The organism is Promicromonospora sp. NPDC090134 (genome assembly GCF_044746965.1).
Taxonomy (GTDB): domain Bacteria; phylum Actinomycetota; class Actinomycetes; order Actinomycetales; family Cellulomonadaceae; genus Promicromonospora.
In genome coordinates, this window is the sequence record NZ_JBIVCZ010000007.1 from 296003 (window position 1) to 352540 (window position 56538).

Sequence of the window (56538 nt, forward strand, 5' to 3'; positions counted from 1 at the left end):
CCGCGCCCCCGCCCCCCGCGCCCCCCCCCGGGGCGGGGGCCCCGCTCCGGGCCCCCCCCCCCCCCCGTTGGGTTTTTTTGGGGGCGCCGCGGGGCCGCCCCCCCCCACTACTCCTACGTTCGGTGCTCCGGTGCGATCAGGCCCCGTGCTCAGGCGCCCGCGGCGACCTTCTCGGCCGGGGCGAGCTGCGCGGCGTCGTGCTCCACGCCGCCGCCGAGGCTCGGCATCATCGAGGTGAGCTGCGGCTTCCACTCGGCGTACTTCGCGGGGAAGCAGCGCTCCAGCAGGCCGGTCATGGCGGCGACGGCGGTCGAGGCGCCCGGGGAGGCACCCAGCAGGCCGGCGATGCTGCCGTCCTGGGCCGCGACCACCTCGGTGCCGAACTCCAGCACGCCGCCCTTGCCCTTGACCCACTTCATCACCTGGACACGCTGGCCCGCGGTGATCTGCTCCCAGTCGCCCGGCTGCGCCGTCGGCATGAAGCGCTGCAGCTCGTGGAACTTGGTCTCGGGAGCGGCCACGACCTGGCCGACCAGGTAGCCGGTGAGGTCCATGTTCTTGGCGGCGACGCCGAGCATCGTGCCGATGTTGTGCAGGCGCAGCGACGTGATCAGGCCGAGGTACTTGCCCTTCTTCAGGTAGTTCGGGCTGAACCCCGCGTACGGGCCGAACATGAGGTAGCTCTGGCCGTCCACGATGCGCGTGTCCAGGTGGGGCACGGACATCGGCGGGGCGCCGACGTCGGCCTTGCCGTAGACCTTCGCGTTGTGCTGGGCCACGAGCTCGGGGTTGGCGGTGCGCAGGAACTCGCCCGAGATGGGGAAGCCGCCGTACCCGCGCGCCTCCTTGATGCCCGAGGCCTGCAGCAGCGGCAGCGCGCCACCGCCGGCGCCGACGAAGACGAACTTCGCGGTGACGGTGCGACGGCGGGTGCCGGCGTTCCAGGTGCGGTCGTTCAGGGTCAGGCGCCAGCGGCCGTCCCGGAGCTTCTTGAGCCCGCGCACCTCGTGGTTCAGGTGCAGCTCGGTGTTGTGCGCGGTGGCGAAGCCGATCAGCTTCTTGGTGAGCGAGCCGAAGTCGACGTCGGTGCCCGCGGCGGCGCGCGTGGCCGCGATGGGCTCGTCGGCGTCGCGGTCCAGGGTCATCAGCGGGGCCCACGAGCCGATGACGGCGGGGTCGGTGCTGAACTCCATGTCGCTGAACAGCGGGTGCACGCTGAGTGCCTCGTAGCGGCGGCGCAGGAAGTCCACGTTGTCGGCGCCGCGCACGAACGTCATGTGCGGCGTGACGTTGATGAAGTCGGTGCCCTCCATCAGGCCGGCGGTGAGCAGGTGGTTCCAGAACTCGCGGGAGGTGTGGAACTGCTCGTTGATCTTCACCGCCTTGGAGATGTCGACAGAGCCGTCCTTGCGCTCCGGCGTGTAGTTCAGCTCGCAGAGGGCGGCGTGGCCGGTGCCCGCGTTGTTCCACGGGTTCGACGACTCGAGCGCGACCTCGTCGAGGCGCTCGTAGATCCCGACACGCCAGGTCGGCTCAAGGATCGTGAGCAGCGCGCCAAGGGTGGCACTCATGATCCCTCCGCCGATCAGCGCGACGTCGACCTCTTCGGAGGGACGCGGGGCTGTCTGGAGGTAAGAAGTCACGCTCAGAAAGATAGCGCGCTTGTGAAAAGCGGAACGAGCGCTGTGGCATGAATCACGTGATGTGTACCGTGACCTCGCTCACGGTATGTGAGCGGACGGCGTCGTCCGCTCAAGCGCGCGTCAGCGGACCGCCTGCGGCCCGAGCACGGACAGCAGCCGCAGCTTCTCGTGGCTCTCGCTGCCGGGCAGGGCCGTGTACACGAGCAGCCGGTGCGACTGGTCCGGGTCGAGGAGGGACTGGCAGGCCAGCTCCAGCGCCCCGACCTCGGGGTGCACGAAGTGCTTCACCTCGTGCGGGCGGACGCCGATCTCGTGGGCCTCCCAGACCGCCCGGAACTCCGCGCTGCGCTCCAGGAGGATCTCGGCGTACCGCGCGGCGCGCGAACCCGGACCGCGGACGGTCGCGATCTCGCGCAGTCCCGAGGCGAACATGCGCGTCAGGAACGGGTGCTCCTGCGGCGCGTAGAGCGCACGCGTGGCCGGGTCGGTGAACCAGCGGAAGCCGATGCTGCGCTCCGGCCCGGTGTAGCCGGTCGTGTCCCCGGTCAGGGCCACACCCATCGGCGTCTGCCGCAGGGTCTCGCCGAGCTCGGTGACGATCTCCGCGGGGGTGTCGTCGAGCCGGTCGAGGATGCGCAGCAGCCCGGGGCTGATGTGCTCGCTGGTGGTGCCGCGCACCGGCGGGTGGTGGCCGGCCAGCCGGAACAGGTGGTCGCGCTCGTCGAGCGACAGGTGCAGGCCCTGCGCGATCGACGCGATCATCTGCTCGGACGGGTGCGGCCCGCGCTCGCGCTCCAGCCGGGAGTAGTAGTCGGTCGACATGTTGCACAGCACGGCGACCTCCTCCCGCCGCAGCCCGCTCGTGCGGCGGCGCTGCCCCCGCGGCATCCCGACGTCCTCCGGCTGGAGCAGCTCGCGGCGGCGGCGCAGGAACTCCGCCAGCCCGGTGCGATCGATCACGGTTCCCCCTGTCTCAGGTACCGCTTCTTTCTACCGTGCGGCCGACGGCGTAGCCACGGCCCGCCGATCCCCCCCGTACGCAGCGGACCCGTGACCCGGCGAGCCTGTGATCGGCAGGCCCTGGATAGGTCCGCGTCGCCCGCCCAGGATCGAGGTCGACGACGAACCGATCTCGACGAACTGATCTCGACGACACGAGGGAGACGTGCCCATGTCACGCACACCGATCGACATCACCGTGCCGAGCCTGGCCGGGAAGCGCGCGCTGGTCACCGGAGCGAGCGACGGGATGGGGCTGGGCATGGCGACCCGGCTGGCCGCAGCCGGTGCCGAGGTGGTCATGCCCGTGCGCAACCCGCGCAAGGGCGAGGCGGCGGTCGCCACCATCCGGCGCACGGTGCCCGACGCGCGGCTCCTGCTGCGCACGCTCGACCTGTCCTCGCTGGACTCCGTGGCGGCCCTGGGTGACACGCTGCGCGAGGAGGGCCGGCCGATCCACCTCATGATCAACAACGCGGGCGTCATGCGGCCGCCGAGCCGGCAGACCACCGCCGACGGGTTCGAGCTGCAGACGGGCACCAACCACCTGGGCCACTTCGCGCTGGTCGGCCACCTGCTGCCGCTGCTGCGCGACGGCGGCGCACGCGTCACCTCGCAGGTCAGCGTCGCGGCCCGGCGCGGCAGCATCAACTGGGACGACCTGAGCTGGGAGCGCTCGTACGACGTGATGCGCGCCTACGCCCAGTCCAAGATCGCGTTCGGGCTCTTCGGCCTGGAGCTGGAGCGCCGCAGCCGGACCCACGGCTGGGGCATCACGAGCAACCTCTCCCACCCCGGGGTCGCGCCGACCAACCTGCTGGCCGCACGCCCGGAGCTCGGGCGCAGCACGGACACGCCCTCCATCCGGCTGATCCGCGCGCTCTCGGCCCGCGGCATCCTGCTGGGCACCGTGGAGACCGCGAAGCTGCCAGCCCTCATGGCCGCGACCGACCCCGCCGCGAAGCCCGGCGCCCTCTACGGCCCGAGCGGCCCCGGCAACCTCGGCGGCCGGCCCGCCGAGCAGCCGATGTACGGGCCGCTGCGCAGCGCCGAGGAGGCCGCCCGCGTCTGGGAGGTGTCCGAACAGCTCACCGGGGTGCGTTTCGCGACGGCCGTGGGCGGCAACCCGTGAGCCCTCGCGCGTGTCAGATGCTCAGGTCACCCGGGTGACCTGAGCGTCTGACACGTCGCCCCGCTCAGCGGGCGGGCGTCGCCGACGGCCACGGCCCCAGCTCGGGCAGGTCGCCCGGCAGCGGCTTCGCAGGGACGCGTCCGGCCAGCCAGGCGGTGACGTCGCGCGGGTCGCCCGCGACGTCGTCCACGGACATGCCGTCGGGCAGCCGCACCGCGAGGAACTCGCGGAGGTGCGCGCACAGGGCGTCGTCCCACGTCTCGTACCCGATCTCCAGCCTGGTGCCGGTCAGGGCGTCGACCGAGTGGATGCGCACCTCGCGCCACCAGGCGAGCAGGCAGCCCGACAGCGGCCCGCCGCGGTACCCGCTCGGGGCGTCCCACAGCGGCGAGCCGGGCTGCGGCCAGGCCTCGGCCAGGCCGTCGCGGAGGTCGCCGAGGACCGACAGGTGCTCGGCCACGGTGCGTCCGGCACCCGCCTCGATCCCCGCGTTGCGAGCTTCGGGGCTGGCGTAGACGGGCACGACCTCGCCGCGCCCGGCGGCCCGCGCCTGCCCGAGCATCGCCGTGGCCAGGCCGGCGACGTGCGCCAGCACGTGCCCGCGGGTCCAGCCGTCCAGGGTCGACCGCCCGGCGAGGTCGTCGGCGGTCAGCCGCCCGACGGCGGACAGGAGGTCGTCCAGCCCCGCCGCCGAGTCGGTCAGGGCGTGGGGGATCAGGTCGGTGCTCGCGGGGGTGCTCGTGGGCGTGCTCGGCGGGGTGGTCACAGGGGGTCCCTTCGTCGGGGCTGGATCGGTGTGTGGGCGGGTGCGGGGTCAGGGCCAGAGCAGGCCGGTCGACCAGCCGTCGGCCGCCGCCCGGTACAGCAGCCGCGTGTGCGGGCCGTCGTCCGGCGCCTGCCAGAACTCGACCTCCGTCGGCGCGAGCACGTACGCGGTCCAGTCCGGCGCGGCCAGCCCGGGGTCGGCGGTGACCGTGCGCAACGCCTCGGCGAACGCGTCCGCGTACTCCTCCTGGGACCCGAGCGGCTCGCTCTGGTGGTTCACCAGGCCCGCGGCGCGCGACAGGTCCGGCCGCGCGAGGAAGTCCGCCCGGCTCGCCTCCGTCCCGGCCGACGCCGCCGTGCCCGTCACCTTGACCTGGCGGCCCAGCTCCGGCCAGAAGAACGTCAGCGCCGCGTTCGGGTTCGCTGCCAGGTCACACCCCTTGGGGCCCGTGGACTGCGACGCGAACCACCACCCGTCCGCCGTCACGTCCTTGAGCACCAGCGTGCGGGCGTGCACCCGCCCCGCGGCGTCCGCCGTCGACAGCGTCGCCGCCTGCGGGGCCAGCAGGCCGCCGTCGATCGCCTGCTCGATCCACGCCACGAACAGCTCGTGCGGGGTGGGCGGGGCGGCCGCGGTGTCGAAGACCGGCAGCCCCGGCCGGGCAAAGGTGGGCAGTGCGCGCAGGCGCTCGCGGAACGTCACGAGTTCTCCTTCTGGGTCGGCGGGTCCTGGGTGAGCGGGTCCTGGTTCGGCGGGTCCTGACTCAGCAGACCGACGAAGCCGCGCACCGCGGCGTCGAGCGCGCCGGGATCCCGCGTGGCCCGGGCCAGGACGTATCCGCCCTGGATGATCGCGAGGGCGGCGTGCGCGCGGTCGCGGGCGACGCCGTCGGGCAGCCCGGTCTCGCGGAAGATCTGGGTGACGGTGCCGAGCAGCCGCACGAAGTAGGCGGTCACCACGTCGTGCAGGCCGTCGTCGTCCATCACCGCCTGGTCGGCGGTGAGGCGGCCGATCTTGCAGCCGGCCAGCGCCTCGCGCGGCCGTTCGAGGTACGCGACGAGGCGTTCGACGGCGGGGGAGTCGCCGCCCAGCGTGCGCATCGCTCGCGTGAGCGCGTCGTCCACGGTGGCGCCGACGGCGGTCACGGCGAGGTCGTGCTTGGTGGGGAAGTGGTGGTACAGGCTGCCCTGCCCGACGCCGGACGCCGCCAGCACGGCGCGCGGGCTCGTGGGCCCGACCCCCTGGGCGGCGAAGAGATCCTGCGCGGCGCCGACGAGCCGCTCACGTGCGGATGTGCTGCTGCTCATGGCTGCACCATACCTACCTCCAGGTATGGTGCCAACCGAGTTCTCCCGGTACGGACACCGAGATCGCCTGTCAGAACAGGGTGAGCACGCCCAGGACGCCGACCGCCAGGGCCAGGGCGAGCGAGACCGCGATCAGCACGCTGTGCACGGTGAGGAACGTGGTGGCCCGGCCGTCGGCGTCGCGCGACCGGGGGTCGGCGACGATCCGCTGCCAGAACCGCGGCCAGATGAGCAGGTTCCACAGCGCGGTGACGATGAGTACGACGGACCAGCCGACAGGAATATCCACCCGCCAATTATCCGCCGCGCCGAACGCGGCTCCGACGCCCCCGACGGCGTTGAGCACAGCGGTTGCTGCCAGGGGGACGCCGGTCGTGGCAGGAAGTGCTGTGGTCAACACCGCCCGGCCGGGGGGCGGGCGCCGTCGGGCGCCGTCAGAAGTAGTCGCGGACGTGGAGCTGGCGGCCGCCGAACAGGGTCGACAGCGCGGCGTCGTGGTCCGCCGGGCCGGTGAGGTGGCCCGCGACCCGCAGGTTCGCCGCCGACTGCGCGCCCGAGTACAGCAGCGCCAGCCCGTTCGGGCTCAGCACGGGCCGCGCGTGGTGTGCGTCGTCGACGTCGACCGCGTCGCGCTCCAGGTGCGTGACGCCGTCGGAGACCGTGAGCGTCCACGCGCCCGCGAGATCCTCCGCGCCCCGGACGGCGAACGGCACGCGCGCGCCCTCCAGCGGCGTCGCGAGCCCGCCCAGCGCACCGGCCACGTCCAGGATCCGCAGCATGTACGGGTGGGCGGAGTGCACGGTCGTGGTCAGGTCGGGCAGCACCAGCCATGCGGGATCGAGGCCCGACGTCGCCACGCGCGCCGTGCCGACCACCGTCGAGAAGCTGCCGAGGGTGCGCCACAGGGCCCGGGCGGCGTCCGGCGTCAGCGCGATGAGGTCGTCGATCTCCATCACCGTGGTGGGCGGCGTGTAGCCCTCGCCCCGGGTCCAGCTCGCGAAGCCGACCACCTCGTCCGAGGCATCGAGGGCCAGCGTGACGCCCGTGTAGTCGGCGAAGAACTTCTCCGACGGCGTCCAGAAGGGCTTCTCCGCGCGCGAGACCGGCCCGTTCTGCGCCGCGGCCCAGCGGCGGTGGACGGCGACGACGGCGTCGAAGTCGGCCGTCGTGGCCCGGCGGGTCAGCACGCCGGCGGGCGCCGCCACCCGGTTCAGGTTCTGCAGGGGCACGTCGACGTCGTCGAACGAACCGACCACCTCGTAGCCCAGCCGGCGGTAGATGCCCGGCGCGGACGGGAAGAGCGTGGAGAGGACGTCGCCCTGCTCGCGGGCCTCGTCGAGCGCGGCGCGGAACAGGCGCGCGAGGTGCCCGGAGCCGCGTCGCTCGGGCTCGACGGCGACCCCCGCCACGCCCGCCGTCGGCACGCGGGCGCCGTGGAACCACGACGTGAACCCGTAGACCCGCAGGCGGGCGGCCAGACCGTCGCCGTCGAACGCGCCCCACTCCCGGAAGCCCGAGGCGGCCCACTCCTCGGCCGTCGGGACCGCGCGGCCCCCGGCGGGCACACCGAACGCCTCGCCGCCCAGCCGGGTGTAGTCGGGCTGGTCGGCGTACTCGATCCGGCGCACGGTGAGGGTCATGCAGGCGACCCTAGGCAACAGTGGGCCGCGCTCGCGAGCCGTTACCTCGGTCGCCCGCCGACCAGAGCGTCCCGAGGACTCAGAGCGTCCCGAGGACTCAGAGCGACCCGAGGACTCAGAGCGACCCGAAGAACTCCCGCACGTCACCCACCACGGCCTCGGCGTCGGTGACGTACGCGAAGTGGCCGCCCTGTTCCAGCTCGGTGTAGCGCACCAGGTTCGCCGACCGTTCCACGCAGGCCCGGATCGACCGGAAGTCCAAGGGGAACACCGCCACCGCAACCGGCACCCGCACCGGCAGGTCCCGGTACCCGGCTCCGGAGCGCGCGTCCCCCAGGTAGTGCCGGGCCGCGGACCCGCTCGTGCCCGTGAACCAGTACACGCTGACGTGGGCGAGGAACGTCTCCAGCCCGCCGACGGGCGGCAGGTCGCCCCAGCCCGTCCACAGCTCGGCGTTCCAGGCGAGCACTCCGGCCGGTGAGTCGTCGAGGGCGAACGCGAGCGTGCCGGGCCGCTTGGACTGGATGTCCCGGTAGCCGGCCTTCGACTGGAAGTCCGCGGTGCTGCCGGACTGCAGGCTCGCCCAGTCCTGAGGAGTGATCCGCGCCTTCTCCTCGTCGTCGCCCGCCGGGAACGCGAACCACTGGAGCACGTGCACCCCGACGAGCCCGGCCGGGTCGAGCGCACCGACCTCGCGCGCGACCAGGGCTCCGACGTCGCCGCCGGCCACACCCCAGTGCTCGTATCCGAGGTGCTCCATCAGCCTCGCCAGGGCGCCGGCGCTGCGGGCCGAGTCCCAGCCGGTCGACGTCGTCGGCCCGGAGAACCCGAAACCGGGCAGGGAGGGGACCACGACGTCGAACGCCGGGGTGCCGGCGGGCGCACCGTGCGCGGCCGGGTCGGTGAGCGGCCCGACGACGGCCTCGAACTCCAGCACCGACGACGGCCAGCCGTGCAGCAGGAGCAGCGGCGTCGCCCCCGGGACGGTCGAGCGGACGTGCCAGAAGTGCACCCTCTCGCCGTCGACCTCCGTGACGAACTGCGGGAACGCGTTCAGGCGCGCCTCGACGGCGGACAGGTCCAGCGCCGCCCACGCCTCCGCCATCTCGCGCACGGTCGCGACGGGCATGCCCTGGTCGGTACCGACCCCGGCGGGCTCGACGGGCCATCGTGTCCGGGCGAGGCGTGCGCGCAGGTCCGTGACGGCGGCCTGGTCGAACCGGACGGTGAACGGGCTGATCACGGCGGTGCTCTGGGTGGTCATGGCTTCCTCCGGGTTCGGCGAGCCGGCGTCGTGCCGGCCGCTCACCCCTTAATCTCCAGCGTCTTCCGGTCGAGTTCTGTCCTGATTCCGCGACAGGATGGGTGGCATGTGGGAGACCTCCGCACGCCTGCTCAAGCTGCTGTCATATCTCCAGGCCCGTCGCGAGTGGACGGGGCCGGAGCTCGCCGGGAGGCTCGGCGTCTCGGAACGCACGGTGCGCCGCGACGTCGACCGGCTGCGCGCCCTCGGCTACCCCGTCGACGCGACGCGCGGCGTAGCCGGTGGCTACCGCCTCGGCCCCAGCGCCGAGATGCCGCCCCTGCTGCTCGACGACGACGAAGCCGTCGCCGTCGCGGTCGGGATGCGCACCGCGTCCCGCACGCCGGTCGCCGGCATCGAGGACGCCTCCGCGCGGGCCCTCGCGAAGCTCGAGCAGGTGCTGCCGCCACGGCTGCGCTCCCGGGTCGGGGCGCTCGCGGCCGCGACCGTCGAGGTGCCGCCGGACCGGCCGGCGCCCGTGGTGCGCCCGGAGGTCCTGGCGGGGTTCGCCGAGGTCGTCCGGGACGGGGTGACGACCCGTTTCGACTACGAGGGCCACGACGGCGTACGCAGCCGCCGCCGCGTGGAGCCGCACCGGCTCGTGGTGTGGGGCAGCCGCTGGTACCTCGTGGCCTGGGACCTGGACCGCGACGACTGGCGGATGTTCCGCCTGGACCGGGCCGCCGGGCCTGTGCCGCCGCACGGGCCCCGGGTGCTCGCGCGGCGCGAGCCTCCGGAGGGCGCGGTGGCCTACGTGCAGCGCGGCGTGTCGACGACGGCGATGCGCGTTCGGGCACGGGTGGTGGTGCACGCGTCGGCCGAGAACGTGGCGGCGCGGATCAACCCGGCGGTCGGGCTCGTCGAGGCGATCGGGCCGGATCGCTGCGTGCTGCACACCGGTGCCGACGACGTGTGGACCGTCGCCGTGCACCTCTGCCTGCTCGACGCGGACTTCGAGGTGAGCGGGCCCGCGGAGCTGGTGGACCTCGTGCGGGCGCTCGCCGCGCGGTACACGGCCGCGGCTCGTCAGTCGCCGAAGTAGGCGACCTGGTCCTCCGCCGGGTGCGGGCGCAGCAGCGGCGTGCGCGTGACCTCCAGCGGTTCCGGCGTGAGCAGGCCCTGCAGCTCGGCGTCGGCCGTGCGGTTGCCGGGCGCGAGGCCGTCGTCGGCCACGAGGTCGCGCTGGAACAGGACGGCGTCGCGCCAGGCGCCGAGCTTCCAGCCGATCTTCTCGAACGAGCCCGCGCGCTGGAACCCGACCGCCTCGTGCAGCGCGATCGCGGGGTCGTTCGGCAGCACGATGCTCGCGACGACGCGGTGGTAGCCGCGCCGCGCGAGCCGCGCCAGGAGCGCCTCGTACAGGGCGCGGCCGCCGCCGACCCGCTGGTGCTCGGTCGCGACGTAGACGTTGGTCTCGAGCGTCCAGCGGAACGTCGGACGGTCCGCGAACGGCTTGGCGTAGGCGAAGCCCACGACCGTGCCGTGCGACTCCAGCACCAGCCACGTCTCGCGGCCGAAGAAGCGCTCGATGCGGCGCGTCATCTCGCGGGCGTCCGGCGGGCGGGTCTCGAACGTCGCCGCCGAGTCGGCGACGAAGGGGGCGTAGATGGCGGCGCAGGCTGCGGCGTCGTCGGGAGTCGCGACGCGGACGATGCTGTCCATGCACGGATCCTGTCGTGTTCCGCGCGGGCAGGATGATCGCAACACTGAATTGACGGCGACCCGCTGAGCAGGTAGATCAGCCGGCCTCGCCGGCGGGTGGTGCGTCCCCGAGCGCGGGCGCCAGGTCCTTCTGCAGCCGCATGACGTCGTGCCACCGGCCGTGCTTCCAGCCGATCTGGTGGAACGTGCCGACCACCTCGAACCCGAGGGCGGTGTGCAGGCCCAGGCTGGCCTCGTTCGGCAGGGCCAGGCCGGCGACCAGCCGGCGGAAGCCCCGCGCGGCGAGCCGCTCGAAGAGCTCCTCGTACAGTGCGCGGCCCGCGCCCGTCCGCCGTCGGCCCTGCTGGAGGTAGACGCTGGTCTCGGCCGACCAGCGGTAGGCCTCCCGCGGCGAGTAGGGCGCGGCGTACGCGAAGCCGACGACGTCGGTCGTGCCCGCCTCCAGGGCGACGAGCCAGGCGTGGCCCGCCGAGTAGCTCGCGATGCGTCGCGCCATCTCCTCGGTGCCCGGCGGCTCGGACTCGAAGCTGATGTAGGTCTCGCGCACGTAGTAGGCGTAGATGTCGGCACAGGCCGCGGCGTCGTCGGGGGTCGCGGGGCGGATCGTCAGGTCCATGGGGCGATCGTGCCGGATGTTCGGGCGTGCTCGGGACGCGACAGGGGTCGTGGTCGGCTGCCGCGGGCGAATTCCTGGCGGCCGTCGGGGCGGTTGTCGGTGGCCGGGCATAGCGTGAGGCCCGTGACCACGCTCCAGAGACGAGTCCTCGTCGTCGCCGTCCTCGGCTCCTTCGTGTCGTTCCTCGACGGCACGGTGGTCAGCGTGGCCCTGCCCGCGATCGCGGACGAGCTGGCGGGGCCCGGCATGGAGGCGCTGCCCCTGCAGCAGTGGGTCGTGGACGCGTACCTGATCACTCTCGGTGCGCTGATGCTCGTGGCCGGCTCGATCTCCGACGTCTACGGGCGGCGCCGCGTGCTGGCGGCCGGGCTCGTCGGGTTCGCCCTTGCCTCCATCCTGTGCGCCGTCGCGCCCACCGGGCCCTTCCTCGTGCTCGCGCGCGCCCTGCAGGGGGTGGCCGGCGCCCTGCTGGTACCGAGCTCCCTGGCGCTGATCATCGCGACGTTCAGCGGGGAGGCGCAGTCCCGCGCGATCGGCCGGTGGACCGCGCTGACCACCGGCGCGATGATCGTGGGCCCGTTCGTGGGCGGCATGCTCGTGGACTTCGCGTCGTGGCGCTGGGTGTTCTGGATCAACGTGCCCGTCATCGCCGTGACGCTCTGGCTCCTGCGCGGTGTCCCCGCCGCGGAGGGCGAGCCCGGCCGGCACATCGACGTGCCCGGTGCGGTGCTGGCGGCGCTCGGCCTCGCGGGCGTGGTGTTCGGGCTGATCGAGGGGGAGCGGCTCGGCTGGACGTCGCCCGTCATCCTCGTCTCGATCATCGCGGGCGGGGTGATGCTGGTGGCGTTCGTGCTCTACCAGCGGCGGGCGGCGGACCCGATGCTGCCGCTCCGGCTGTTCGGGGCGCGCAACTTCGCCTGGGGCAACCTGGCCACCACCGCGATCTACGGCGCGCTGTCGCTGGGCGGCTTCGTGCTCACCCTGTTCCTGCAGCAGGTCGCCGGGTACTCCGCCACGGCGTCCGGTGTGGCACAGCTGCCCACGACCATCGCGATGATCGGGCTGTCGGCCTGGTTCGGCACGCTCGCCGGCCGGTACGGGCCGCGGCTGTTCATGACCGTGGGCCCGATCGTGGCCGGGGTCGGGTACCTCCTGATGCTCTCGATCGACGAGACAGCCGACTACCTCACGCAGGTGCTGCCCGGTCAGCTCGTGTTCGGGCTCGGCCTCTCGATCACGGTGGCGCCGCTGACGGCCGCCATCCTCGGTGCCGTGCCGACGCACGACGCCGGCATCGGCTCCGCCGTGAACAACGCCGTGGCGCGGGTGGCGGGCCTGGTGACCGTGGCGTTCGCGGGGATCATCACGGGCGGGGTGCTCGACGTCGCGTCGTTCCACCGGGCGCTGCTGGTGACGGCGGGCCTGCTCGTGCTCGGCGGGCTGGTGTCCCTGGTGGGGATCCGGAACGTGCGTGGAGTAGATCCCGACGCAAACCTGGTCAAAACCAGTTAGGTATGCCTAACCTCAGTACATGGCATTCAAGGGGCGCAAGGCCGTCGACCCGCACGTCGTGATGGCCGAGGTCATCAGCACCAAGCAGGTCTCGCCGAACATGATGCGCGTGACCCTCGGCGGCGACGAGCTCGACCGGTTCACGCCCGCCGGCTACGACCAGTGGTTCCGCCTGTTCCTGCCGCGCGCCGGCCAGGACATGCTGCGCCTGCCCACGCGGACCTCCGGGCTCTGGTACGCCGAGTACCTCACCACGCCCAAGGCCCGCCGGCCGTGGGTGCGCAACTACACCGTCCGCGCGGCGCGCCCCGACCTGAACGAGCTCGACGTCGACTTCGTGCTGCACGCAGGGGACGACGCCCCGGACGGCTCCGCCGAGCGCGCCGCCGGACATGCCGCCGGACCGGGAGCCGGCTTCGCGCAGGCCGCCGAGCAGGGCCTGCGCGTCGGCCTGCTCGACCAGGGCGTCGCCTACAACCCGCGGCACGACCACGACTGGACGCTCCTGGTCGCCGACGAGTCCGGCCTGCCCGCCGTCGCGGGCATCTGCGAGTCCCTGCCCGACGACGCGCGCGGCCTCGCCCTCGTCGAGGTACCCACGGCCGCGGACACACAGGAGTTCCGCGTCCCGTCCGGCGTCGAGCTGCGCTGGGTGGTGCGGTCCGACGCTGACCCCCAGGCCGTGCCGGGGCAGGTGGCGCTCGCGGAGCTCTGCGCCCTGGACCTCACGGGACGCGCGGGCGACGTCTACGCCTTCACGATCGGCGAGTCGGCGCTGGCCACGGGAGCGCGCCGGCACCTGGTGGGGGAGCGCGGGGTGCCGAAGGCACACGTCGACTTCGTGGGCTACTGGCGCCATGGCCGCTCGTCCCCGAGCTGACGTGTGCTGGCGAGGCGCAGGGCAGGAACGCGCCGAGTCAGTCGCTTGGTCGGACCACGCCCCTGACTCGGCACGCCGTGCACAGGTAGGGGCAGGTCGGCCTCTGCGGGACGTGACCGTGCGGCACCGTTCTCCCGACCACCCGCACCCAACATATTGCGTTGGGCGCGGCCTGGCGGCTGTGTCAGGGTCCTGGCATGACTTCCTTCGTCTCGCACGTCACCGTGGACTCCTCCGACGCGTACACACTGTCTGAGTGGTGGAAGCCGGTGCTCGGCTACCAGGACGTGCCCGGGGACCCGAACCTGCCCGGTCACGAGGAGTGCATGATCGTCGACCCGGACGGCAAGGGGGTCGACGTCCTGTTCATCGAGGTGCCGGAGGCCAAGACGGTCAAGAACCGGGTGCACCTCGACCTGCGCCCGCGCGCGGACCTGCGCGACGTCGAGGTCGAGCGGGTCAAGGCGCTCGGCGCCACCGTCGTGGGCGACCACCGTGGGATCTACGGGCCGGGTTCGGGCTGGGTGACGTTCGCCGACCCGGAGGGCAACGAGTTCTGCGTCCTGCGCTCGCGGGAAGAGCTCGCGGCCGAGCCCGCGGCGGCCGGGGACGTTGCGGCAGACGCCGCGAGCTCGGCCGACGGCGCAGGTGCCGTCGGCACCGCGGGCCCGGGCACCGCGGACCCGGCCGGCGCGTGAGCGAGCACGTGATCCGGCCCGAGGCGCCGGAGGACTTTCCCGCGATCCGCACGGTGCAGCTCGCGGCGTTCGGCGAGGACCGGGTCGCCGACGGCGTCGACCGCATCCGCGAGTCCTGGATCTACCGCCCGGCGACGTCGCTGGTGGCGGTGTCCGACGGCGACGTGGTGGGCCACGTGATGATCACCGGCTGCACCGTCACGAGCGACGCCGGGGAGCGCACGGTCGCGATGCTCACCCCGCTCGGCGTCCTGCCGGAGCACCAGCGGCGCGGGATCGGGTCGGCCCTGGTCCGGGCTGCGCTCGCCGGTGCCGAGGCGGCTGGTGAGCCGTTCGTCGTGCTGGAGGGCAGCCCGGCGTACTACGGGGCGCTCGGGTTCGTCCCGGCCCGCGACCACGGGATCGAGATGCAGCTGCCGGACTGGGCCCCGGCCGAGGCAGGCCAGGTCTACCTGCTGCCGGCCCACGACCCGGCCGACCCCACCCTGCACGGCAGGATCACCTACCCGCCGGTCTACGGCTGAGCGCCGCCGACGTCGGTCTGCGGCAGGCTGGCCCGATGCCGACCACCCGAATCGGCGTCAGACCCGGACCACGACCTTGCCGCGGGTGTGGCCGGACTCGTTGGCCCGGTGGGCGTCGGCGGCGTCGGCGAGGTCGAAGACCTGGGCGATCTCGACGGACAGCCTGCCCGCATCGAACAGGGCGGTGAGCGCGTCGAGGTCGGCGGTCGAGGGGCGCACCCACACGTAGTGCCCGCCGTGCTCGCTGCGGGCGGTGGGGTCGGCGATCGAGGCGACCGTGCCGCCGTCGGCCAGGAGGCCCGCGCTGTCCGCGACGACCCCGCCGCCCACGAAGTCCAGGACGACGTCGACACCGCCGGGCGCGAGGGCGCGGACGCGGTCGGCCAGGCCGTCGCCGTAGGTGACGGGCTCGGCACCCAGGCCGTGCAGGAACTCGTGGTTCCGCTTGCTCGCCGTGCCGATGACGCGGGCGCCCAGGGCCCGGGCGATCTGCACGGCGAACGCGCCGACGCCGCCGGCGGCGGCGTGCACCAGCACGGTCTGGCCGTCCTTGACCCCGGCCCGCTGGATCGCCTGGTAGGCGGTGAGGCCCGCGAGCGGCACCGCGGCGGCCTCCTCGAAGCTCAGCGACGCCGGCTTGCGCGCGAGGGTGCGCACGGGCGCGGCGACCAGCTCGGCGAACGTGCCGCCGTGCACGGTGTCCTTGCGCACGTAGCCGTACACCTCGTCACCGACCTGGTACTCCGGGGTGTCCAGGCCGACCTGCTCGACGACTCCGGCGACGTCCCAGCCCGGGATCGCGGGCAGCTCGGTGTCGATGAGGCCCCGCAGGTTCCCCTGGCGGATCTTCCAGTCGACGGGGTTGACCGACGCCGCCCGCACGCGCACGACGACGGTGTCGGGACCGATGTGCGGGTCGGGCTGCTCGGTGAGCTCCAGGACGTCCGCGCTGCCGAACCGCGCGTAGGTGATGGCTCGCATGCACGCGACAACGGCCCGGGCGGACGCCGGTATTCCGCGCACGCGAACGAGTCGACCCGCACGGCGGAGTCACCGCCCAGGTAATAGTGTGCCAAGCGCCTCGTCACCCGACCGAGGTGCGCTTCTGCCCACGGCGTCACCCATGACCAGGGGCCTCGACGACGACGTCCGCCGGCGTCTTCTCCGGGCGCCAGCCCCGCCACACCGAGTGCCGCATGCGCCGCTCGCCCGAGGCACCGTCCGGACCCTCTGCCCAGTCCGCGTACGTCACCTCGCCCACCTGGCTCGGTGTGACCCAGCGGGCGTCCGACGCGTCCTCCGCGGGCACGCCGGACACGCCCGGCGTCTTGCGCTCCAGGCCGCGCAGCCGCGTGGTGATCTCCCGTCGCTCGCGCTCGGAGAAGCCCGTGCCGACCCGGCCGACGTACCGCAGGCCCGCCTGCTCCTCGCCGGCGTCCGGCACCGCCATGAGCAGCGAACCCATCACGGAGGGGTCCGCGCGGCCCGGCCGCCAGCCCACGATCACCACCTCCTGCATGGCCTGGTGCTTGATCTTGAGCCACTCGCGCGAGCGCCGTCCGGCGTAGGTGGAGGCGCGGCGCTTGGCGACCACGCCCTCCAGCCGGAGGGTGCGGGACGTGCGCAGGGCGGCCTCCAGGTCGCCGTCGAACGCGGGCGGGAGGTGGATGGGCGCACTCGGCGTGACCAGGGATTCCAGGAGCTCGCGCCGTTCGGTGTAGGGGCGGGCGGTGACGTCGTCGCCGTCGGCGACCAGTACGTCGAACAGCATGAGGTCCACCTGGACCTGGGCCTTGGCGCGGGCGACGTCGCGCTCCTTGCGCAGGTTGGCGCGGTGCTGGAGACGGCGGAAGTCGGGGCGGCCGGCCCGGTCGAGGGCGACGATCTCGCCGTCGAGCACGACGGGCAGGCGGGCGGCGTCGACCTGGGCCGCGAGCGCGGCGAGCTCGGGGAACGTGACGGTGAGGTCCTGCCCGGAGCGGCTGACCAGGCGCAGGGTCCCGGGGTCCTGGACGTGCGCGAGGGCGCGGAACCCGTCCCACTTCATCTCGAAGGCCCAGTCGTCGGTCTGGATGAGGTCGCCGGGTGCGGCGGCGGTGGCGAGCATGGGCCGACGTCGCCCGCCCGCGCCCGCTTCTCGTCGAGTGCCCGGTGTCTGTGGGGTCGGGGGCGCGGAGGGCGACGAATGTCCGGCACTCGCCGGGGCGGGGGTGCCCGGCTGGGCCTTGGTCAGGTGGATCAGCCAGTTGTTCTCGGCGTCGCCGTCGCGCCCGCCGGTGCGGATCAGGGCGAGCCGGCGCGCACCGCGTTCCGCGGACCGGAGCGTGACGATGACCTCGTCGTCGCGCCACTTCTCCAGGTCGTAGGTGCCGGAGTCCCAGATCGTGACCTCGCCGGCCCCGTACTCGCCGCCGGGGATGCTGCCCTCGAACGTGCCGTACTCCAAGGGGTGGTCCTCGGTCTGCACGGCCAGGTGGTTCTTGGTCGGGTCGGTGGGTTCGCCGCGAGGGAGCGCCCAGCTCACCAGGACGCCGTCGTGCTCCAGCCGGAAGTCCCAGTGCAGGCGGCGGGCGTGGTGCTCCTGGATGACGAAGGTGGGGTCGCCCGCGTCGTCGGCGTCGGCCGCGGAGGCCGCGTCGTCGGAGCCGGACGGCGACGCGCTGGTCGCGGGCCCGAACGGCTCCGGGGTCTTCGCCGGGTCGCGCTTGGCGCGGTAGGTCTCCAGCTTCTCGAAGGTGGCCAGGCGCTCCGACGTCGGCTCCAGGGCGGCGAGGTGACCCTCCAGCAGCGGCGCGAGGAGGTCGCCGTCGGCCGCGATGCGCGCGACGACGTCCTCGGGGGTGAGCTGGGCGAGGTCCGGGTCCTCCAGCTCGGCCCAGGTGCGGGGCGCCGCGACCCAGGGCCGGTCGAGCCCGCGCAGGGAGTAGGGCGCGATCGTGGTCTTGCTGCCGTTGTTCTGCGACCAGTCGACCAGCACCTTGCCCGACCGCAGGGCCTTGCTCATGTCGCTGACCACCAGGTCGGGGTGCTCGGCCTCCAGGTAGCGGGCGAGCTCGTGCGCGACGGCGGACACGGCGTCGGAGTCGAGCCGGGTGTCGGCCGCCTTGCCGAGGGCCGCGTACAGGTGGATGCCCTTGGACCCGGAGGTGACGGGGTACGGCTCCAGGTCCATGCCCCGCAGGATCTCGCGGGCCCAGCGCGCGACCTCGGCGCACTCGGCGAGCCCGGCGCCGGGCCCGGGGTCGAGGTCCAGCACGAGGCGGTCCGGGTCGAGGCGCGCCCCCGTGCGGCCGAACTGCCACTGCGGTGTGTGCAGCTCGAGGGTCGCCGTCTGACCCAGCCAGGTCAGGGTCGCCAGGTCGTTGACCAGCACGTAGTCGTTGGCCGACGTCTTGTGCTGGATCGACCGGCGCTTGACCCAGTCGGGGGTGGAGGCGTCGAGGTTCTTCTGGAAGAACATCTGCCCGCCCGTGCCGTCGGGCCAGCGCTTGCGCGTCGCGGGGCGGTTGGCGGCGTGCGGCAGCAGGACGGGTGCCACCTCCGCCAGGTAGTGCAGCACCTCGCCCTTGGTGGTGCCCGACGCCGGGTACAGCACCTTGTCGAGGTTGCTCAGGCGCAGGCGGTGGCCGTCCACCGTGACCGTCTGCGTCGTCGCCATCCCACCATCGTGCCGCCGGTCGGCCGGGTGCGCAGCAGTCGTGCGCGGAGTCGGCGAGATCACTCGAACGGTGTAGAGGCCGGGTGAAGAACTCCGCTAGGCTCCCGCGAGTGATTTCTGACATCTCGATCGACGTGTCCCTGGCGCCCCTGTCGGCTGCCGCCGACGCTCCTTCGATCGGCCGGCCCGCGCGGCTCACCGTCTACGGCGCGGAGTGGTGCCGCGACTGCCGGCGCAGCAAGGCGGTGCTCGACGTCCGCCGCGTGGACTACGTGTACGTGGACCTCGCCGCGGACCCGACCAAGGCCGACGAGGCCGAGGCGCTCACCGGGCGCAAGACCATCCCGGTGCTGGTGTTCCCCGACGGCGAGCACCTCGTGGAGCCCACCAACGCGGAGCTCGCCGCGAAGCTGGACCGCTGCGGCCTCTGATCCCCTCAGGGAACCGGGCCCAGGACTAAACCTGGGCATGTCGTGCGCTTGGGGCGCACCATAGAAGGATGAGGGCGATCTGGAAGGGTGCCGTGACCTTCGGTCTCGTCAACGTCCCGGTCAAGCTGTACAGCGCGACCGAGGACCACGACGTGCCGTTGCACCAGGTGCATGACGCCGACGGCGGACGCATCAGGTACAAGCGCGTGTGCGAGATCGACGGCGAGGTGGTGCCGTACGAGCACATCGACCGGGCCTACGACGACGGCGAGCGCACCGTCGTGCTCACCAAGCAGGACCTCGCCGAGCTGCCCGCCGAGCGGGACCGGGAGATCTCGGTGGTCGAGTTCGTGCCCAGCGAGCAGATAGATCCGATCATGTTCGACCGGACCTATTACCTGGAGCCCGACTCCAAGTCCACGAAGGCGTACGTGCTGTTGCGCCGCACGCTGGAGGAGACCGACCGCACGGCGGTCGTGAAGTTCGCGCTGCGGCAGCGTACGCGGCTCGCGGCGCTGCGGGTGCGGGAGGAGATCCTGGTGCTGCAGACCCTGCTGTGGGCCGACGAGATCCGCGAGGCCGCGTTCCCGTCCCTCGACGAGCCCGCGAAGGTGAGCGCCAAGGAGCTGACGATGTCGGCCCAGCTCGTCGGCAGCTTCGAGGCGGACTTCACGCCCGAGGACTACGAGGACGACTTCCAGGTGCAGCTGCGCAAGCTCGTGGACGCGAAGCTGGAGGCGGGCGAGACCGTCGACACGGCGGCGACGTTCGGCGAGGCGGCCGAGGAGGAGGGCGAGGGCGCCGAGGTCGTGGACCTCATGGAGGCCCTGAAGCGCAGCGTCGCGGACGCGAAGAAGTCCCGCAAGACCGGCTGACCCCCTGGTCTCGTCGTCGAGATCAGGGAGCCGCGGGCGGGCACGCCGTCGGACGGCGCCGTCGTCTCCCTCAGGTCCAGCCGGAACCGCAGGGCGTACCCGAGCGGGCTGCGCACCCGCAGGTGCGCCCACGTCCCGGGCGCGGCCAGCCCGTCCGGCCCGACGACGCCGTGGGTCGCCCCCGCGGTCAGCCCGGGCCACCAGTCGGGCCAGGTGAACCGGGGATCGGCGAGCACCGGCCAGACCCGGGCGGTGGGGGCGGCCGGACGCCAGACGGACTCGAGGACGAACACGGCCCCATCGTGCCGTCCCTGCGGGTCCGCCGGTGCCCGCCGCGCCGACGGCCGCCCGGGCGGCGGGTGAGCACGGCGGACGCATGAAAAGGTGGAGGAGATGAGTCGTCCCAACCCGCCCCGCTGGCTGCGCTGGACCCTTGCCGGAGCGGCAGCTGCCCTGTTCTGCCTGATGTTCGGGATCACGACGGCGAGAGCCGACCTCAGCCTCGGCCCGCACGAGGCCACCTACGCGGTCACCGCGGACGACCAGATCGTCGCCGACCTCGGCCCGCTCGGCACGGTCGTGACAGACTCCCCGCTGCCCCTGACGCTCGGGGTGCGGATCACGGTGCACGAGATCCCCACGGACCTCTCTGCCGTGGACGCGGCCAGCTTCGACGCGCTCGCGGGGGACCTCGACGGGTACCTGCAGTTCTTCGACACCCCGCAACGCACGGTGCGCACCGTGGCGTGGGCGCTGGTCTGGGACGCGCTCCGCGGCGCGGCCGCCGCGGCGGTGGTGCTGGCGGGTGTCGCGTTCGGCCTGCGGGCCCTGCTCGGCGCCGCCCGACGGCGGGAGCTCGCCCGCACCTTCGCGTCCCGCACCTGGGAGATCACCGCCGCCGGCGTCGTCGTCGTGCTGGTGGCCGCGACCGCCACGGCGAGCGCCGGGCCCGAGGAGCGGGCCGCGCTGCCGGCCTCGCCGGTCTTCGCGGGAACGGCCCTGGAGGGCGCGCGGATCACGGGCCGGCTGGCGGGCGTGATCGACACGTACAGCAGCCAGCTGGTGGAGACGTACCAGGCCAACGAGGTGTTCTACGCGGGTGCCCGGGAGAAGCTGATGGCGGCGTGGGACGCCCGGGTCGCGGAGCAGGAGGCGGCGGAGCAGGAGCCGACGCCGTCGGGCAGCCCGGGGGAGCCGGACTACGTGACGTTCCTGCTGGTCTCCGACCTGCACTGCAACACGGGGATGACGCCGCTCATCCGTGACCTCGCGGACCGGCTGGCGCCCGACGTCATGCTCAACGCCGGGGACACCACGATCAACGGGACGAGCGTGGAGTCGGTCTGCGTGGACTCGTTCGCCTCCGCGGTGCCGGACGGCGTGCCGTTCGTCGTCTCCGACGGCAACCACGACTCGCGCCTGACGACGGCCACCGAGCTGGCCAACCGGCAGATCGTGCTCGACGGGGAGATCGTCGAGGTGGAGGGGGTCCGGATCCTGGGCGACCGGGACCCGCTGGAGACGCGGATCGGCGGCGGCACGGTGATCGCGCGCGAGGAGACGCCCGAGGAGGCCGGGGAGCGGCTGCGGGACGTCGCGTGCGAGGCGGCCGGGGAGGCCGGGCTGGGCGGGTTCACCGAGGAGGACCGGGTGGACCTGCTGATGATCCACCAGCCCGCCGTCGGTGACGCGGCCCTGGAGTCGGGCTGCGTGCCGTTCCAGATCTCGGGGCACATGCACAAGCGGATCGGCCCCGACGTGGTGGGCTACGGCGTGCGGTACGTGAACGCGAGCACGGGCGGGGCCACGAAGGGGAACACCTCGGTGGGGCCGCTGCGCGACACCTCCCAGATGACGGTGCTGCGGTTCGACCCGGAGCGGCGGCAGTTCGTGGACTGGCAGCTCGTCGAGGTGACACCGGAGGGGGAGGCGGCCGTGAGCGAGCGTCAGGCCGTCCCGCAGCCCGCCCCGCTGCCGGACGAGGTGCCCGACGACGCGCCGGGCGACGTACCGGATGCCGGTCCGGCGCGGTCGTCGTCGGCGTCGGGCAACTAGGCTCGGGGTGTGGAGACCACAACCGACCCGGCTGAGCTGACGCCCGTCGCCCAGGACTACCTGAAGGCGGTGTGGTCGGCCCAGGAGTGGTCGGACGAGAAGGTGACCACCAAGCATCTGGCCGACCGGCTGGGCGTGGGCGCGTCCACGGTGTCCGAGACGGTGCGCCGGCTGAGCGGCCAGGGGCTGCTGGAGCACGAGCGGTACGGCGCGATCCGGCTGACGGACGAGGGCCGCCGGCTCGCGCTCGTGATGGTGCGCCGCCACCGCCTGCTGGAGACTTTTCTCGTGGAACAGCTCGGGTACGGGTGGGACGAGGTGCACGACGAGGCCGAGGTGCTGGAGCACGCGGTCTCGGACGTCTTCGTGGAGCGGATGGCGGCTCGGCTGGGCAACCCGTCGCGCGATCCGCACGGCGACCCGATCCCGTCCGCCGACGGCACGGTGGTGCGGCCCGACGCGGTGCCGTTGTCGTCGATGCACGCGGGCGACGCGGGCACGGTGGTGCGGATCTCCGACGCCGACCCGGAGGCGCTGCGGTACCTCGCGGAGCTGGGCCTGGACCTGGACATCCGCGTGGAGGTCACCACGCGGCGCGAGTTCGCGGGGACGGTCGCCGTCGCCTGGACGTGCCTGCCCGCTCCCGGGCCCGACGGCGCGGCGGTCGGCGTCGGTGCGGCCGACGCCGACGAGCGCGTGGCCGATCTCGGTCTGCTGGCGGCCTCCCGCGTGTGGGTGGCGCAGGAGTAGTCTGCTCCCCGTTCCCTCTTGCTCGTCGCCGGTGTCGTCGACGGTAGACCGAATCGATACGACACTTCCGGAGACCTCATGGCGAGCAGTGCACCCCAGAACGCCCCGGACCAGGCACCGGCCACCGGCTCGATGCGCCGCGCCGCGCCCGCGCTCGTCGCGCTGGCGGTGGGCGGGTTCACCATCGGCACCACCGAGTTCGCCGCGATGGGCCTGCTGCCCGACGTCGGCGTCGACCTCGGCGCCACCGACCCCCAGGTGGGGCACACCATCACCGCGTACGCGCTCGGCGTGGTCGTCGGGGCGCCGCTGCTGACCGTGGCCGCGGCGCGGATGTCGCGCAAGCGCCTGCTGCTGGCCCTGATGGGGTTCTACACGGTGGCGAACGTGCTGTCCGCCGCGGCGCCCGACATCGGGTGGCTCGTGGTCGGGCGCTTCTTCGCGGGGCTGCCGCACGGCGCGTTCTTCGGCGTCGGCGCCGCGGTCGGGGCCGCCGTGGCCGGGCCGGCCCAGCGCGGGCGGGCGGTCGCGACGATGATGACCGGCCTGACCATCGCGAACGTCGTCGGCGTGCCGCTGTCCACCTGGGTGGGCCAGGCGTTCGGCTGGCGTGTCTCCTACGTGCTGATCGGCGTGCTGGGCGTCGCCACGCTCCTGGGCCTCTGGCGGCTGATCCCGGCCGGCGCGGGCGGCGAGGGCCGCTCGGTGCGCACCGAGCTGGCGACCCTGCGCAACGGGCCGCTGTGGTTCGCGTTCGTGGCCGGCGCGATCGGGTTCGGCGGCATGTTCGCCGTCTACACCTACGTGGCCCCCACCATGACGGGCGTGACCGGCCTGCCCGGCGGCGCCGTGCCGTGGGTGCTCGCCCTGTTCGGCGTGGGCATGACGGTCGGCACGCAGATCGGCGGGCGGCTCGCCGACCGCGGCGTGCTGCGGGCGGTCCTGATCGGCTTCGTGGCCACCGCGGTCTCGCTCGTGCTGTTCGCGCTGACCGGCGCCTCGGTGGTGCCCGCGCTCGTCTCCCTGTTCCTGCTGGGCGTCACCTCGCAGATGCTGGGGCTCGCGTTCCAGACCCGGCTCATGGACCTGGCGCCCGGCGCACCGTCGCTGGGTGCCGCGCTGTGCCACGCCGGGCTCAACGTGGCCAACGGCGCCGGAGCGTTCCTGGGCGGCGTCGTGATCGACGCGGGCTGGGGCTACCTGGCGCCCGCGTGGGCCGGCGCCGTCGTCACCGTGCTGGGTCTCGGGCTGATCGTGGCGTTCGGGCGGCAGCGAGTCGTGCACCAGCCGGCGGAGACCGCACTGTGACCCGGGTCTCAGCAATGTCCCAGACTGCGCCGGTAGCGTAGTGCGGGTGACTGAGACCGGGGCGACCACGACGTCGTCGGACAGCTCGATGGACAGCTCGCCGGAGGGCGAGAACGAGGTCGCCGCGTACGGACCCAAGCCGCTGGGCGGCCGGGCCGTGGCGCTGCTCCTGGTGGTGCTGGGCGCGGTCGGGTTCGCCGCCTCCTTCGCCCTGGCCTGGGAGAAGTACCTCAAGCTCCTCGACCCGGACCGGACGGCGTCCTGCAGCATCAACCTGTTCGTCGACTGCGGCGCCGCGATGTCGTCGTGGCAGGGCGCGCTGCTCGGTTTCCCGAACCCCTACCTGGGTGTCGCGGCGTTCCCCGTGGTGATCACCACGGGCGTGGTGCTGCTGGTCGGCGCCCGCCTGCCGCGCTGGTACTGGATGACGCTGCTGGCCGGCACGGTGCTGGGCCAGGCGCTCGTGTTCTTCCTGATGTGGACCAGCTTCTACGCGATCGTGGCGCTGTGCCCCTACTGCATGGTCGTGTGGACCATCATGTGGCCGCTGCTCTGGTACCAGCTGGTGCGCGGCGTGCAGTCGGGCGACCTGCCCGCGAGCGCCGGCCTGCGCAGCGTCATGGTGGGCAACCGGCACATCATCCTGGTCATCGGCTACGTGGCGGCCGTGGCGTGGCTGATGATCGCGGTGGGCGGGGACCTGGTCGCGTCGTTCTGAGCATGGCGTGACGCCGAGGTGCCGGCGCCTCCAGGGAGACGGTCCGTCCGCGGAGTGTGTTGCTGTGCGTAGGCATCGTCCACGCACCGCAACACACTCCGTTCGCGTACCTGCTGCCGTCCTGCGGGGTCGCAGCTCAGCGGCGCAGGGCCTCGCGCAGCACCCGGCCCTCGCTGCCCGACGGCGGCGCGTAGCCCAGCAGCGCCGAGATGGTGGGTGCGACGTCGACGTGCCGCGGGCTGCGCGGGTGCGCGCCGGGCCGCACGCCCGCACCGGCGAGCACCAGCGGGATACGTAGCTCGGTGGTCGCGCCGTGCCGGCCGGCCGGGTCGGCGGGTGTGGCCCCGAACGACCAGCCGGGCTCCGGCTCCACGAGCAGGTCGCCGTGGTTCGGGCTCATGCGCAGCCGCCGCTGGTCGGCCTTGTCGAAGACGTTGCGCACCTGCGGCAGCGCCGTCAGCGCCCGCTCCAGGCGGCGGACGGCGGCGCGGTCGCCGGCCCGCTCGCCGACCAGGCGCACGTCGGCCACCCCGCCCACGACGATCACGACGTCGGTGCCGGGCGCGGGGGACTGGCCGCTGGTCAGGACCTGCGGGGTGAAGCCGGCCGCCTCGATCGCCGCGAGCCCCTCGGCGGCGAAGCCCTTGTCGAAGGTGGTCATGCCGTGGTCGCCCGTGATGACGAACGCCGTGCTGTCGTGGACGCCCGCCTCCTTGGTGGCGGCGACGATGCGCCCGATCTGCCGGTCGATGTCCTCCAGGGCGCCGGGGATGCGGGGGTCGGCGTCGCCGCCGTCGTGCCCGATCGCGTCGAGCGTGTCGCAGTAGACCGTCATGAGGTCGGGGATGCCGCTGGTCGTGACGAGCTGGCCGTTCGAGCTGACGGGCTCGCCGCGCAGCACGGACACGACGTCGTCGGTGCGGCGCGCGCAGTCGCCGCCGGGCTGCGTGTACAGCGCGTCGGGGTCGCCGAAGGTGACGCCGTGGTTCTGCAGGATGAACCACTGCGCGGAGAACACGGTGCCGCCCTGCTCCCGGATCGACTCCGCGACGGTCGGCACGGCGAGGTCGCGCTGCTGGCCGCGCGCGGTGTTGCTCGCGGCGTCGAACCAGTAGGCGGTGTTGTGGTGGGTCGCGGGCCACGCGCCCGTGGCGACCGAGGACCACGACGGGTTGGTGATCGAGGTCATCACGCCGGTCGAGGTGGTGACGCTGCCCTCGCGCAGGAGCGCGCGCAGGTTCGGCATCTCGACCGTGCCGGGGGAGCCGGCGCCGTCGCGGACCAGGTCGAGGTAGTCGACGTCGAACCCGTCCAGCGCGAGGAGGATCACGTGATCGGCACGGGCGGCGGGGCCGCCCCGGGCGTCGTCGTCGGGCAGCGGCGCGGCGGCGGCGGTCGACGCCGTCCACACGGTCGCGGCGGCGATGCTGGTGGCGAGGATCTTTCGCAACGAGGGCATCATGCGGGCAATTCGAGCACCCAGGGGGCGAACTTCGGGGGAGGTGGGGGCGAATGTCGGATGAACCCTGGAGGCTGTGGACGAGCGAGGGCCGCGCACCCGCGCGGTCGGTAGACTCGGGCGGGTGACCATGCCCGACGCACCCGAGCGCACCACGTCTCCCGACGAGCCCCGTTTCCGCTACACCCCGACCCTCGCGCAGCAGATCGAGCTGCGCTGGCAGGACATCTGGGAGGAGCGCGGCACGTTCCACGCGGCGAACCCGCAGGGGCGACTTACGGGGCCGGGCGGGAGCCCGGCGGCGGGCGACCCGTACTTCATCATGGACATGTTCCCGTACCCCTCGGGTGCGGGTCTGCACGTGGGCCACCCGCTGGGCTACATCGCCACGGACGTGACCGGGCGCTTCCGCCGCATGCGCGGCGACAACGTGCTGCACGCGCTGGGCTACGACGCCTTCGGCCTGCCCGCTGAGCAGTACGCGGTCCAGACGGGCCAGCACCCGCGGACCACCACCGAGGCCAACATCGGCAACATGCGCAGGCAGCTGCGCCGCCTCGGCCTGGGCCACGACTCGCGCCGCACGTTCGCGACGATCGACCCCGAGTACGTCCGCTGGACGCAGTGGATCTTCCTGCAGATCTTCGAGTCCTGGTACGACGCCGACGCCGAGCGTCCCGGCCCCGTGACGGGGGCGGGCGACGGCCGCGGCCGGGCGCGCCCCATCGCCGAGCTGCGTGCCGAGCTGGCCGCGGGCACGCGGCGCGTCCCCGGGCACGACGGTGACAACGCCGGCGGCGCCGTCTGGTCCGCGCTGAGCGAGCCGGAGCAGCGGGACGTCATCGACGCGCAGCGGCTCGCCTACGTCGACTCCTCGCCGGTCAACTGGTGCCCGGGCCTGGGCACCGTGCTGGCGAACGAGGAGGTCACCGCGGACGGCCGGTCCGAGCGCGGCAACTTCCCGGTCTTCCAGCGCAGCCTGCGCCAGTGGAAGATGCGCATCACCGCCTACGCCGACCGCCTCACGGACGACCTGGAGCTCATCGACTGGCCCGAGAAGGTCAAGTCGATGCAGCGCAACTGGATCGGCCGGTCCACGGGCGCCAACGTGCGGTTCGACGTCGTCGGCACCGCCGAGGGCGACCCGGCCGGCGCGGCGGGCTCGCTGGAGGTCTTCACCACCCGCCCCGACACGCTGTTCGGCGCCACGTTCATGGTGGTCGCCCCGGAGCACCCGCTGCTGGACGAGGTCCCCGCGGCCTGGCCCGACGGCACGCGCTCCGTCTGGACCGGCGGGTACGACACCCCGGTCGAGGCCGTCGCCGCCTACCGCCGCGAGGCGTCCGCCAAGACCGCCGTCGAGCGGCAGGCCGATGCCGGCAAGAAGACCGGCGTGTTCACCGGCCACCTGGCCGTGAACCCCGTCAGCGGGCTGCAGGTCCCGGTCTTCACCGCCGACTACGTGCTCATGGGCTACGGCACCGGCGCCATCATGGCCGTGCCCGGCGGCGACGAGCGCGACTTCGCGTTCGCCGAGGCCTACGACCTGCCGGTGATCCACACGGTCGAGCCGACCGGAGGGCTGCCGGAGGACCACACCGGCGCGTACGCGGGCGACGGCGTGGCCGTGCGGTCCGCCAACGACGAGATCTCGCTCGACGGCCTGGGCGTGGTCGAGGCCAAGGCCAAGATCATCGCGTGGCTGGAGAGCAAGAACATCGGCGAGGGCACCACCACCTACCGCCTCAACGACTGGCTGTTCAGCCGCCAGCGCTACTGGGGCGAGCCGTTCCCGGTGGTGTGGGACGAGGACGACCGCCCGGTGGCGATCCCCGACGCGATGCTGCCGGTGGACCTGCCGGACGTGCCCGACTACGCGCCGCGCACCTTCGACCCGGAGGACGCGAACTCCGAGCCCGAGGCGCCGCTGGGTCGCAACGACGACTGGGTGCACGTCACTCTCGACCTGGGTGACGGGCCCAAGAAGTACCGCCGCGACACCAACACGATGCCCAACTGGGCCGGGTCGTGCTGGTACTACCTGCGCTACCTCGACCCCGCGGAGACCTCGGCGGCCGCGCTGCCCGAGCTCGAGAAGTACTGGCTGGGGCCGCAGCACAACCCGACGTCCGGCCCGGCCGGCGGCGTCGACCTCTACGTGGGCGGCGTGGAGCACGCGGTGCTGCACCTGTTGTACGCGCGGTTCTGGCACAAGGTCCTCTTCGACCTGGGCCACGTCACGGGCGTCGAGCCGTTCGGCAAGCTCTTCAACCAGGGCTACATCCAGGCGTTCGCCTACACCGACTCGCGCGGCCAGTACGTCCCGGCCGAGGAGGTCGAGGGCGACGAGCAGACCGGGTTCACGTGGCAGGGCCAGCCCGTCAACCGTGAGTACGGAAAGATGGGCAAGTCGCTCAAGAACGTCGTGACGCCCGACGAGATGTACGAGCAGTACGGTGCCGACACGTTCCGCGTCTACGAGATGTCGATGGGCCCGCTGGACCTGTCGCGCCCGTGGGAGACCCGCGCCGTCGTCGGGTCGCAGCGGTTCCTGCAGCGGCTGTGGCGCAACGTCGTCTCGGAGGAGACGGGTGAGCTCACCGTCACCGATGACGAGCCCGACACCGCGACCCTGCGCGCCGTGCACCGCGCGATCGCCGACGTGCGCCTCGAGATGGAGAACATGCGGCCCAACACCGCGATCGCCAAGCTCATCACGCTGAACAACCACCTCACGGGGCTGTCGGCGGTGCCGCGCTCGGCCGTGGAGCCGCTCGTCCTCATGACGGCGCCCATCGCGCCGCACATCGCGGAGGAGCTGTGGTCCCGCCTCGGCCACGAGGAGTCGCTGGCGCACGCGCCGTTCCCGGCCGCCGACGACCAGTACCTCGTACAGGACACCGTGACCTGCGTGGTCCAGGTGCAGGGCAAGGTGCGGGCCAAGTTCGAGGTCGCCCCGGACATCTCCGCGGAGGACCTGGAGGCGACGGCCCTGGCCGAGCCGAACGTGGTCAAGTTCCTGGACGGCCGCGGGGTCCGCAAGGTGATCGTCCGGGCCCCCAAGCTCGTGAACATCGTCCCCGCGTAGCCGACAGGGTCGCGCACCGGACCATGTCCGGTGCGCGACCCTGCCGGGGCGGACGACGGCGGGGAGGCGTCGTCATGCTCAGTCCGCTGAACGTTCCTTCGGCGCGTTCTCGCGGTCGAGGGCGGCGACCTCCCGCACGGCGTCGGCCACCGTACGGAAGTCCTTCTTGAGGATCGCGTCGTGGTTGCTGGCGACCTTCGCGGTGATCTTGATGTTCGGGTTGCGTACGGTCACCGCGTCGAGGCTGGCGCGGATCTTCTCCTGCTCGTCGCCATGGCTGCCGAGCGACGATCCCGAGGCCACGACGTACCGGGTCGGGACGGTGATCCGGTCCAGCACCGGGCCCAGCTCGCGGGCACGAGCGATCTTGCCGAGCTCGATGTTGCACTCCGCCATCTCCGCGGCGGTCAGCCGTGGGGTCAGGCCGGTCGGGCGCAGCAGGGACATGAACCAGCTCATCTGCCGGAACTGCTTGCGGATCCGCTGCTCCATGGCGTCGTCGAGCCAGTCGTGCGGCTGCGCGCCCTCGACCAGGATCGCGCCCAGGGCACGGTCGGGGTTGCGGCTGGCCCAGTGCGCGGCGACGAACGCCCCGTAGGACCAGCCGACCACGACTGCCTTGTCCACGCCTCGTGCGGCGAGCACGGCGTCGACGTCGCGGACGGCGGCCTCGAAGGAGTAGTCGGCCGAGGTGCCGGACTTCTTGCCGCGGGCGCGCTCGTCGTAGGTGATGTGTCGCCACCCGGTGCCCAGGTCGGCGAGGACCCGCCGCCAGTAGCCCTGGGTGGCGAACTGGCCGTTGAGGTAGATGACCGGGATGCCGGTGCCGCCGGTGTCGGTCACGGCCAGGGTCGTGTCGTCGACCGGCACCAGGCCGGACCACGTCGAGTCGATCGAGGGGCTGCTGTTCTTCGTCATGGGATTCTCCTGGCCTTCGTCGCGTCAGAGGCTGTGGGCGTCGATGTCGCCCTGGGTGGTGGTGACCTTGATGGTCAGGTCGGCAGCACCCGCACTGTTCTTGAGGGAGTTGCTGATCCGGCCCAGGGTCGTGCCCGCGTCGAGCACGGCGGACACCCCGGCGGCCGCGCCGACCGTGACGTCGCCGGCCTGGGTGGCCAGCTCGAGGACCCCGCGTACGGCTTTGTCGATGCGGATGTCGCCCTGCATGGTGGTGACCGTCGCGGGACCGGTGAGGCGGCCCACGGTGACGTGGCCGGCCTGGGTGGTCAGGCGGACGTCGTCGGCCTCGTCAAGGTCGATGGCCCCCAGGGCGCCGTCGAAGGCGACACGGCCGAGACGGCCGACACCACGCAGCTCGACGCCGGCGGCCTTGGCCTGGAGAGCGGAGCCGGCGGGCAGGTGGACGGTGACCTCGACGGCCCCGGAGGCGCCCAGGACCTGGTGCTTCACCGGCGTCGTGATCCGCAGGACGCCGTCGGCGTACTCGACGGTGGTCTGCTCGGCGGTCTTGACGTCGCGGCTCTTGCCGGCGTCGGCGGGCAGCACCTCGACCGTGGTGTCGGTCCGGTCGGCGGCGACGAGCTGGATGCGCCCGGCGGGGATGTCCAGGACGGTGGTGATGGGACGGGGAGTGGTGAAGCTCTGCATGGTCTGCTCCTGGGCTCGGTGGTGGCTTCTGTTTCTGATATCGAAAACGCTACGTTGCATTCACGATCTGGGCAACTGTATTCTTGCGTGGCGGCGGTATATGTGCAGGTCAACACCCATAATTCGTTGCACACGGTGTGAATCTAACGCAACGCCCGTAGTCATCGTGTTGCAATGATGGAAGCGTGAACGTCGCGACAGAGCGAGCCGTTCGCTGCGGCCCGCCACAGCCTGCTCGGCGGGCGAGGGGTGATCAACGACAAGTTCGGCACGGCTGCGTTGTCCACGCGGTCATCGATGCGCTTTGTGTCACCGTGGCGACGACCGTTAGGTTCTCGATCCGAGGCATGATCAGGAGGAACCGTGGAGCTGCGAGACATCGAGATCTTCCTGACGCTGGCGGAGGAGCTGCACTTCGGGCGCACCGCTGAACGACTGCATGTCACCTCGTCCCGGGTCAGCCACGTCATCAAGAAGCAGGAGCGGCGCATCGGCGCGCCGTTGTTCGAACGCACCTCCCGAACCGTCGCGCTCACCCCGCTCGGCGAACGGCTCTACCGGACTCTCCGGCCCGCCTACCAGCAGATGATCGACGGGATCGAGGAAGCGTCAGCCGTCGCCGCGCGTGATGTCTCCGGCACGCTCACCGTCGGCACCATAGGCATCCAGGGGTGGATGATCGACGACATCATCGATCAGTTCCGGACCCGCCACCCCGCCGTCCGGCTGAACCACCGGGACCTCAACACCATCGACCCGCTCAGCCCCTTGCGGGCCGGTGAGATCGATGTGGCCCACGTGTGGCTGCCTGTCCGCGAACCGGACATCACCGTCGGTCAGATCACCCACGCGTCGCCGATCGTCGTCGTCATGGCCACCGACCATCCGTACGCGGACCGCACCTCGATCAGGCTCGAGGACTACGGCGACCTGACGTTCGTGTCGCACCAGTCGCCGATCCCCGCATCGATGGAGGAGACCTTCCAGCCCTTTCGCACGCCGTCAGGCCGGCTGATCGCCCGCGGACCCCTCGTCGCCAGCTGGGACGACGAGCTCAAGGTGGTCGCGAGCGGACACGCGGTGATCGCCGCGGCGACCGAGGCCGCCGACTACTACGCGCGCCGGAACCTGGTCTACGTCCCGGTTCGCGACGCCCCGTACTGCCGATGGGCGTTCGCCTGGCTCACCAGCAACACCAACCCGCTGGTCCGCGCGTTCGCCGTCGTCGCGGCCGACTCCCGTGCCGACCCCGACACCCCTGCCCGGGCGCACGCGGGCCCGGACGACACGGACACCCCGCCCGCCTAGCGTTTGCGGGTGCCGAAGAGCGAGCGGGTCAGCTCGCGGACGATGACCGTGCCCGCGGTCCTGGCGAGCGAGCCCACGACGCGGTTCCGGTCGCGCGCGGCCTGTTCCTTGTGCCGCGCCTCGGCCTTCTCGCGGGTCGCCGCCTCCTTCTCCAGCCGGGCGCGCTCCTTGGCGAGCTCCCGCTCGTCCTCGGCGGCGGACGCCTCGCCCGCCGCGGCCGCCTGCCCCGCGGCCTGCTCCTGCGCCCGCGCCTGGAGCAGCTCGAACGCTGACTCCGCGTCGACCGCCGTGCCGTACCTCGCCTGACCGGGGGAGGCCGCGACCACCCGATCGATCTCCGCGTCACCCGCGGGGTCCATCGAGGCCTGCGGCGCCCGCACCCGGGTCCACGCGACGGGCGACGGCGCGCCCTTCTCAGTGAGCACCGTGACCACCGCCTCGCCGGTGCCGAGCTCCTGCAGCAGGCGCTCCAGGTCGTACGGCGACTTCGGGAACGTGCGCGCGGCTGCCCGCAGCGCGGTCGCGTCGTCGGGCGTGAAGGCGCGCAGCGCGTGCTGCACCCGGTTGCCGAGCTGGGCCAGCACGTCGGACGGCACGTCCTTGGGCGACTGCGTCACGAAGAAGACGCCCACGCCCTTGGACCGGATCAGCCGGACCGTCTGGACCACCTGCTGCAGAAAGTCCTTGGACGCGTCCGTGAACAACAGGTGCGCCTCGTCGAAGAAGAACACGAGCTTCGGCTTGTCGACGTCGCCCACCTCGGGCAGGTCCTGGAAGAGGTCCGCGAGCAGCCACATGAGGAAGGTCGAGAACAGCTGCGGCCGGTCCTGCACCGCGGGCAGCTCCAGCACGCTCAGCACGCCGAGGTCGCCCTTGGTCGCGATGAGGTCCGACGTCGCGAACGCGGGCTCGCCGAAGAACACGTCGGCGCCCTGCCCCTCCAGCCCCACGATCTCGCGCAGGATGACGCCCGCCGTGGCCGCGGAGACACCGCCGATGCCCTTGAGCTCCCCCTTGCCCTCGTCCGAGGTCAGGTGCGCGATCACCGACTGCAGGTCCTTGAGGTCCAGCAGCGCCAGGCCCTTCTTGTCGGCCCAGTGGAAGATCAGGTCAGGCTCGACTCCTGCGTCTCGTTCAGGCCCAGCACCTTCGACATCAGGAGCGGCCCGAAGTCGGTGACCGTCGTGCGGATCGGGACACCCTTGCCCAGTCCGCCCAGCGAGTAGAACTCGACCGGGTACCGCGTGGGCGTCCAGTCCTGCCCGATGCTGGCCGCGCGCGCCGCGACCTTCGGGTTGTCCGGTCCCGGCAGCGCCAGGCCGGACAGGTCGCCCTTGACGTCGGCGAGAAAGACGGGCACCCCGGCCAGGGACAGCCCCTCGGCCATGCCCTGCAGCGTCTTGGTCTTGCCGGTACCGGTCGCGCCCGCGACCAGGCCGTGTCGGTTCAGCATGGAGAGCGCGAAACCCACCTGGACCTGCGGGTTCGGGGTGGCCTCGCCGCCCGGTTCGCCCTCCAGGAGGGCGCCCAGCGGCAGCGTGGCCTCCGCGGCGTAGCCCGCTGCGACCTCGGCCGCGTAGCCCTGCGGGGGCGTCCCGCTCGGGGCCGGCTGGTTCTCGGCGGACGGCGGTGGCTGCTCCGCCTCGCTCGTCCCGGCGGCCGACGGCGCCGCCTCGTCGCCCGTCTTGTCGCTCGTCTCGTCGCCCGTCTCGTCGCCTGTCTCGGGGGCCGCGGGTGCGGTCGCCCGCTCCGCCTCCTCGAGGGCCTTCTGGGCCGCCGCGGCGGCCTCCCGCAGAGCGGCGAGATCTGGCGTCGATGCATCGGGCATGTCTCGGATGCTAGGTCGGCCCCTGGTACCGCGCGCGGGGAGGCTCCCGGGCGTTTCGCCGTCGGGTTCCCCGCACGGATAGAGTGTCGCGGTCATGCGCAACCGTCGTCGTCCTTCCCGCCCGGCACCCCAGGAGGTGCGGGTCGTCACCGACTCGACCGCCTGCCTGCCCGCCGGACTGCCGGGCGGCCCGGTCGTGGTGCCGCTGCGCGTCCTGGTGGGCGACGAGGCCTATGCCGAGGGTGAGGACATCACGCCCGACCGGCTGGCCGAGCTCGTCTCCGAGGGCGAGCAGGTGACCACGTCGCAGCCGTCGCCCGAGGCGTTCGCCGCCGTCTATCGCAACCTCGGTGAGCAGGGCGTCCGGTCGGTCGTCTCGGTGCACCTGTCGGGTGCCCTGTCGGGCACGGTCGGCTCGGCGGGCACCGCCGCGGCGCGGTCGCCCCTGCAGGTACGCGCGGTGGACTCGCGGACGGCGGCCGCGGGCCTCGGCTTCGCGGCCCGCGCCGCGGCCGAGTGCGCCGCCGCCGGGGCCGACGCCACCCACGTCGCCGCGCGGGCCATGGAGGTCGCCGGGACGGCCCACGCCGTGTTCGTGGTCGACACGCTGGAGCACCTGCGGCGTGGCGGGCGGCTGTCCGGCCCGGCGGCCGCGCTCGGCACCGTCCTGGGCGTCAAGCCGATCCTGCGGCTGTCCGACGGCGCCATCGAGCTGGCCCAGCGGGTGCGCACCCGCGCGGCCGGCGCCGAACGGCTGCTGGAGCAGGCCGCCGTGTTCGTCGCCGAGGCGGAGCGCCCCGTCGTCGCCGTGCACCACTTCGGTGCGCACGACCGGGCGCTCGCCCTGGCCGGCCGCCTCCACACGCGCACGCGTGCGGACGTCGAGGTCACGCCGCTGAGCGCGGTCCTCGGCGTGCACGTCGGCCCGGGCACGCTCGCCGTCGTCGTCGCGGACCTGGGCGACCACGTTCACTGACGCGCGGCGACCACACGCTCGGGTCAGCGCGCGAGCACCTCGCGCAGCCTCGCCGCGAACTCGACCGGCTTGTCGGCCGGCTGGCCGTACTCCCCGCCGCCGAACCCGTTGTGGCCCCCGGGGAAGACGACCGGCTCGGCGTCGAGCAGTGCCGCCGTCGCGCGGGACGACCGGCCGGTCAGCTCCTCGCCCGTGTCCTCCCCGATCGCGATCAGGATCTCGGGCGTGCCCGCCTTCAGGGTCGCCCAGGCCGGCTCGTACGGGGGCAGGGTCAGCATGTTGACGCCCAGCAGCAGGTCGTCGCGCGCGCCGTCGTCCTCGGTGGGCAGGCCGAACAGGGCCGGGTCCGGGTCAGGCTGGGCGGCGTAGTCCGCGGTGAGCTCACCCGCGGCCATGACCAGCGCGATGAACTTGGCCATCCCCGCGCCGAAGCCCTTCGCCTGGTAGGTGTCGTGGATGTCCTTCATGGCCGCGACCACGGCCGCACGGTCCGGGAGCACGCTGGGCAGCGGCGGCTCGTGCGCGACGACGGTCCGCACGTCCTCCGGGTGGGTCGCGGCCAGGTCGAGGGCCACGACGGCGCCGCCGCTGGTGGCGAAGAGGTCCACCGGGCCGCCGCCGACGGCCTCGATGATCCGGTGCACGTCGTCGGCGTGGTTCGCCATCACCGGCATGTCGGAGCCCGCGCGCGTGCTGCGCTCGACGCCGCGCGGGTCGTAGGTCACCACGGTGCGGTCGGTGAAGTGGCCGGCCAGCGTGGTGAAGCCCTCGGCGCCCATCGGCAGGCCGAACAGCAGCAGCGTCGGGTCGTCGGTGGGGGTCGCGGCCTCGCGCACGTCATAGGTCAGCACGGCGCCCGGTACGTCGAGGGTGTGGGTCTTCTTGTCGGTCATGGTGCTCGCTCCTGGTCTGTGCCGCGTGGCCCGGGTCTGGGGGTCCGTTCGGGTCCGCATGCGGTCCTCAGGTCCGACGACGGCGCCGGGGCGAACTCATCGGTGCGCCTGGACGAAACTCGTCGGCCGAGCAGACGGACCCTCGGGACGGCGTCGTGCGGGGACGAGCCCGACCACAGGGGGCTCTTTTCGACGCCTGTGCACAGACGGGCCCCGGTACCCGTCCGAGGCGTGCGCCGCGCGCCTAGCGTCCTGGGACATGCAGCCAGAGACCGCGCAGCAGCGCCGCCCAGACCCCTGGCCGTTCGGCCCGGTGCGCGGGTCCGACGGCCCCGGACCCTTGCCCGCCGCGGAGTCGGCCGGGCCGAGGCCGCCGTCACCGGACGACCCGTGGGCCGCGTCGCCGGCCGTCCCGACGGCGGCCGGGGACGATGCCCGCACCGAGACCGATGACCTGGTGGCCCGGCTGCGTGCCCGGCGCTCCACCTCGGGCGTCGCCGCCGCCTACGCGGCGGCGCACGGCCATCCCGCCGACCCGCGGGCCGAGCAGGGCGCCCGCCGGTGGGCCCTGACCGGCACGACGGCGGTGGTGGCCGTCGTGACCGTGCTGCTGCTCGGGCTGGGCGTGGCGGCGCTCTCGTTGCGAGGCGGCGACGTCGAGGCCCTGGCCCCGGTCGCTGCCGACGAGGGCCCGGACGGCGGTTCGGCGAGCCCTGGAGCGGGCGGGAACGAGGTCGTGAGCGGGTCCGACCCGTCGTCGGAACCGGGCGGCTCGGGCGCGTCAGGTGAGGTCGGCGCCGCGGGCGGCTTCCCGGGCGAGGCGGGCGGCGACCTGCTGGTGCACGTGGTCGGCGAGGTGGCCCGGCCGGGCCTGGTCACCCTGCCCGCCGGCGCCCGGGTGGCCGACGCCGTCGAGGCCGCCGGCGGTGTGACCCGCAAGGCCGACCTGACGGCCGTGAACCTGGCCCGCGCGGTGGTCGACGGTGAGCAGCTGTACGTGCCGGAGCCGGGGGAGCCGGTGCCGGGAACGGTCGCACCGGGCGCCGGCGGGGCGACGGCCTCGGGCGGTGGTGGTGGCGGTGCGGGTAGCGCGGGCGGCACGGTTGGCGCCGTCGACATCAACACGGCGGACGCCGCGGGGCTGGAGGCGCTCCCCGGTGTGGGACCGTCGATCGCGCGAGCGATCGTCGAGTGGCGCGAGACGAACGGTGCGTTCGCGAGCGTGGACGAGCTGGACGACGTGCCGGGCATCGGCCCGGCCACCCTCGACGAGCTCCGCGACAGTGCGCGGGTGGGGCCATGACCGACCTGCGGATGGTGCCCGCGGCCCTCGCGGTCTGGGTCGCCGCGTGGGTGCTGACCGGGCCAGGGGAGCGCTGGAGCGGACTCGTGGCAGGGCTGGCCGGGGCTGTGCTCGTCGCTGCGTGTTTCGGGATCGCGGTGGTGAGCGGCCTGGGTCGTCGCAGGCTCCCGGCACCTCGTCCCCGACGGGCACTGACCGCCCGGCGCGCGGTGACCGCCTGGCCCCCGGTCGCGACCGTCCCGGCCACGACCGCCCTCGTCGCACACGCAGCCCTCGCGGCGGCCTGCGTCCTCGGGGTCACGGCGTCCGCACACGTCCAGCTCGCGGGCCGCGCACCGCTCGCCGGGCTGGCCGAGCAGCGCGTGACGGCTACCCTCGTCGGCGTCGTGGTCTCCCAGCCCGAGCCGTTCGCCTTCGCCCCGGGCGCCGGGCAGCACCGCTGGGTGCTCGCCGCACGCGCGGTGGACGCCCGCGGAGTCGGGTCTGCGGCGCGGGCCCACGTCCAGGTACTGTCCGATGCCGTGCCCCGGTACGGCGCGACCGTGACCGTCTCGGGCGGGCTGCGCCCCGCCGACCCCGGCGCGGCCGAGACGGCCCGCATGAACGCCGGGAGCACCGCCGAGATCCGGGCCCCGCCGTCCGCCCTTCGTGTGCTCGACACCCACCGCGCGGCGCTCCTCGACGTGACCGACCCGCTGTCCCCGCAGGCCCGCGGGCTGGTGCCCGGCGCCGCGATCGGGGACACGACGCGGCTCCCGGACGACCTGTCCGAGGAGATGCGCACCACCGGGTTGTCCCACATCACGGCGGTGTCCGGGGGCCACTTTGCCGTCGTCGTGACCGTCCTGACCCTGCTCTGCTCCGTGGCTCGCCTGCCGAGGCCGGTCAGGGTGCTCGTCATCGCGCTCGCGTCCCTCGCCTTCGTGCTGCTCGTCCGGCCCGAACCCGCCGTGCTGCGGGCAGCGGTCATGGCAGCGTTCGCGCTCACCGGGGTGGCGCTCGGCCGGCCCTCCCAGGCCGTCCCGGCGCTCGCGGCGTCGGTGGTCGGGCTGCTCGTGGTCGACCCGTGGCTGTCCCGCTCCTTCGGGTTCGCGCTGTCGGCCGCGGCCACGGCAGGGCTCGTGCTGGTCGCGGCGCCGCTGGCCGCGCGGCTGGCCCCCTGGACGGGGGAGGCCCTGGCGTTCGCCCTGGCCGTGCCGCTCGCCGCGCAGGCCGCGTGCGGTCCGGTGCTGGTGCTGCTCGACCCCTCGGTGTCCACGGTCTCGGTGCTCGCGAACCTGCTGGCGGGGCCGGCCCTGGTCCCGGCCACTGTGCTCGGCCTGGTTGCCACCGTGCTCGCGCCCTGGCTCCCGGCCGCCGCCGGTTTCGTGGCCTGGGCGGCGAGTGGCGCCACCTGGTGGATCGCCGCAGTCGCGCACTGGTGTGCCGCCCTTCCCGGCGCGACCCTCCCATGGCTGGGCGGCCCGGTCGGTGCGCTCCTGCTGGCCGCGCTCACGGCGCTGGCGTTGTGGGCCGTGCTGCGGCGTGACCCGCTCCGCGGCTGGCCCGAGTCGTGGCGCGTGACGGCCCGCTCCGGCCTCCGCAAGGTCGTGCGTGAGGTCGTACGCGAGGTCGTACACGGCGCCCCGCCCGAGGCCCGGGACTCCCGGCAACAGCACATCACGCGGGCGCGTTTCCTCGTGCTCCTCGCGGCGGCCTCGGCGGCGGCGCTGGTCGTCGCTCTCGCAGTACCCCGCCTCGCGGCCCGCTCGGGGATGCCGCAGGACTGGCAGGTGGCGGCCTGCGACGTCGGGCAGGGAGACTCGCTCGCGCTGCGGACCGGTCCCACGTCGGCCGTGGTCGTGGACGTCGGACCGGACGGGCCCGCCGCCGACCGCTGCCTCGACCAGCTCGGGATCACGCGGGTCGACCTGCTCGTGCTCAGCCACTTCCACGCCGACCACGTGGGCGGTCTCCGTCCCGTGCTCGCCGGGCGCGAGGTGGTCGCGGCGCTCGTGTCCCCGGTACCGGAGCCGGCCGCGAACGCCGCGGCGACCGAGGCCGCGCTGAGCGCCGCCGGCGTACCGGTCCGGGTCGCGGGCACGGGCGACGAGGGAGCCCTGGGGAGCCTTGCCTGGCGGGTGCTCCAGGCGGGCGCGGGTACGGGTGCCAACGACTCGAGCGTCGTGCTCGCCGCCCGCGTCGCAGGACTGGACGTGCTGCTGCTGGGCGACCTGGAGGACGCCGGACAGGAGGCGCTGGTCCCGCTGACGGGCCACTTCGACGTCGTGAAGGTCGCGCACCACGGGTCGGCGGTGCAGTCCCGCGCGCTCGCGGAGCGCGTGCGTCCGGCGGTCGCCCTCGTCTCGTCCGGCCGGGGCAACGAGTACGGGCACCCGACCGACGAGGCGCTCGACCTGTACGCGGGCGTCGGCGCAACGGTGGTGCGCACCGACGAGTGCGGCACGGCCGCCCTCGTCGTGCGCGGAGGGGAGGTGTCACTGGCCGGCTGCTGAGCGGTCGGCGACCCGCCGCGTGCCCGGTCCCGCCGCAGGCCACACGGGCACTGATACACGAGAACGCCACACTTCGCGAAACGTTGCGGATCCTGACCACGGCCCTAACGTGGGGGGAGGACGGGTGAAGTTCCGTCAGCACGTACCAGGGGGCAACGTGGTCATATCAACCCTGACCGGTCGGCGGCAGCGCCGGATCATCGCGGTCACAGCGGCAGTGGCTCTGCTCGTTCCGGCGGCTGCGTTCAGCGCCGCGGGCAGGGACCAGGCGAGCGCGCAGCTCCAGCTCCAGCAGGAGCTGCTGGAACAGTCGGTCGTCACCGACGTCTCCGAGACCGACCAGGTCGTGCGGGTCGACACCGCGCGTGACCCGGAGGCCGCGGGGGAGTGGCTGGACGAGTCGGCGGAGGTGCTGGACGGCTGGACCGTCGTCGTGGGCGGGGCGGAGCCGAGGTCCGGCGAGGAGCGCGCGGCGCTGGACCAGCAGCAGTCGGCGGGCGACACGGCGCCGGACGACTCGTGCCCCGAGGTGCCGGAGGGCCCCCGGTCCGAGGACGGCTCGACCACGCCGGTCCTGGGCTGCGGCACCGGCAAGGACGTCCAGCTCACCGCGGGGGCGGCGCGCGCGACGCAGGGCGGTCCGTCCCGGACGCTGGGGACCGCCGTCGACGACGTCCTGGCCTCCTACCTGCCGGGCGCGGACCTGCCGGCCACGAAGGTCCGGCTCAGCAAGGGGCACGCCACGGTCGACGTCGGCGCCGGGTTCGAGCAGGCGCTGTCGGACGCCGGGGTCTACCCGGGCGACGTCTGGCAGGCGCTCCTGTTCACGGCGTACAGCAACGGGGACGTCGACTCGGTGAAGTTCACGCTCGACGGTGACTGTCTCGCCTTCGCGTACGCGACGGGCGGCGACATGTGTGCGTCGACCGACCTGCCGATCGATCTCGGCTGAGGGGGTGGCGATGCGGAAGACTCTTCGACGGCTCGTGTCGGTGCTCACCGTCCTCCTCGTGGGTGCCGGCGGGTTCCTGGCCGTGGCCCCGACGGCGGCCGCCGACGTGACCTACGTGCCGGACAACTGGAACGGCAAGGTGGTCTACCTGTCGCAGGCGTGCCACGACCGCGGGGACACCGTGTGCCACGACAACACGGGCTGCGACGGCTTCAGCGAGAACATCAACTCCTACAAGGTGGCGATGTCGACCATCAACGGCGGCAGCACGGACCACCTCAGCCTCCTGGAGCGGGGCTACAAGGTGGTCCGGGGCAACGGGCTCACGCGGAAGAACATCGCCAGCTCGAACCGTGTGGGGGCGGACCTGCACATCCCGTTGCACTCCAACGCCATCAGCGCGTCCTGCGAGTCCGGCAAACCGGCCTCGCGGTACGGCACGCACGCCATGTACGTGTCGAGCGCCGGCAAGGAGTGCGCGGCGAAGATCGTGCAGCGCGTCGGCGCGAGCAGCCCCGGCACCAACGACACCCGGCAGTACCGGACGGACCTGGGCGAGCTGAACCAGACCAACGCCGTCGCGTGCTACCTGGAGCAGGACTTCCACGTCTGGCAACGAGGGGTGAACTGGATGCGCGACCGCGACTCCTGGAGCTGGCGCCTGGCCATGGCCGTCGACGTGTACATGGGGTACCCCTGATGCGCGCCCGGCAGCTCGCCCCGGTGGCCGCCGTCGCCGCGGTCCTGCTCCTGCTGGCCGGCTGCACCGCGGCCCCGACCGGGCCGAGCACGTCGGGGCCGTCCCACGGGGCGGGGGCGACGACCGGGGCGAGCCCGTCGCCGTCGGGCGAGGCGGACGGCTCGGCCGAACCAGAGATCACCGTGCGGGCCGCCGGCAGCGCCTGGCTCGTGCGGGGCACGGGCTTCATGGGCGGCAACCAGTACCTGGTCCAGTGCGTCGGCGGTACGTCGGCGGGGGCGAGCGCGCTCGACGAGTGCGACATGTCGACCAGCGAGCAGGTGGTCGCCGACGAGGGCGGCCGGATCTCCGCGACCCGTCAGGCACGGGCGTTCGTCAACGTCGGCTCGGTCTCCGAGGTGGACTGCACGGGCGATCCCTGCGCGCTCGCCGTCGCCGACCTGTCGGACCGGGTGCTCGCCGCGGCCCCGGCGCCGCTGCCGGGCGGCGCGGAGCCGCCGGACGCGCCCACGCTCGCGCTGTCCGAGAGGGAGCTCGACGCCGACGACGGCCGCGTCACGGTGACGGGCAAGGGCTACGCGGCGGGTGCGACCGTCCGGATCGTGCAGTGCGCCACCACCTCCGACGGCGCCGTGGACGGGGACAACTGCCTGTACGACGACGGGAAGCGCGTGATCGCCGACCGTGCGGGCACCCTGGTCACGCAGCTCCGCGTGGTGCGGGAGATCGAGCTCGTCGGCGGGGGATCCGCGGACTGCGGGCAGGAGGGCGCCTGCGTGATCGCGAACGCGTGGACCGACGGCGGACGGATCGCCCTGGCCGACCTCGTCTGGGAGTAGGGCGCGGGACCGGCCGCTGTGGGTGGCGCGTGGCAGGCTGTGTCCGTGCCTCCCGCAACCAGACGCCGTCCCGCCACCGCTCCCGCCGGCCGGAACTGGGACGAGCCCACGTTGGCCCCCGTCGTGCTGGTGCGCGGTGCCGAGCCGCTCCTGACCGAGCGTGCGGTGGACGGTGTGGTGCGGCTCGTGCGCGAGCGCGACCCCGACGTCGAGAAGGTGGAGCTGGAGGGGGCCACATACGGCACGGGCCAGCTCATGGTCGCGGCGAGCCCGTCCCTGTTCGGCGAGGCCAAGGTGGTGGTGGTCCGCTCGACGGAGTCGGGCACCGAGGACCTGATGGCCGACCTCATCGCGTACGTCGGTGCGCCCGACACGGAGACCACCGTCGTCGTGGTGCACGGCGGCGGGCAGCGCGGCAAGAAGATGCTCGACACGATCACGGGCTCCGGCGCGCCGGTCATGGTCTGCGAGCCCGTGACGAAGGACGCGGAGAAGGCGTCGTTCGTGGTGGGGGAGTTCAAGGCGGCTCGCCGCCGGGCGGACGCCGAGGGCGTGCGCGCCCTCGTCGACGCGCTGGGCAGCGACCTGCGCGAGCTCGCCGCGGCGTGTGCGCAGCTCGTCGCGGACACCACGGGCACCATCACGGCGGCAACGGTGGACCGGTACTACGGCGGCCGGGTCGAGGCCACGGGCTTCCGTGTGGCGGACGCCGCGGTGGCGGGCGACGCCGGGGGCGCCGTCGCCCTGCTGCGGCATGCGCTGGACACCGGCCTGGACCCGGTGCCGATCGTCGCGGCGTTGGCGCTGCGCCTGCGCAACCTGGCCAAGGTCGCCTCGATGCGGGGCGGCGGGCTGTCGGCGCGAGACCTGGGCATGGCCCCCTGGCAGGTCGACCGCGCCCGCAAGGACCTGCGGGCCTGGACGCCGGAGGGGCTCGCGGCGGCGATCTCCGCCGTCGCGCAGGCCGACGCGGACGTGAAGGGTGAGGCGCGCGACACGGTGTTCGCCGTCGAACGCGCGGTCATGACGATCGCCCGCTCCCGCCGCGCCTGACCGGCTCGCGCGGCACCCGCGCCATCGCGATGTGCGCTTCTACCCAGTCATTGGGCCCGAAACCACGCCGGTTTCGGGCCCAATGACTGGGTAGAAGCGCACATCGGGGCGGGGCGGGGCGGGGCGCGGCGCCGGGCGGCCAGCGCACCCGCGCCGCGTCAGGTCAGCAGTTTCCGGGTACACGAAAGACGCCGCCCGCCCGGAGGGCGAACGGCGTCCGACGAAGTGGCTCAGAGAGCGGCGACCGACTTCGCGATGGCCGACTTGCGGTTCGCAGCCTGGTTCGCGTGGATGACGCCCTTGGCGACAGCCTTGTCGAGCTTGCGCGACGCGGTGGCAAGGGCGACCGTCGCGGTCTCCTTGTCGCCGGCTGCGACGGCCTCGCGCACCTTGCGCACGTGGGTCTTCAGCTCCGACTTGACGGACTTGTTGCGCAGACGAGCCTTCTCGTTCGTCTTGATGCGCTTCATCTGGGACTTGATGTTTGCCACGAGTGGACTTCCTGGTGTGTTCGCCTTGCGGCGAGCGGATAGGTCGTAGAGGGCGGTCGCAACTCCGGGACTGGGGTGGGGACCCGTGGAGAGGAACTGCGACTGTGCCCGCCGACCTGGGCGGACACGCGACCTCCAAGGTTACCAGAGGGTCCGGCCTCTCGTGGGGCGGTGCGGTGTGACACCGGCTACCAGCGGCCCGGCGCGCGAAGGGCCTCCGACGAGCCACCATAGAATCCGGCTATGAGTACCAGGACACTTCGGGGCCGTTTCCAATGGACCGTGGTGGTCCCCGTCCTTGCCCTGGTGCTCCTCGTCGCGACGTGGAGCAACCACGAGCACCCTGCGATCCTCACGGCGATCGGTGCCGCGCTGGTCGGCTCCATCCTCGCGGCGGTGCACCACGCGGAGGTGGTGGCCCACCGGGTCGGCGAGCCGTTCGGTTCCCTCATCCTCGCGGTCGCGGTGACCGTGATCGAGGTCGGGCTGATCCTCATGCTCATGAGCAGCGGCGGTGACGCCGCGAGCACGTACGCCCGCGACACCGTCTTCGCCGCCGTGATGATCACGTTCAACGGCATCGTCGGACTCTCGCTGCTCGTGGGGGCGAGCAAGCACCACCTGGTGAGCTTCAACGCCTCGGGCACCGGGTCGGCGCTGGCAACGGTGGTCGCGCTGGCCTCTGTCACCCTGGTCCTGCCCAGCTTCACGACGTCGGCAGAGGGCGGCGCGTACACCGCATTCCAGCTCGGCTTCGCAGCGGTGGCGTCGCTGCTGCTGTACGGGGCGTTCGTGTTCACGCAGACCGTGCGGCACCGCGACTTCTTCCTGCCTGTCTCCAGCGACAAGTACGGCCGGATGACCGGGCTCCTCGACGAGGACGGCGACGACCACGCCGACCCGCCGCCCGCCAGGGAGGCGTGGTTCAGCGTCGCCCTGCTGCTGATCGCGCTGGTCTCCGTGGTCTTCCTCGCCAAGATGCTCTCCCCGACGATCGAGCACGGGGTGAAGGCCGCCGGGCTGCCCTACACCGTCGTCGGTGTGGTGATCGCGCTCCTCGTGCTCGCGCCCGAGTCGATCGCCGCGATCCGTAACGCCCTGCGCAACCGGGTGCAGACCAGCCTCAACCTCGCCTACGGCTCCGCCATGGCGTCGATCGGCCTGACCATCCCGACCATCGCCGTCGCGATGATCTGGATGGACGGTCCCCTGACGCTCGGTCTCGAACCGACCCAGATGGTGCTGCTCGCGGTCTCGGTGGTGGTGGCGATGCTGAGCATCACGCCGGGCCGGGCCAAGACCCTCCAGGGTGTGGTGCACCTGGTGCTGCTCGCCGCATTCCTGGTGGTCTCGGTCCAGCCGTGACCCCGTGACATGTCAGAGGGCGGCGGCGACCTCGTCGAAGATCGCCCTGTCCAGGATCGCGCCCTCGCGGCGGACGGCGTCCGGGTGGATGCGGATCACGCGGTTGAGACGCACCTCGGACGGGCGGCCCGAGCTGTCCCAGGCGCCGGTGCCGATGTCCATCCAGCGGCGTCCGGCGCGGGCCTCCTGCTCGGCGTCGCGGTCGTGGTCCTGGCTGGTGAGCTGCAGCGCGAGGAGCCAGGGCCCGTCGTTGCCCACGATGAGGACCGGCCGGTCCTTGCCCTGGCTGTGATCTTCCTCATACGGAACCCACGACCACACGACCTCGCCCGGGTCGGGCTCGCCGTCCAGCTCCGGGCGGTAGACGGGCTTGACCTTGCCCTCGAAGTCGCCGGGGTAGCCGTCGGTCTCGGGCAGCTCGCGCCCCGACGGCCGGGGCGCCCTCGGCGTCGCCGCCGGCCGGTCGCCCGCGGACCGCTGGCCTGCGGGCCGGTCAGCGCCCGAGCGGCGGTCGTTCTGGTCGAGGACGGTGCGGGCGACTGCCTCGACGACCTCGCCGAGCAGCTTGAGCCACGGGTTCTGCTGGTTCACGCTGGGCAGGGTAGCCCGACGCCGGCCCGCGGGCAGGCGGGACGACGCCGGACGGCGCGCCGCGTCTCCCGGCACCGGCCCGGCCACGCGCGCCTCAGGTCAGGTCGAGCGCCCGGTCCATGTACTTCACGACGTCGTTGAACATGTCCTCCGCGAGCACGTCGCCCTCGCGGCGCACGTCGTCGGGGTCCACCCGGATGACGCGGTTGATCCGCACCTCCGACTCGCGTCCCGAGGCGTCCCACCGACCGGTGCCGACGTCCATCCAGATGCGGCCGGCGCGCGCCTCCTGCAGTGCGTCGCGGTCGTGGTCCTGGCTGGTGAGCTGGAGGCCCAGCAGCCACGGCCCGTCCTTGCCCACGAGCAGCACCGGGCGGTCCTTGCCCTGGCTGTGGTCCTCCTCGTAGGGCACCCAGGTCCAGACCACCTCGCCCGGGTCCGGCTCGCCGTCGAGCTGGGGGTGGTAGATCGGGTGCACCTCACCCTCGTAGTCGCCGGGGTAGCTGTTCTCTGATGCGAAGGTCACGCCTGGAACCGTACCGGAACGGGTGAATTGCGCATCCAAGACTTACCAGGCGCAGGTCTACCCCGCGCACGCCCGCGCGAACTCGGCCAGCTCCGCCGCCATCGGCTCCGGCTCCCAGCTGTGCATGGCGCCCGGCATCTCCTTCTCGGCTCCCTTGGGCACCTGCGCCACGATGCTCGCCGCGGCCACGGGCATCTCGGGGAACGTCTGCGTCCCGTACATCGCCAGCACCGGGACCGCGACGTCGAGCGTGCCGTCCTCCAGCGCGTGCTGCGCCCACGCCAGCGACTGGGCGTCGGCCCGGTAGGCGGCCACGGTGCGCGCCAGCGCGGGCCAGTCGGGGGCGGCCTCCATCCCCGCGAGCCACTCCGGCGGCATGTCCTTCATGTAGTGCCGCATGGCGTTCTCGGTGTCGCCGGCGTCGAGCAGGCGCTCGATCTCGTCGGCCCACGCCTGCGTGGTCGCGGCGGGGTCGCCCAGCGGCGCCTCCCAGAGGGCGAGGCCGGTGACGGGCAGCCCCGCGGCGGCGGCCCGCAGGCTGACCGAGCAGCCGGACGAGTGCCCGACCAGCACGGCGGAACCGCCCGCGACCTCGATCATCGCGGCGACGGCCGCGAGCTCGCGGTCCAGGTCGAGGCGGCCCTCGGCGGGGCTCTCCCCGCGGCCGAGACGGTCGAAGGTGACGGTGGTGAGGCCGGCGTCGGCGGCGCGGCGGGCGGTCTCGGCGGTGATCGGGTCGTCGGCGCGGTCCGGTCCCGCGCCCGTCACGAAGACGAGGGCCGGGCCGGTGCCGTGCAGGTCGTAGGCGACGCGGTCGCCCTGGCTGGTGGTCGCGTAGTCGGTCATGTCCCGTCCGACGACGGCGGTGCGCGGAACTCATCGGTCGGACGAAAAGCGCTGGCCCGCCGGTCCGCGCCGGTGCCACGGTGTGGCCCATGCGCCTCCACGACGACGAGATCGTCTCCACGCCGGACCTCGTGCACCGGCTGGTCGCGGCCCAGCTCCCGCAGTGGTCCGGGCTGCCGGTGCGGCCGGGACCGGCCGGCGGTACCGACCACCACCTGTTCCGGCTCGGCGACGAGCTGCTGGTCCGGATGCCCAAGATCGCCTGGGCCCAGGACCAGGCCGTCGCCGACGCGCGCTGGCTCCCGCACCTCGCTGCCCACCTCCCGGTGGAGCTCCCCGTGCCCGTGGCGGTGGGGGAGCCCGGCGAGGGGTTCCCGTTCCGCTGGTCGGTGGTGCCCTGGCTGGAGGGCGAGCCGCCCGCTCCCGGGAGCCTCGGCGCCGACGGCGTCCGCGGCCTGGGCGAGCTCGTCGCCGCCCTGCGCACGGTGCCCGCGGGCGGCGGACCGGTCAAGGAGGGCACGTCCCGGGGCGTCCCGCTGGCCCGCCTGGACGACGACGTCCGCGCGGCGATCGCCGCCTCCGGCACCCGCGTCGACGGCCCCGCCGTGACGAAGGCGTGGGACCGGGCGCTCGACGCCCGCCCGACGGCGGAAGCCCGCTGGCTCCACGGCGACCTCCTGCCCGGCAACCTGCTGACGCGGGACGGGCGGCTGACCGGCGTCATCGACTGGGGCGCCGTGGGCGTGGGCGACCCGGCGGCCGACCTCATCCCCGCCTGGGGCACCGGCCTCACCGACGCGGAGCGGGCCGTGTTCCGCGCCGCGGCGACGGACGGGCTCGCCGACCCCGACGACGCGTGGGAGCGCGGGCGCGGCTGGATGCTGGTGCAGGCGGTCATCGCCCTGCCCTACTACTGGGACCGCTGGCCCGCCTTCGCGCGGGCGGGCCAGGCCCGGATCGCGACGGTCCTGGCCGGCTGACGCCCCGCGCGGCCAGGCCAGGGCCTGCTACGGCACGATCGGCTGCGCCAGCGCCGCCTCGAGGTCGCCGCGGTCACCGGTGACGGTCAGCCCCGCCTCGTCCGGCGTCAGCCGGCGCCACAGCGTCAGGGCGAGCCCCTCGGCCGTACCGGCCACGACGACGTCGGGCGCCACCTCGTCCGTGCGCTCGCCCGGGGCGCCGAGCACCCAGGTGGGCGCGCCGGCGAGGTCGGTCGCCACGAGCACCACCGGGAAGCGGAGCGGCTCCATGCGGCCCAGGCCCACCTGCCGGGGCTGGAGCACCGTGACCACCTCGTCGACCGTGTCGGCCCACACCTCCGGCGCCGCCCCGACGAGGCCCGCCGTGGCCGTGCCCGCGGAGGCGGCCAGCAGGTCGTGCAGGTGCACGAGCGTCTCGTGGGTCTGCCTGCGGTGCCAGAACCGCACCGGGCCGGGGCCCAGGGGTGCGGGGTGGGCCAGGACCCGGCACTCGGCCTCGGGGTCCAGGCCGGACAGCGCCTCGCGCAGCTCGGCCGCCTGCGCGGCGTAGTGCGGCGCCAGGTCGAACGGCCCGTCGCCCAGCGCCGCGCCCTTGACCCCGCGGGCGTTGCCCGCGGCCCAGTGGTGCACGTCCGCGATGTGCTCCACGAGCTCGCGCACGGTCCAGTCGCCGCAGGCGGGGATCCGCGCGTCGGCGTCGGCGGCGGGAATCGCGGCCAGGAAGTCGTCCTGGAACCGGGACAGGAGGGCCAGATGGTCGAGCGTCATGGGCCGAAACGTACCGCGCACCACCGACACGCCGTCCGCCCTCGTGCCGGGACGGACAGCACTCCGGATGACGACTTCCGTGCGCCGTGGAACCGTGAACCCAGCTCCGACGTTCTCCACGCGATGCGCACCGCGCATCCGGCCCGAGGCCCTCGGCCCGAGACACAACCGCACGACCACCAGTGAAGGATCATGGACCCCGACAGTCATAGTCCCGGCCCGAACGCACGTCTTCGCACCACCGAGCGGGGGTGGATGCGTTGACCTGGGTGGTCTCCCTCCTGCTGGGGGTCGTGGTGATCCTGGTGATCACCGCCGTGACGGGGTACTTCGTCGCGCAGGAGTTCGCGTACATGGCGGTCGACCGCGCGCGGCTCGCCTCACGCTCCGAGGTCGGCGACGCCGGGGCGCGGCGTGCGCTCGGCGTGACCCGGCGGACCAGCTTCATGCTGTCCGGCGCACAGCTCGGCATCACGGTGACCGGCCTGCTGGTCGGCTACGTCGCCGAACCGCTCGTCGGCGAGTCGCTGGGCGAGGCCCTCGGCGGCGTCGGCGTGCCGGTGGGCACGGGTGTCGCCATCGGCACCGTCCTCGCGCTCCTGTTCTCGACCCTCGTCCAGATGCTGTTCGGCGAGCTCGTGCCCAAGAACCTGGCGATCGCGCGGCCGGAGCCGGTCGCGCTGTGGCTGGCCCGGTCCACGACGATCTACCTCGCCGTCTTCGGCTGGCTCATCAAGGTGTTCGACGCCGCCTCCAACGCGCTCCTGCGCCTGCTGCGCATCGAGCCCGTGCACGACGTCGAGCACTCGGCGACGGCCCGCGACCTGGAGCACATCGTCGCGGACTCGCGCGCCAGCGGTGACCTGCCGGGCGACCTGTCGGTGCTGCTGGACCGCATCCTGGACTTCCCGCGCCAGGACGTGGAGCACGCGATGATCCCGCGCGCCCGTGTGGGCGTGGTGCACAGCAAGGACACGCTCGCGCAGGTGCGCGAGCTGATGGCGGCGGGCCACTCCCGCTACCCGGTGGTGGACGACGACGGCGAGGTCACCGGCGTCGTGCACCTGACCGACCTGCTCTCCGCGGCGCCGGAGGCGACGACCGTCGCGGACCTGCTGCGTCCCGCGCTGGTGCTGCCCACGTCCATGGCGCTGCCCGACGCACTGCGGGAGCTGTCGGCCACGCGCAACCAGATGGCGTGCGTCGTGGACGAGTACGGCGGGTTCGCCGGCGTGCTCACCGTCGAGGACCTCGCCGAGGAGCTCGTCGGGGAGATCACCGACGAGCACGACGACGAGATCGACCCCGTGACCGCGGCGTCGGACGGCGTCTGGGTCATGGCCGGCGACGTCCACCTCGACGAGGTGGAGCGGGCCGTCGAGCGCGACCTGCCCGAGGGCGACCACGAGACCATCGCGGGCCTGGCCATCGCCGTGCACGGCGCGCTGCCCGCGGCGGGCGACGTGGTCGACGTCGTGCTGCCCGTCGACCCCGCCACCCTCGTGGCCGCCGACCCGCCGCCGCCCGAGGTGCTCCGCATCGAGGTGCTGGACGTGGAGCGGCACGTGCCCTCCCACGTCCGGGTCACCGTGGTCGAGGCGCCCCCTGAGGAAGAGGCGGAGACCCCCGCCGTCGACCACGCCGGCCCCGAGAAGGAGGAGACCCGATGAGCAACCCCTGGGTCGTCCTGGCCGCGACCGTCGTGATCATCGCGCTGAGCGCGTTCTTCGTGGCCGTGGAGTTCGCACTCCTGGCCGCCAAGCGGCACCGCCTGGAGGACGCCGCGCCCACCAGCCGCTCCGCGCGGGCCGCGCTGCGCAGCGCCAGCGAGCTCACGGTGCTCCTGGCCGGCTCGCAGCTCGGCATCACCGTCTGCACCCTGGCGCTCGGCGCCATCACCAAGCCGGCCGTGCACCACTGGCTCACGCCGGTGTTCGAGGCGTGGGGCGCGCCCTACTGGGCCGCCGACGTCGCGGGCTTCGTGCTGGCCCTGGTCATCGTCACGTTCCTGCACCTGGTGGTGGGGGAGATGGCGCCCAAGTCGTGGGCCATCGCGCACCCCGAGGCCAGCGCGACGATGCTGGCGCTGCCGATGCGGGCGTTCATGGTGGTGACCCGGCCGGTGCTCCTGGCGCTCAACGGCGCCGCGAACTGGTGCCTGCGCCGCGTCGGCGTCGAGCCGGCGGACCAGGTCGCCTCCGGGCAGGGCCCGGACGACCTGCGGCACCTGGTGGAGCACTCCGCCAGCGTGGGCGCGCTCGACATGGCCTACTCGGCGCAGCTCTCGGGCGCGCTCGACCTGCGCCGCCTGACGGTCGAGGACCTGCTGGCCGACCACGCGGCGCCGTCCGCCGTGGGGCATCACGCCACGGCCGCGCAGGTGCAGGAGGCGTCCCGCGTCTCCGGCCACCTGCGGATCCTGGTGCAGGGTGACGGCGGGCGGCCGGAGGGTGTGGTCCACGTCCGGGACACGCTCCTGCTGGCCGACGACGCGCCGGTCACGGAGGTCACGCGGGCTATTTTCGAGCTGGCCGCGGACGTGCCGCTGCACACCGCCCTGACGAGCATGCGCGAGACGGGCAACCACCTCGCCGTCGTGCCCCGGTCGGACGCCGACGGGCCGGACGGGCCCGCGGCGGACTTCGGCGTGGTGACCCTCGCCGACGTGCTGCGGCGCCTGCTGCCGCGCACGACAGCGGGCCAGCCCGTCTGACGAGGCGCGGGTGCGGCGCCGGGGGACAGCCCCGGCGCCGCACCCGGCCCGTACGGGACGTGGGAGAATGATGGTCGGCCCCCGCCCATCCCGGCCACGATCCTGACGACACCACCCTGACGACGGAGCGAGAACGCTTTGCCCATCCCCGGTCCTGCGCTCACGGCGCGCATCCAGCCGAATGCCACGGCGCCCGAGCTGATCCGCAACTTCTGCATCATCGCGCACATCGACCACGGCAAGTCGACCCTTGCCGATCGCATGCTCCAGCTCACGGGTGTCGTCGACGCGCGCGCGATGCGCGCCCAGTACCTGGACCGGATGGACATCGAGCGCGAGCGCGGCATCACCATCAAGTCGCAGGCGGTGCGCATGCCGTGGGAGCTCGACGGCACCCCGCACGCCCTGAACATGATCGACACGCCCGGGCACGTGGACTTCACCTACGAGGTCTCCCGGTCGCTGGCCGCGTGCGAGGGCGCCGTCCTGCTGGTCGACGCCGCGCAGGGCATCGAGGCGCAGACCCTGGCCAACCTGTACCTGGCCATGGAGAACGAGCTCGAGATCATCCCGGTCCTGAACAAGATCGACCTGCCGGCGGCCCAGCCCGAGAAGTACGCCGAGGAGCTGGCGAACCTCGTGGGCTCCGACCCGGCGGACGTGCTCAAGGTCAGCGGCAAGACGGGCGTGGGCGTCGAGGCCCTGCTCGACCGCATCGTGCAGCGCGTCCCGGCCCCGGTCGGCGACCCGGCCGCCCCGGCGCGCGCCATGATCTTCGACTCGGTCTACGACACCTATCGCGGCGTGGTCACCTACGTGCGCGTGGTCGACGGCGACCTGAACCCGCGCGAGAAGATCGCGATGATGTCCACGCGGGCCACGCACGAGCTGCTGGAGATCGGCGTCAGCGCGCCCGAGCCGCACCCCACCAAGGGGCTCGGCGTGGGCGAGGTGGGCTACCTGATCACCGGCGTGAAGGACGTGCGCCAGTCCAAGGTCGGCGACACCGTGACCAACGCGGCCAAGCCCGCCACCCAGGCGCTCGGCGGCTACAGCGACCCCAAGCCGATGGTCTTCTCGGGCCTGTACCCGATCGACGGCTCGGACTACCCGGTGCTGCGCGACGCCCTGGACAAGCTCAAGCTCAACGACGCCGCGCTCAACTACGAGCCCGAGACGTCGGTGGCCCTCGGGTTCGGCTTCCGCGTGGGCTTCCTCGGCCTGCTGCACCTGGAGATCGTGCGCGAGCGCCTGGAGCGCGAGTTCAACCTGGACCTGATCTCCACCGCCCCGAACGTCATCTACGACGTGACGCTGGAGGACAACACCACCATCGAGGTGACCAACCCGTCGGAGTTCCCCGGGGGCAAGATCAAGGAGGTCCGTGAGCCCGTCGTCAAGGCCACGATCCTCACCCCGAGCGAGTTCGTGGGCGCCGTCATGGAGCTCTCGCAGTCCAAGCGCGGCGACCTGCAGGGCATGGACTACCTGTCCGAGGACCGCGTCGAGATGCGCTACCACCTGCCGCTCGCCGAGATCGTCTTCGACTTCTTCGACCAGCTCAAGTCCAAGACCCGCGGCTACGCGTCGCTCGACTACGACACGTCGGGCGACCAGGCCGCCGACCTCGTCAAGGTCGACATCCTGCTGCAGGGCGAGCAGGTCGACGCGTTCAGCGCCATCGTGCACCGCGACAAGGCCTACTCCTACGGCGTCATGATGACGGCGAAGCTCAAGGAGCTCATCCCGCGCCAGCAGTTCGAGGTGCCGATCCAGGCGGCCATCGGTGCGCGCGTGATCGCCCGCGAGACCATCCGTGCCATGCGCAAGGACGTGCTCGCCAAGTGCTACGGCGGTGACATCAGCCGTAAGCGCAAGCTGCTCGAGAAGCAGAAGGAGGGCAAGAAGCGCATGAAGAACATCGGCTCCGTCGAGGTCCCGAAGGACGCGTTCATCGCGGCGCTCTCCTCCGACGCGGCGGCCCCCAAGGAGAAGAAGAAGTAGGTGCCCGCACTTCCTTCCGGCATCCCCGTGCCCGACGACGGCGGGCTGCCCGCCTGGGCGCGCCCGCCGGGCCCGGTCGCCACCGCCCAACCGTTCGGCGTGTACGTGCACGTGCCGTTCTGCACGGTGCGCTGCGGGTACTGCGACTTCAACACCTACACGGCGTCCGAGCTGGGCGGCGGCGCCAACCAGGCGGCCTACGCGACCACCGCGCTGCGTGAGGTGTCGCTCGCGCGGCAGGTCCTGTCCGACGCCGGGCGGACGCCCGCGGCGGTCTCGACCGTCTTCTTCGGCGGCGGCACGCCGACGATGCTGCCCGCCGAGGACCTGGCCCGGGTGCTGACCGGGATCAGGGCGGCCTGGGGCCTGGCGGACGGCGTGGAGGTCACCACCGAGGCCAACCCGGACTCGGTCACGCCCGAGTCGCTGCGCGTGCTGGCCGACGCCGGGTTCACGCGGGTCTCGTTCGGCATGCAGTCGGCGGTGCCGCACGTGCTGGCGACGCTGGAGCGCACCCACGACCCGCTGCGCATCCCCGACGTCGTGCGGTGGGCCCGGGACGCCGGGCTGGACGTGTCCCTGGACCTCATCTATGGCACGCCCGGCGAATCCCTCGACGACTGGCGCACCAGCGTCGAGGCCGCGCTGGCCACCGGCGTCGACCACGTGTCCGCCTACGCGCTGGTGGTCGAGCCCGGCACCAAGATGGCGGCCCAGGTGCGCCGCGGCGAGGTCACGCTGCCCGACGAGGACGACCAGGCCGCCAAGTACGAGCTGGCCGACGACCTGCTCACCGCGGCGGGCCTGCGCTGGTACGAGGTGTCCAACTGGTCGCGCCCGGGGCACGAGTGCCGGCACAACGTGGGCTACTGGCGCGGCGACGACTGGTGGGGCGTGGGTCCGGGCGCGCACAGCTACGTGTCTGCGCCAGACTCCGCGTCCGACGCGACGGCGGGCGACACGACGGACGGCGCCGAGCCGCCCGCCGGCGTCCGCTGGTGGAACGTGAAGCACCCCCGTGCCTACGCGACGCGGCTGGAGGCCGGGCACAGCCCGGGCGTCGGGCGCGAGCTGCTCACGCGCGAGGAGGCGCACCTGGAGCGCGTCATGCTCGGCGTGCGACTGCGCGAGGGGCTCGACCTCGGCGTGCTGACCGCGCAGGGCCGCACCGCGGTGGCGGGCCTCGTGGCCCGCGGGCTGCTCGACGGCCACGCCGCCCTCGGGGTCGGCACGTCCGGCACCGGGGGACCGGGGCCCGCCGGTGCCTCCGGCACGGGGTCCGCACGCGCGGTCCTGACGCGCCGCGGGCGCCTGCTGGCCGACGCCGTCGTGCGGGACCTGACCGCCTGATCCGCGCCCCCTTTTTCTTCACGCAAAGGGTCCTTTTCGTTTGTTTGCGTGGTGGGCGAAACCGTCGATATCTTGTGCTGTTCATACCGTTACGAGGCGGCTCGGTCCCGCCTGACAAGGGGCACGCGCATGAGCAACACCTACGGTGGCTGGAACCCGCAGGATCCCTCCTCCGGACAGCGTCCCGACCCCCGGCAGCAGGGCGGCCAGCCACCACAGCAGCCCGACCCGTACGGCCCGCGCGACCCGTACGGCCGCCCCGCCAACCCGTACGGCCGGCCGGACTACCAGCCCCCGCAGTACCCGCACGGCGGGTTCCAGCAGCAGTACCAGGCGCCGTCCCCGCAGCTTCCGGCGTACTCGCCGGTCCAGGAGCCGGAGCCGCAGCCCGACGACGCGCCCGCGACGATCGGTGGCGCGTGGCGCTGGGCCTGGGGCGCGTTCGGCACGAGCTGGGGCATCTGGGTGCTGATGAGCCTCGCGCTCGGCGTCGCGCAGGTCGCGGTCGTCCTCCTGTTCAGCCCGTCCACCTTGGACGCCCTGTCGAGCTCCACCGACCCGGCGGCGCTCGACGCCGCACTGGCCGCCGGACAGTCGTTCGAGGCCAAGGCGCTGAGCGCGGCGGGTACCGCGATCAGCTTCCTGCTGCAGGCCCTCCTGTACGCGGGTGCGCTCGCAGCCACGCGGACCCGCAAGGTCCGGATCCGGGACTTCTTCCTGCTGCGCGGTTTCGGCGGCCTGGTCGGGTACGCGCTGCTCGCGGGGGTGATCGGGTTCGTCGGCTCCGCCGTCCCGGTGGTGGGCGGCCTGATCCAGCTGGTCTGCACGCTGCTCCTGCTCCCGGTGCCCTTCCTGCTGCTCAACCGCGTGAGCCTCGGCCGTGCGCTCGGCGGGGGCGTCGGGCTCGTCCTGTCCCATCTCGGCGCGGCGCTCGCGTTCTTCGGGATCTTCGCCGGGCTGGCCGTGGCGTCGATCTTCACGTGCGGGACCGGCCTGGTGGTGGTCGCGCCGGCGATGCTCCTGATGGGGGCCTACCTGGTCCAGCGGTGGACCGGAGAGCCGGTGCGGTCCTGACCCGCGGGTAACAAGTCGGCAGTTGCACATGCGGATTTGCGGAGAAAAGGTGAAGGTGGCCTCAGATCGCTGATCAGTGAAAAGGGGATCACATGAGCGAGAACACTCCGCAGAACCCGTACGAGCCGGGGGCCGGCGGCCCGACGCCGCCGCAGAACCCGCCCGGCGGGCCGACGCAGCCCGGCGGGCCCGCGCAGCCGCCGCCGTACGGCCCCGGCCAGCAGTCGCCCTACGGTCCCGGCGAGCAGTCGCCCTACGGCGGCGCCACCCAGCCTCCGCCCTACGGCGGGGCGGGTCAGCCGCCGGCCTACGGGGGTCCCGGCGTGCCCTACGGCACGCAGTCGGCCACGCCGTTCGCCGTCGGCGAGGCACTGAGCTTCGGGTGGAGCCGCTTCACGGGGAACTGGCTCTTCTGGGTGCTCTTCATCCTGCTCTCGTTCGCCGTGGGCGCCATCTTCAACGCCGGCTCGTTCGGCGACTACCAGGAGATCAACGAGGCCGCGATGCGCGGCGACATCAGCTCGTCCGCGGCGACCGGGGTGTCGTTCGGCGGTTCGCTGCTCGGGCTGCTCGGCTCGCTGATCAACTCGATCCTCGGCGCCCTCGGGATCAACGCGGCCCTGCGTGAGGTCTCGGGCGAGAAGGCGACCTGGGGCACGCTCTTCAAGGTCAACAGCTACCCGATGATCATCCTGACGGCGCTCCTGCTGCTGGTGGCGGGCTTCGTCGGCCTGCTCCTGTGCGGCCTGGGCCTCATCGCCCTGGCGATCTTCGCGCCGTTCACCTACCACAACGTGGTGGACCGCAACCTCAACGCGTGGGACGCGCTGACCGGCTCGTTCCGCCTGGTG

General features: G+C 73.2%; 50 protein-coding genes and 1 pseudogene (1 of these 51 running past the window's edge). 29 read left to right on the forward strand and 22 right to left on the reverse strand.

Annotated features, from left to right (window positions below):
• Positions 1-149: 149 nt before the first annotated feature.
• Positions 150-1643 (reverse strand): malate dehydrogenase (quinone), encoded by a 1494-nt coding sequence (gene mqo, locus ACIPN7_RS20230; RefSeq protein WP_400546293.1) that lies wholly within the window; start codon positions 1641-1643, stop codon positions 150-152.
• 120 nt (positions 1644-1763) lie between these two features.
• The gene (locus ACIPN7_RS20235) at positions 1764-2603 is read right to left on the reverse strand and encodes a helix-turn-helix transcriptional regulator (protein WP_400546296.1); all 840 of its coding nucleotides are present in this window, start codon (positions 2601-2603) and stop codon (positions 1764-1766) included.
• Between the two features lie 211 nt (positions 2604-2814).
• On the opposite strand from ACIPN7_RS20235, the gene ACIPN7_RS20240 reads away from it, so the two are divergent.
• Positions 2815-3774 carry an SDR family oxidoreductase gene (locus ACIPN7_RS20240; protein ID WP_400546299.1) on the forward strand — a complete coding sequence of 320 codons (960 nt, stop codon included), beginning with the start codon at positions 2815-2817 and terminating at the stop codon, positions 3772-3774.
• 64 nt (positions 3775-3838) lie between these two features.
• Here ACIPN7_RS20240 and ACIPN7_RS20245 read toward each other — a convergent pair whose 3' ends face one another.
• The 6 genes from ACIPN7_RS20245 to ACIPN7_RS20270 form a co-directional block, all read right to left on the reverse strand.
• Entirely contained in the window at positions 3839-4540 is a 702-nt protein-coding gene (locus ACIPN7_RS20245; protein WP_400546302.1) for a maleylpyruvate isomerase N-terminal domain-containing protein, read from the reverse strand.
• Positions 4541-4588: 48 nt separating this feature from the next.
• Positions 4589-5242 carry a pyridoxal 5'-phosphate synthase gene (locus ACIPN7_RS20250; protein ID WP_400546305.1) on the reverse strand — a complete coding sequence of 218 codons (654 nt, stop codon included), beginning with the start codon at positions 5240-5242 and terminating at the stop codon, positions 4589-4591.
• Positions 5239-5847: a TetR/AcrR family transcriptional regulator gene (locus ACIPN7_RS20255; protein ID WP_400546308.1), complete on the reverse strand. Its 609-nt coding sequence runs from the start codon at positions 5845-5847 to the stop codon at positions 5239-5241. The genes ACIPN7_RS20250 and ACIPN7_RS20255 overlap by 4 nt, the downstream gene beginning before the upstream one ends.
• Positions 5848-5917: 70 nt before the next feature.
• The gene (locus ACIPN7_RS20260) at positions 5918-6136 is read right to left on the reverse strand and encodes an SCO4848 family membrane protein (RefSeq protein ID WP_400546311.1); all 219 of its coding nucleotides are present in this window, start codon (positions 6134-6136) and stop codon (positions 5918-5920) included.
• Positions 6137-6281: 145 nt separating this feature from the next.
• Positions 6282-7487, reverse strand: a complete 1206-nt coding sequence (eis, locus tag ACIPN7_RS20265) for an enhanced intracellular survival protein Eis (RefSeq protein WP_400546314.1) — start codon at positions 7485-7487, stop codon at positions 6282-6284.
• 115 nt (positions 7488-7602) lie between these two features.
• Positions 7603-8751, reverse strand: coding sequence for an epoxide hydrolase family protein (locus tag ACIPN7_RS20270; protein ID WP_400546317.1), 1149 nt, complete (start codon positions 8749-8751; stop codon positions 7603-7605).
• 106 nt (positions 8752-8857) lie between these two features.
• Here ACIPN7_RS20270 and ACIPN7_RS20275 point away from each other — a divergent pair, with 106 nt between their 5' ends.
• Entirely contained in the window at positions 8858-9832 is a 975-nt protein-coding gene (locus ACIPN7_RS20275; protein WP_400546320.1) for a helix-turn-helix transcriptional regulator, read from the forward strand.
• Here the strand turns inward: ACIPN7_RS20275 and ACIPN7_RS20280 are convergent.
• Together ACIPN7_RS20280 and ACIPN7_RS20285 are read right to left on the reverse strand one after the other, a co-directional pair.
• Positions 9817-10452, reverse strand: coding sequence for a GNAT family N-acetyltransferase (locus ACIPN7_RS20280; RefSeq protein ID WP_285108475.1), 636 nt, complete (start codon positions 10450-10452; stop codon positions 9817-9819). The genes ACIPN7_RS20275 and ACIPN7_RS20280 overlap by 16 nt on opposite strands.
• Before the next feature lie 76 nt (positions 10453-10528).
• Complete coding sequence (locus ACIPN7_RS20285) at positions 10529-11068, reverse strand: GNAT family N-acetyltransferase (protein WP_400546324.1); 540 nt, start codon at positions 11066-11068, stop codon at positions 10529-10531.
• Positions 11069-11191: 123 nt separating this feature from the next.
• On the opposite strand from ACIPN7_RS20285, the gene ACIPN7_RS20290 reads away from it, so the two are divergent.
• From ACIPN7_RS20290 to ACIPN7_RS20305, 4 genes are all read left to right on the forward strand, one after another.
• Complete coding sequence (locus tag ACIPN7_RS20290; protein ID WP_400546327.1) at positions 11192-12580, forward strand: MFS transporter; 1389 nt, start codon at positions 11192-11194, stop codon at positions 12578-12580.
• A 19-nt stretch (positions 12581-12599) separates the two neighbouring features.
• Positions 12600-13460 carry a siderophore-interacting protein gene (locus ACIPN7_RS20295; RefSeq protein WP_400546330.1) on the forward strand — a complete coding sequence of 287 codons (861 nt, stop codon included), beginning with the start codon at positions 12600-12602 and terminating at the stop codon, positions 13458-13460.
• Between the two features lie 197 nt (positions 13461-13657).
• Positions 13658-14158, forward strand: coding sequence for a VOC family protein (locus tag ACIPN7_RS20300; RefSeq protein WP_400546333.1), 501 nt, complete (start codon positions 13658-13660; stop codon positions 14156-14158).
• Complete coding sequence (locus ACIPN7_RS20305; protein WP_400546336.1) at positions 14155-14682, forward strand: GNAT family N-acetyltransferase; 528 nt, start codon at positions 14155-14157, stop codon at positions 14680-14682. The genes ACIPN7_RS20300 and ACIPN7_RS20305 overlap by 4 nt, the downstream gene beginning before the upstream one ends.
• A gap of 57 nt (positions 14683-14739) precedes the next feature.
• Here ACIPN7_RS20305 and ACIPN7_RS20310 read toward each other — a convergent pair whose 3' ends face one another.
• Together ACIPN7_RS20310 and ACIPN7_RS20315 are read right to left on the reverse strand one after the other, a co-directional pair.
• A complete protein-coding gene (locus tag ACIPN7_RS20310; RefSeq protein WP_400546339.1) occupies positions 14740-15663 on the reverse strand; it encodes an NADP-dependent oxidoreductase in 924 nt (307 codons plus the stop codon).
• Between the two features lie 136 nt (positions 15664-15799).
• Entirely contained in the window at positions 15800-18340 is a 2541-nt protein-coding gene (locus tag ACIPN7_RS20315) for an ATP-dependent DNA ligase (RefSeq protein WP_400546342.1), read from the reverse strand.
• A gap of 110 nt (positions 18341-18450) precedes the next feature.
• Here ACIPN7_RS20315 and ACIPN7_RS20320 point away from each other — a divergent pair, with 110 nt between their 5' ends.
• The 6 genes from ACIPN7_RS20320 to ACIPN7_RS20345 all read left to right on the forward strand — a co-directional run bounded on the left by ACIPN7_RS20320 (position 18451) and on the right by ACIPN7_RS20345 (position 24477).
• Positions 18451-18771 (forward strand): glutaredoxin family protein, encoded by a 321-nt coding sequence (locus tag ACIPN7_RS20320; RefSeq protein ID WP_400546344.1) that lies wholly within the window; start codon positions 18451-18453, stop codon positions 18769-18771.
• Between the two features lie 68 nt (positions 18772-18839).
• Positions 18840-19646 carry a Ku protein gene (locus tag ACIPN7_RS20325; RefSeq protein ID WP_400546347.1) on the forward strand — a complete coding sequence of 269 codons (807 nt, stop codon included), beginning with the start codon at positions 18840-18842 and terminating at the stop codon, positions 19644-19646.
• Positions 19647-20039: 393 nt separating this feature from the next.
• Entirely contained in the window at positions 20040-21701 is a 1662-nt protein-coding gene (locus ACIPN7_RS20330) for a metallophosphoesterase (protein WP_400546350.1), read from the forward strand.
• Between the two features lie 9 nt (positions 21702-21710).
• Positions 21711-22451: a metal-dependent transcriptional regulator gene (locus ACIPN7_RS20335; protein WP_400546353.1), complete on the forward strand. Its 741-nt coding sequence runs from the start codon at positions 21711-21713 to the stop codon at positions 22449-22451.
• 78 nt (positions 22452-22529) lie between these two features.
• The gene (locus tag ACIPN7_RS20340; RefSeq protein WP_400546356.1) at positions 22530-23759 is read left to right on the forward strand and encodes an MFS transporter; all 1230 of its coding nucleotides are present in this window, start codon (positions 22530-22532) and stop codon (positions 23757-23759) included.
• A 46-nt stretch (positions 23760-23805) separates the two neighbouring features.
• The gene (locus ACIPN7_RS20345) at positions 23806-24477 is read left to right on the forward strand and encodes a vitamin K epoxide reductase family protein (protein ID WP_400546359.1); all 672 of its coding nucleotides are present in this window, start codon (positions 23806-23808) and stop codon (positions 24475-24477) included.
• A 136-nt stretch (positions 24478-24613) separates the two neighbouring features.
• Here ACIPN7_RS20345 and ACIPN7_RS20350 read toward each other — a convergent pair whose 3' ends face one another.
• Positions 24614-25939 (reverse strand): alkaline phosphatase family protein, encoded by a 1326-nt coding sequence (locus ACIPN7_RS20350; RefSeq protein ID WP_400546362.1) that lies wholly within the window; start codon positions 25937-25939, stop codon positions 24614-24616.
• A gap of 127 nt (positions 25940-26066) precedes the next feature.
• On the opposite strand from ACIPN7_RS20350, the gene leuS reads away from it, so the two are divergent.
• Positions 26067-29024, forward strand: coding sequence for a leucine--tRNA ligase (gene leuS / locus ACIPN7_RS20355; protein ID WP_400546442.1), 2958 nt, complete (start codon positions 26067-26069; stop codon positions 29022-29024).
• A gap of 78 nt (positions 29025-29102) precedes the next feature.
• Here the strand turns inward: leuS and ACIPN7_RS20360 are convergent, their stop codons facing one another.
• Together ACIPN7_RS20360 and ACIPN7_RS20365 are read right to left on the reverse strand one after the other, a co-directional pair.
• The gene (locus ACIPN7_RS20360; protein WP_400546365.1) at positions 29103-29942 is read right to left on the reverse strand and encodes an alpha/beta fold hydrolase; all 840 of its coding nucleotides are present in this window, start codon (positions 29940-29942) and stop codon (positions 29103-29105) included.
• 24 nt (positions 29943-29966) lie between these two features.
• Positions 29967-30632: a DUF4097 family beta strand repeat-containing protein gene (locus tag ACIPN7_RS20365; protein ID WP_400546368.1), complete on the reverse strand. Its 666-nt coding sequence runs from the start codon at positions 30630-30632 to the stop codon at positions 29967-29969.
• A gap of 363 nt (positions 30633-30995) precedes the next feature.
• Between ACIPN7_RS20365 and ACIPN7_RS20370 the strand changes: the two genes are divergently transcribed.
• On the forward strand, positions 30996-31940 hold the full coding sequence (locus ACIPN7_RS20370; RefSeq protein WP_400546371.1) for a LysR family transcriptional regulator: 945 nt from the start codon (positions 30996-30998) through the stop codon (positions 31938-31940).
• Here the strand turns inward: ACIPN7_RS20370 and ACIPN7_RS20375 are convergent.
• Positions 31937-33768, reverse strand: a pseudogene (locus ACIPN7_RS20375) (helicase HerA-like domain-containing protein). The gene ACIPN7_RS20370 and the pseudogene ACIPN7_RS20375 overlap by 4 nt on opposite strands.
• Before the next feature lie 94 nt (positions 33769-33862).
• Here ACIPN7_RS20375 and ACIPN7_RS20380 point away from each other — a divergent pair.
• A complete protein-coding gene (locus ACIPN7_RS20380; RefSeq protein WP_400546374.1) occupies positions 33863-34744 on the forward strand; it encodes a DegV family protein in 882 nt (293 codons plus the stop codon).
• A gap of 23 nt (positions 34745-34767) precedes the next feature.
• Here ACIPN7_RS20380 and ACIPN7_RS20385 read toward each other — a convergent pair whose 3' ends face one another.
• Complete coding sequence (locus tag ACIPN7_RS20385) at positions 34768-35637, reverse strand: alpha/beta fold hydrolase (RefSeq protein ID WP_400546377.1); 870 nt, start codon at positions 35635-35637, stop codon at positions 34768-34770.
• Positions 35638-35896: 259 nt separating this feature from the next.
• Here ACIPN7_RS20385 and ACIPN7_RS20390 point away from each other — a divergent pair, with 259 nt between their 5' ends.
• The 6 genes from ACIPN7_RS20390 to holA all read left to right on the forward strand — a co-directional run bounded on the left by ACIPN7_RS20390 (position 35897) and on the right by holA (position 42979).
• Positions 35897-36940 carry a helix-hairpin-helix domain-containing protein gene (locus tag ACIPN7_RS20390; protein WP_400546380.1) on the forward strand — a complete coding sequence of 348 codons (1044 nt, stop codon included), beginning with the start codon at positions 35897-35899 and terminating at the stop codon, positions 36938-36940.
• Positions 36937-39435, forward strand: coding sequence for a ComEC/Rec2 family competence protein (locus ACIPN7_RS20395; RefSeq protein ID WP_400546383.1), 2499 nt, complete (start codon positions 36937-36939; stop codon positions 39433-39435). The genes ACIPN7_RS20390 and ACIPN7_RS20395 overlap by 4 nt, the downstream gene beginning before the upstream one ends.
• 157 nt (positions 39436-39592) lie before the next feature.
• Entirely contained in the window at positions 39593-40387 is a 795-nt protein-coding gene (locus ACIPN7_RS20400; RefSeq protein WP_400546386.1) for a hypothetical protein, read from the forward strand.
• 10 nt (positions 40388-40397) lie between these two features.
• Positions 40398-41087 carry a hypothetical protein gene (locus ACIPN7_RS20405; protein WP_400546389.1) on the forward strand — a complete coding sequence of 230 codons (690 nt, stop codon included), beginning with the start codon at positions 40398-40400 and terminating at the stop codon, positions 41085-41087.
• Positions 41087-41926, forward strand: coding sequence for a neocarzinostatin apoprotein domain-containing protein (locus tag ACIPN7_RS20410; protein ID WP_400546392.1), 840 nt, complete (start codon positions 41087-41089; stop codon positions 41924-41926). Before ACIPN7_RS20405 ends, ACIPN7_RS20410 begins: the two co-directional genes overlap by 1 nt.
• A gap of 45 nt (positions 41927-41971) precedes the next feature.
• Positions 41972-42979, forward strand: a complete 1008-nt coding sequence (gene holA, locus ACIPN7_RS20415) for a DNA polymerase III subunit delta (protein WP_400546395.1) — start codon at positions 41972-41974, stop codon at positions 42977-42979.
• A gap of 230 nt (positions 42980-43209) precedes the next feature.
• On the opposite strand, the gene rpsT is transcribed toward holA, so the two are convergent.
• On the reverse strand, positions 43210-43470 hold the full coding sequence (gene rpsT, locus ACIPN7_RS20420; protein ID WP_026365415.1) for a 30S ribosomal protein S20: 261 nt from the start codon (positions 43468-43470) through the stop codon (positions 43210-43212).
• 243 nt (positions 43471-43713) lie between these two features.
• On the opposite strand from rpsT, the gene ACIPN7_RS20425 reads away from it, so the two are divergent.
• Positions 43714-44835 carry a calcium:proton antiporter gene (locus ACIPN7_RS20425; protein WP_400546398.1) on the forward strand — a complete coding sequence of 374 codons (1122 nt, stop codon included), beginning with the start codon at positions 43714-43716 and terminating at the stop codon, positions 44833-44835.
• A 12-nt stretch (positions 44836-44847) separates the two neighbouring features.
• On the opposite strand, the gene ACIPN7_RS20430 is transcribed toward ACIPN7_RS20425, so the two are convergent.
• From ACIPN7_RS20430 to ACIPN7_RS20440, 3 genes are all read right to left on the reverse strand, one after another.
• Positions 44848-45426 (reverse strand): type II toxin-antitoxin system PemK/MazF family toxin, encoded by a 579-nt coding sequence (locus ACIPN7_RS20430; RefSeq protein WP_400546401.1) that lies wholly within the window; start codon positions 45424-45426, stop codon positions 44848-44850.
• Between the two features lie 94 nt (positions 45427-45520).
• Entirely contained in the window at positions 45521-45952 is a 432-nt protein-coding gene (locus tag ACIPN7_RS20435; protein WP_400546404.1) for a type II toxin-antitoxin system PemK/MazF family toxin, read from the reverse strand.
• 57 nt (positions 45953-46009) lie between these two features.
• Entirely contained in the window at positions 46010-46798 is a 789-nt protein-coding gene (locus tag ACIPN7_RS20440; protein ID WP_400546407.1) for an alpha/beta fold hydrolase, read from the reverse strand.
• Positions 46799-46887: 89 nt separating this feature from the next.
• On the opposite strand from ACIPN7_RS20440, the gene ACIPN7_RS20445 reads away from it, so the two are divergent.
• Entirely contained in the window at positions 46888-47778 is an 891-nt protein-coding gene (locus ACIPN7_RS20445) for an aminoglycoside phosphotransferase family protein (RefSeq protein ID WP_400546410.1), read from the forward strand.
• Positions 47779-47805: 27 nt separating this feature from the next.
• Here the strand turns inward: ACIPN7_RS20445 and ACIPN7_RS20450 are convergent, their stop codons facing one another.
• Positions 47806-48546 (reverse strand): maleylpyruvate isomerase N-terminal domain-containing protein, encoded by a 741-nt coding sequence (locus ACIPN7_RS20450; protein ID WP_400546413.1) that lies wholly within the window; start codon positions 48544-48546, stop codon positions 47806-47808.
• Between the two features lie 260 nt (positions 48547-48806).
• On the opposite strand from ACIPN7_RS20450, the gene ACIPN7_RS20455 reads away from it, so the two are divergent.
• The 6 genes from ACIPN7_RS20455 to ACIPN7_RS20480 form a co-directional block, all read left to right on the forward strand.
• Entirely contained in the window at positions 48807-50216 is a 1410-nt protein-coding gene (locus ACIPN7_RS20455; protein WP_400546445.1) for a hemolysin family protein, read from the forward strand.
• Positions 50213-51259 (forward strand): CNNM domain-containing protein, encoded by a 1047-nt coding sequence (locus ACIPN7_RS20460; protein ID WP_400546416.1) that lies wholly within the window; start codon positions 50213-50215, stop codon positions 51257-51259. The genes ACIPN7_RS20455 and ACIPN7_RS20460 overlap by 4 nt, the downstream gene beginning before the upstream one ends.
• Positions 51260-51397: 138 nt before the next feature.
• On the forward strand, positions 51398-53263 hold the full coding sequence (gene lepA, locus ACIPN7_RS20465; protein WP_400546419.1) for a translation elongation factor 4: 1866 nt from the start codon (positions 51398-51400) through the stop codon (positions 53261-53263).
• Positions 53264-54613 (forward strand): radical SAM family heme chaperone HemW, encoded by a 1350-nt coding sequence (gene hemW / locus ACIPN7_RS20470; RefSeq protein ID WP_400546422.1) that lies wholly within the window; start codon positions 53264-53266, stop codon positions 54611-54613.
• A gap of 129 nt (positions 54614-54742) precedes the next feature.
• Positions 54743-55687, forward strand: coding sequence for a hypothetical protein (locus ACIPN7_RS20475; RefSeq protein WP_400546425.1), 945 nt, complete (start codon positions 54743-54745; stop codon positions 55685-55687).
• Between the two features lie 92 nt (positions 55688-55779).
• Positions 55780-56538, forward strand: partial view of a hypothetical protein gene (locus tag ACIPN7_RS20480; RefSeq protein WP_400546428.1) — the 5' portion only. 210 nt of this gene lie beyond the right edge of the window; 759 of the gene's 969 nt are visible here — the first part of the coding sequence; it begins with the start codon at positions 55780-55782; its stop codon lies off the right edge, out of view.

What these genes read in the sequence shown, in the direction of transcription:
- ACIPN7_RS20315 (WP_400546342.1), bottom strand. Translation starts at nt 18,340, where the DNA reads ATGGCGACGACGCAGACGGTCACGGTGGACGGCCACCGCCTGCGCCTG.
- ACIPN7_RS20440 (WP_400546407.1), bottom strand. Translation starts at nt 46,798, where the DNA reads ATGACCGACTACGCGACCACCAGCCAGGGCGACCGCGTCGCCTACGAC.
- ACIPN7_RS20285 (WP_400546324.1), bottom strand. Translation starts at nt 11,068, where the DNA reads ATGGACCTGACGATCCGCCCCGCGACCCCCGACGACGCCGCGGCCTGT.
- ACIPN7_RS20240 (WP_400546299.1), top strand. Translation starts at nt 2,815, where the DNA reads ATGTCACGCACACCGATCGACATCACCGTGCCGAGCCTGGCCGGGAAG.
- ACIPN7_RS20395 (WP_400546383.1), top strand. Translation starts at nt 36,937, where the DNA reads ATGACCGACCTGCGGATGGTGCCCGCGGCCCTCGCGGTCTGGGTCGCC.
- ACIPN7_RS20445 (WP_400546410.1), top strand. Translation starts at nt 46,888, where the DNA reads ATGCGCCTCCACGACGACGAGATCGTCTCCACGCCGGACCTCGTGCAC.
- ACIPN7_RS20450 (WP_400546413.1), bottom strand. Translation starts at nt 48,546, where the DNA reads ATGACGCTCGACCATCTGGCCCTCCTGTCCCGGTTCCAGGACGACTTC.
- leuS (WP_400546442.1), top strand. Translation starts at nt 26,067, where the DNA reads ATGCCCGACGCACCCGAGCGCACCACGTCTCCCGACGAGCCCCGTTTC.
- ACIPN7_RS20340 (WP_400546356.1), top strand. Translation starts at nt 22,530, where the DNA reads ATGGCGAGCAGTGCACCCCAGAACGCCCCGGACCAGGCACCGGCCACC.
- ACIPN7_RS20425 (WP_400546398.1), top strand. Translation starts at nt 43,714, where the DNA reads ATGAGTACCAGGACACTTCGGGGCCGTTTCCAATGGACCGTGGTGGTC.
- ACIPN7_RS20255 (WP_400546308.1), bottom strand. Translation starts at nt 5,847, where the DNA reads ATGAGCAGCAGCACATCCGCACGTGAGCGGCTCGTCGGCGCCGCGCAG.
- ACIPN7_RS20275 (WP_400546320.1), top strand. Translation starts at nt 8,858, where the DNA reads ATGTGGGAGACCTCCGCACGCCTGCTCAAGCTGCTGTCATATCTCCAG.
- eis (WP_400546314.1), bottom strand. Translation starts at nt 7,487, where the DNA reads ATGACCCTCACCGTGCGCCGGATCGAGTACGCCGACCAGCCCGACTAC.
- ACIPN7_RS20365 (WP_400546368.1), bottom strand. Translation starts at nt 30,632, where the DNA reads ATGCAGAGCTTCACCACTCCCCGTCCCATCACCACCGTCCTGGACATC.
- ACIPN7_RS20405 (WP_400546389.1), top strand. Translation starts at nt 40,398, where the DNA reads ATGCGGAAGACTCTTCGACGGCTCGTGTCGGTGCTCACCGTCCTCCTC.
- ACIPN7_RS20310 (WP_400546339.1), bottom strand. Translation starts at nt 15,663, where the DNA reads ATGCGAGCCATCACCTACGCGCGGTTCGGCAGCGCGGACGTCCTGGAG.
- ACIPN7_RS20350 (WP_400546362.1), bottom strand. Translation starts at nt 25,939, where the DNA reads ATGATGCCCTCGTTGCGAAAGATCCTCGCCACCAGCATCGCCGCCGCG.
- ACIPN7_RS20270 (WP_400546317.1), bottom strand. Translation starts at nt 8,751, where the DNA reads ATGACCACCCAGAGCACCGCCGTGATCAGCCCGTTCACCGTCCGGTTC.
- ACIPN7_RS20325 (WP_400546347.1), top strand. Translation starts at nt 18,840, where the DNA reads ATGAGGGCGATCTGGAAGGGTGCCGTGACCTTCGGTCTCGTCAACGTC.
- ACIPN7_RS20380 (WP_400546374.1), top strand. Translation starts at nt 33,863, where the DNA reads ATGCGCAACCGTCGTCGTCCTTCCCGCCCGGCACCCCAGGAGGTGCGG.
- ACIPN7_RS20475 (WP_400546425.1), top strand. Translation starts at nt 54,743, where the DNA reads ATGAGCAACACCTACGGTGGCTGGAACCCGCAGGATCCCTCCTCCGGA.
- ACIPN7_RS20460 (WP_400546416.1), top strand. Translation starts at nt 50,213, where the DNA reads ATGAGCAACCCCTGGGTCGTCCTGGCCGCGACCGTCGTGATCATCGCG.
- ACIPN7_RS20280 (WP_285108475.1), bottom strand. Translation starts at nt 10,452, where the DNA reads ATGGACAGCATCGTCCGCGTCGCGACTCCCGACGACGCCGCAGCCTGC.
- ACIPN7_RS20300 (WP_400546333.1), top strand. Translation starts at nt 13,658, where the DNA reads ATGACTTCCTTCGTCTCGCACGTCACCGTGGACTCCTCCGACGCGTAC.
- ACIPN7_RS20390 (WP_400546380.1), top strand. Translation starts at nt 35,897, where the DNA reads ATGCAGCCAGAGACCGCGCAGCAGCGCCGCCCAGACCCCTGGCCGTTC.
- ACIPN7_RS20295 (WP_400546330.1), top strand. Translation starts at nt 12,600, where the DNA reads ATGGCATTCAAGGGGCGCAAGGCCGTCGACCCGCACGTCGTGATGGCC.
- ACIPN7_RS20410 (WP_400546392.1), top strand. Translation starts at nt 41,087, where the DNA reads ATGCGCGCCCGGCAGCTCGCCCCGGTGGCCGCCGTCGCCGCGGTCCTG.
- ACIPN7_RS20385 (WP_400546377.1), bottom strand. Translation starts at nt 35,637, where the DNA reads ATGACCGACAAGAAGACCCACACCCTCGACGTACCGGGCGCCGTGCTG.
- ACIPN7_RS20360 (WP_400546365.1), bottom strand. Translation starts at nt 29,942, where the DNA reads ATGACGAAGAACAGCAGCCCCTCGATCGACTCGACGTGGTCCGGCCTG.
- ACIPN7_RS20330 (WP_400546350.1), top strand. Translation starts at nt 20,040, where the DNA reads ATGAGTCGTCCCAACCCGCCCCGCTGGCTGCGCTGGACCCTTGCCGGA.